The sequence below is a fragment of the Mitsuokella sp. AF33-22 genome (genome assembly GCF_003475755.1).
Classification (GTDB): domain Bacteria; phylum Bacillota; class Negativicutes; order Selenomonadales; family Selenomonadaceae; genus Mitsuokella.
This window is the reverse complement of the sequence record NZ_QRQA01000006.1, coordinates 56,371-113,550: the sequence shown is the minus strand read 5'-3', so window position 1 is coordinate 113,550 and position 57,180 is coordinate 56,371. Positions and strand designations below refer to the sequence as shown.

General features: G+C 57.1%; 49 protein-coding genes, 2 pseudogenes and 1 riboswitch (1 of these 52 only partly in view). Of the genes and pseudogenes, 23 read left to right on the top strand and 28 right to left on the bottom strand.

Going from position 1 to position 57,180, the window contains the following annotated elements; translation table 11 throughout:
* The 3 genes from DWZ54_RS05310 to DWZ54_RS12010 form a co-directional block, all read right to left on the bottom strand.
* Window positions 1-895, bottom strand: the 5' portion of a protein-coding gene (locus DWZ54_RS05310; protein ID WP_118474799.1) for a sugar diacid recognition domain-containing protein. It extends 251 nt beyond the left edge of the window; 895 of the gene's 1,146 nt are visible here — the first part of the coding sequence; its start codon is at window positions 893-895; its stop codon lies beyond the left edge, outside the window.
* A gap of 901 nt (window positions 896-1,796) precedes the next feature.
* Window positions 1,797-2,090 carry a HigA family addiction module antitoxin gene (locus DWZ54_RS05305; protein WP_118474798.1) on the bottom strand — a complete coding sequence of 98 codons (294 nt, stop codon included), beginning with the start codon at window positions 2,088-2,090 and terminating at the stop codon, window positions 1,797-1,799.
* A 17-nt stretch (window positions 2,091-2,107) separates the two neighbouring features.
* A complete protein-coding gene (locus DWZ54_RS12010) occupies window positions 2,108-2,653 on the bottom strand; it encodes a type II toxin-antitoxin system RelE/ParE family toxin (protein ID WP_233541628.1) in 546 nt (181 codons plus the stop codon).
* Here DWZ54_RS12010 and DWZ54_RS05295 point away from each other — a divergent pair.
* Window positions 2,642-3,346, top strand: coding sequence for a tetratricopeptide repeat protein (locus DWZ54_RS05295; RefSeq protein WP_158573620.1), 705 nt, complete (start codon window positions 2,642-2,644; stop codon window positions 3,344-3,346). The two genes, DWZ54_RS12010 and DWZ54_RS05295, sit on opposite strands and share 12 nt — an antisense overlap.
* Window positions 3,347-3,456: 110 nt before the next feature.
* Here the strand turns inward: DWZ54_RS05295 and DWZ54_RS05290 are convergent.
* Window positions 3,457-3,752 (bottom strand): annotated as a pseudogene (locus tag DWZ54_RS05290) (type II toxin-antitoxin system YafQ family toxin).
* Entirely contained in the window at window positions 3,749-4,009 is a 261-nt protein-coding gene (locus DWZ54_RS05285; RefSeq protein WP_118016416.1) for a type II toxin-antitoxin system RelB/DinJ family antitoxin, read from the bottom strand. Before DWZ54_RS05285 ends, DWZ54_RS05290 begins: the two are co-directional and overlap by 4 nt.
* Window positions 4,010-4,213: 204 nt before the next feature.
* Here DWZ54_RS05285 and DWZ54_RS05280 point away from each other — a divergent pair, with 204 nt between their 5' ends.
* From DWZ54_RS05280 to moaC, 10 genes and pseudogenes are all read left to right on the top strand, one after another.
* A complete protein-coding gene (locus tag DWZ54_RS05280; RefSeq protein ID WP_158573619.1) occupies window positions 4,214-7,312 on the top strand; it encodes a CFI-box-CTERM domain-containing protein in 3,099 nt (1,032 codons plus the stop codon).
* Window positions 7,313-7,777: 465 nt separating this feature from the next.
* Window positions 7,778-7,911: riboswitch (molybdenum cofactor riboswitch) on the top strand.
* A 91-nt stretch (window positions 7,912-8,002) separates the two neighbouring features.
* Window positions 8,003-8,809, top strand: a complete 807-nt coding sequence (modA, locus tag DWZ54_RS05275; RefSeq protein WP_118474794.1) for a molybdate ABC transporter substrate-binding protein — start codon at window positions 8,003-8,005, stop codon at window positions 8,807-8,809.
* Between the two features lie 83 nt (window positions 8,810-8,892).
* Complete coding sequence (locus DWZ54_RS05270; RefSeq protein WP_118474793.1) at window positions 8,893-9,936, top strand: sulfate/molybdate ABC transporter ATP-binding protein; 1,044 nt, start codon at window positions 8,893-8,895, stop codon at window positions 9,934-9,936.
* Window positions 9,937-9,944: 8 nt separating this feature from the next.
* A complete protein-coding gene (modB, locus tag DWZ54_RS05265; RefSeq protein ID WP_118016412.1) occupies window positions 9,945-10,601 on the top strand; it encodes a molybdate ABC transporter permease subunit in 657 nt (218 codons plus the stop codon).
* 49 nt (window positions 10,602-10,650) lie between these two features.
* Window positions 10,651-11,679 (top strand): molybdopterin-binding protein, encoded by a 1,029-nt coding sequence (locus DWZ54_RS05260; protein ID WP_118474792.1) that lies wholly within the window; start codon window positions 10,651-10,653, stop codon window positions 11,677-11,679.
* 9 nt (window positions 11,680-11,688) lie between these two features.
* Window positions 11,689-12,888, top strand: a complete 1,200-nt coding sequence (glp, locus tag DWZ54_RS05255; protein WP_118474831.1) for a gephyrin-like molybdotransferase Glp — start codon at window positions 11,689-11,691, stop codon at window positions 12,886-12,888.
* A 17-nt stretch (window positions 12,889-12,905) separates the two neighbouring features.
* Window positions 12,906-13,889: a GTP 3',8-cyclase MoaA gene (gene moaA / locus DWZ54_RS05250; protein ID WP_118474791.1), complete on the top strand. Its 984-nt coding sequence runs from the start codon at window positions 12,906-12,908 to the stop codon at window positions 13,887-13,889.
* 6 nt (window positions 13,890-13,895) lie between these two features.
* Entirely contained in the window at window positions 13,896-14,822 is a 927-nt protein-coding gene (locus DWZ54_RS05245; RefSeq protein ID WP_118474790.1) for an MOSC domain-containing protein, read from the top strand.
* A pseudogene (mobB, locus tag DWZ54_RS05240) lies at window positions 14,807-15,832 on the top strand (molybdopterin-guanine dinucleotide biosynthesis protein B); the annotation flags it as partial. The gene DWZ54_RS05245 and the pseudogene mobB, both read left to right, overlap by 16 nt.
* A gap of 150 nt (window positions 15,833-15,982) precedes the next feature.
* Window positions 15,983-16,483 (top strand): cyclic pyranopterin monophosphate synthase MoaC, encoded by a 501-nt coding sequence (gene moaC / locus DWZ54_RS11910; protein ID WP_199663264.1) that lies wholly within the window; start codon window positions 15,983-15,985, stop codon window positions 16,481-16,483.
* A 211-nt stretch (window positions 16,484-16,694) separates the two neighbouring features.
* Here moaC and DWZ54_RS05235 read toward each other — a convergent pair whose 3' ends face one another.
* Window positions 16,695-18,041, bottom strand: a complete 1,347-nt coding sequence (locus tag DWZ54_RS05235) for an MFS transporter (RefSeq protein WP_118474788.1) — start codon at window positions 18,039-18,041, stop codon at window positions 16,695-16,697.
* An 89-nt stretch (window positions 18,042-18,130) separates the two neighbouring features.
* Between DWZ54_RS05235 and DWZ54_RS05230 the strand changes: the two genes are divergently transcribed.
* Window positions 18,131-18,811, top strand: a complete 681-nt coding sequence (locus tag DWZ54_RS05230) for a Crp/Fnr family transcriptional regulator (RefSeq protein WP_118474787.1) — start codon at window positions 18,131-18,133, stop codon at window positions 18,809-18,811.
* Window positions 18,812-18,887: 76 nt separating this feature from the next.
* Here DWZ54_RS05230 and narI read toward each other — a convergent pair whose 3' ends face one another.
* From narI to DWZ54_RS05210, 4 genes are read right to left on the bottom strand one after another with little or no spacing between them, the layout of a single operon-like run.
* Complete coding sequence (gene narI / locus DWZ54_RS05225) at window positions 18,888-19,553, bottom strand: respiratory nitrate reductase subunit gamma (protein WP_118474786.1); 666 nt, start codon at window positions 19,551-19,553, stop codon at window positions 18,888-18,890.
* A complete protein-coding gene (narJ, locus tag DWZ54_RS05220) occupies window positions 19,550-20,086 on the bottom strand; it encodes a nitrate reductase molybdenum cofactor assembly chaperone (protein WP_199663245.1) in 537 nt (178 codons plus the stop codon). Before narJ ends, narI begins: the two co-directional genes overlap by 4 nt.
* Entirely contained in the window at window positions 20,086-21,504 is a 1,419-nt protein-coding gene (gene narH, locus DWZ54_RS05215; RefSeq protein ID WP_118474785.1) for a nitrate reductase subunit beta, read from the bottom strand. The genes narJ and narH overlap by 1 nt, the downstream gene beginning before the upstream one ends.
* Window positions 21,494-25,174, bottom strand: coding sequence for a nitrate reductase subunit alpha (locus DWZ54_RS05210; RefSeq protein WP_118474784.1), 3,681 nt, complete (start codon window positions 25,172-25,174; stop codon window positions 21,494-21,496). Before DWZ54_RS05210 ends, narH begins: the two co-directional genes overlap by 11 nt.
* Before the next feature lie 226 nt (window positions 25,175-25,400).
* Between DWZ54_RS05210 and DWZ54_RS05205 the strand changes: the two genes are divergently transcribed.
* Together DWZ54_RS05205 and DWZ54_RS11845 are read left to right on the top strand one after the other, a co-directional pair.
* Window positions 25,401-26,081, top strand: a complete 681-nt coding sequence (locus DWZ54_RS05205) for a class I SAM-dependent methyltransferase (RefSeq protein WP_118474783.1) — start codon at window positions 25,401-25,403, stop codon at window positions 26,079-26,081.
* A 74-nt stretch (window positions 26,082-26,155) separates the two neighbouring features.
* Window positions 26,156-26,302, top strand: coding sequence for a hypothetical protein (locus tag DWZ54_RS11845; RefSeq protein ID WP_158573618.1), 147 nt, complete (start codon window positions 26,156-26,158; stop codon window positions 26,300-26,302).
* A 113-nt stretch (window positions 26,303-26,415) separates the two neighbouring features.
* Here DWZ54_RS11845 and DWZ54_RS05200 read toward each other — a convergent pair whose 3' ends face one another.
* The gene (locus DWZ54_RS05200; RefSeq protein ID WP_118474782.1) at window positions 26,416-27,666 is read right to left on the bottom strand and encodes a M20 family metallo-hydrolase; all 1,251 of its coding nucleotides are present in this window, start codon (window positions 27,664-27,666) and stop codon (window positions 26,416-26,418) included.
* 236 nt (window positions 27,667-27,902) lie between these two features.
* A complete protein-coding gene (locus tag DWZ54_RS05195; protein ID WP_118474781.1) occupies window positions 27,903-28,631 on the bottom strand; it encodes an ATP-grasp domain-containing protein in 729 nt (242 codons plus the stop codon).
* 181 nt (window positions 28,632-28,812) lie between these two features.
* Between DWZ54_RS05195 and DWZ54_RS05190 the strand changes: the two genes are divergently transcribed.
* From DWZ54_RS05190 to DWZ54_RS05175, 4 genes are all read left to right on the top strand, one after another.
* On the top strand, window positions 28,813-29,370 hold the full coding sequence (locus DWZ54_RS05190) for a carbonic anhydrase (protein ID WP_118474780.1): 558 nt from the start codon (window positions 28,813-28,815) through the stop codon (window positions 29,368-29,370).
* A gap of 152 nt (window positions 29,371-29,522) precedes the next feature.
* Window positions 29,523-30,569: a Fic family protein gene (locus DWZ54_RS05185; protein WP_118474779.1), complete on the top strand. Its 1,047-nt coding sequence runs from the start codon at window positions 29,523-29,525 to the stop codon at window positions 30,567-30,569.
* 706 nt (window positions 30,570-31,275) lie between these two features.
* Window positions 31,276-31,473, top strand: coding sequence for a helix-turn-helix transcriptional regulator (locus DWZ54_RS05180; protein WP_118474778.1), 198 nt, complete (start codon window positions 31,276-31,278; stop codon window positions 31,471-31,473).
* Window positions 31,474-31,539: 66 nt separating this feature from the next.
* Entirely contained in the window at window positions 31,540-32,256 is a 717-nt protein-coding gene (locus tag DWZ54_RS05175) for a hypothetical protein (RefSeq protein WP_118474777.1), read from the top strand.
* A 441-nt stretch (window positions 32,257-32,697) separates the two neighbouring features.
* Here the strand turns inward: DWZ54_RS05175 and DWZ54_RS05170 are convergent, their stop codons facing one another.
* The 4 genes from DWZ54_RS05170 to DWZ54_RS05155 form a co-directional block, all read right to left on the bottom strand.
* Window positions 32,698-33,420 carry a hypothetical protein gene (locus DWZ54_RS05170; protein WP_147369897.1) on the bottom strand — a complete coding sequence of 241 codons (723 nt, stop codon included), beginning with the start codon at window positions 33,418-33,420 and terminating at the stop codon, window positions 32,698-32,700.
* Window positions 33,421-33,514: 94 nt separating this feature from the next.
* A complete protein-coding gene (locus DWZ54_RS05165; protein WP_158573617.1) occupies window positions 33,515-38,842 on the bottom strand; it encodes a viroplasmin family protein in 5,328 nt (1,775 codons plus the stop codon).
* A gap of 245 nt (window positions 38,843-39,087) precedes the next feature.
* On the bottom strand, window positions 39,088-39,777 hold the full coding sequence (locus DWZ54_RS05160) for a hypothetical protein (protein WP_118474774.1): 690 nt from the start codon (window positions 39,775-39,777) through the stop codon (window positions 39,088-39,090).
* A gap of 26 nt (window positions 39,778-39,803) precedes the next feature.
* On the bottom strand, window positions 39,804-40,049 hold the full coding sequence (locus DWZ54_RS05155; RefSeq protein WP_199663243.1) for a hypothetical protein: 246 nt from the start codon (window positions 40,047-40,049) through the stop codon (window positions 39,804-39,806).
* 200 nt (window positions 40,050-40,249) lie between these two features.
* Here DWZ54_RS05155 and rarD point away from each other — a divergent pair, with 200 nt between their 5' ends.
* The 4 genes from rarD to DWZ54_RS05130 all read left to right on the top strand — a co-directional run bounded on the left by rarD (window position 40,250) and on the right by DWZ54_RS05130 (window position 42,758).
* Entirely contained in the window at window positions 40,250-41,167 is a 918-nt protein-coding gene (gene rarD / locus DWZ54_RS05145; RefSeq protein ID WP_118474773.1) for an EamA family transporter RarD, read from the top strand.
* A 90-nt stretch (window positions 41,168-41,257) separates the two neighbouring features.
* A complete protein-coding gene (locus DWZ54_RS05140; RefSeq protein ID WP_158573616.1) occupies window positions 41,258-42,208 on the top strand; it encodes a dicarboxylate transporter/tellurite-resistance protein TehA in 951 nt (316 codons plus the stop codon).
* A 65-nt stretch (window positions 42,209-42,273) separates the two neighbouring features.
* The gene (gene relB, locus DWZ54_RS05135) at window positions 42,274-42,495 is read left to right on the top strand and encodes a type II toxin-antitoxin system RelB family antitoxin (RefSeq protein WP_118015845.1); all 222 of its coding nucleotides are present in this window, start codon (window positions 42,274-42,276) and stop codon (window positions 42,493-42,495) included.
* Window positions 42,492-42,758, top strand: a complete 267-nt coding sequence (locus DWZ54_RS05130) for a type II toxin-antitoxin system RelE/ParE family toxin (protein ID WP_118015846.1) — start codon at window positions 42,492-42,494, stop codon at window positions 42,756-42,758. Before relB ends, DWZ54_RS05130 begins: the two co-directional genes overlap by 4 nt.
* A 149-nt stretch (window positions 42,759-42,907) precedes the next feature.
* On the opposite strand, the gene DWZ54_RS05125 is transcribed toward DWZ54_RS05130, so the two are convergent.
* The 10 genes from DWZ54_RS05125 to DWZ54_RS05080 form a co-directional block, all read right to left on the bottom strand.
* Complete coding sequence (locus tag DWZ54_RS05125; RefSeq protein WP_118474771.1) at window positions 42,908-44,182, bottom strand: M18 family aminopeptidase; 1,275 nt, start codon at window positions 44,180-44,182, stop codon at window positions 42,908-42,910.
* Window positions 44,183-44,211: 29 nt separating this feature from the next.
* On the bottom strand, window positions 44,212-44,886 hold the full coding sequence (locus DWZ54_RS05120) for an AroM family protein (RefSeq protein ID WP_118474770.1): 675 nt from the start codon (window positions 44,884-44,886) through the stop codon (window positions 44,212-44,214).
* Window positions 44,887-44,953: 67 nt separating this feature from the next.
* The gene (locus DWZ54_RS05115; RefSeq protein WP_118474769.1) at window positions 44,954-45,892 is read right to left on the bottom strand and encodes a DUF1177 domain-containing protein; all 939 of its coding nucleotides are present in this window, start codon (window positions 45,890-45,892) and stop codon (window positions 44,954-44,956) included.
* 62 nt (window positions 45,893-45,954) lie between these two features.
* On the bottom strand, window positions 45,955-47,556 hold the full coding sequence (locus DWZ54_RS05110; RefSeq protein WP_233541627.1) for an OPT/YSL family transporter: 1,602 nt from the start codon (window positions 47,554-47,556) through the stop codon (window positions 45,955-45,957).
* On the bottom strand, window positions 47,537-48,196 hold the full coding sequence (locus tag DWZ54_RS05105) for an aspartate/glutamate racemase family protein (protein ID WP_118474767.1): 660 nt from the start codon (window positions 48,194-48,196) through the stop codon (window positions 47,537-47,539). The genes DWZ54_RS05110 and DWZ54_RS05105 overlap by 20 nt, the downstream gene beginning before the upstream one ends.
* 152 nt (window positions 48,197-48,348) lie before the next feature.
* Window positions 48,349-49,857, bottom strand: a complete 1,509-nt coding sequence (locus tag DWZ54_RS05100; RefSeq protein ID WP_118474766.1) for a PucR family transcriptional regulator — start codon at window positions 49,855-49,857, stop codon at window positions 48,349-48,351.
* Between the two features lie 145 nt (window positions 49,858-50,002).
* Entirely contained in the window at window positions 50,003-52,282 is a 2,280-nt protein-coding gene (pflB, locus tag DWZ54_RS05095) for a formate C-acetyltransferase (protein WP_118474765.1), read from the bottom strand.
* Window positions 52,283-52,390: 108 nt separating this feature from the next.
* Window positions 52,391-53,119 carry a pyruvate formate-lyase-activating protein gene (gene pflA, locus DWZ54_RS05090; RefSeq protein ID WP_118474764.1) on the bottom strand — a complete coding sequence of 243 codons (729 nt, stop codon included), beginning with the start codon at window positions 53,117-53,119 and terminating at the stop codon, window positions 52,391-52,393.
* 227 nt (window positions 53,120-53,346) lie between these two features.
* Window positions 53,347-54,039 carry a Crp/Fnr family transcriptional regulator gene (locus DWZ54_RS05085; protein WP_118474763.1) on the bottom strand — a complete coding sequence of 231 codons (693 nt, stop codon included), beginning with the start codon at window positions 54,037-54,039 and terminating at the stop codon, window positions 53,347-53,349.
* Entirely contained in the window at window positions 54,036-55,424 is a 1,389-nt protein-coding gene (locus DWZ54_RS05080; protein ID WP_118474762.1) for a 3-hydroxyacyl-CoA dehydrogenase NAD-binding domain-containing protein, read from the bottom strand. Before DWZ54_RS05080 ends, DWZ54_RS05085 begins: the two co-directional genes overlap by 4 nt.
* Before the next feature lie 157 nt (window positions 55,425-55,581).
* On the opposite strand from DWZ54_RS05080, the gene DWZ54_RS12150 reads away from it, so the two are divergent.
* On the top strand, window positions 55,582-55,656 hold the full coding sequence (locus tag DWZ54_RS12150; protein ID WP_370245741.1) for a putative holin-like toxin: 75 nt from the start codon (window positions 55,582-55,584) through the stop codon (window positions 55,654-55,656).
* 132 nt (window positions 55,657-55,788) lie between these two features.
* Here the strand turns inward: DWZ54_RS12150 and DWZ54_RS05075 are convergent, their stop codons facing one another.
* Both DWZ54_RS05075 and DWZ54_RS05070 read right to left on the bottom strand, forming a co-directional pair.
* Window positions 55,789-56,370: a DNA-3-methyladenine glycosylase I gene (locus tag DWZ54_RS05075; protein WP_118474761.1), complete on the bottom strand. Its 582-nt coding sequence runs from the start codon at window positions 56,368-56,370 to the stop codon at window positions 55,789-55,791.
* Between the two features lie 8 nt (window positions 56,371-56,378).
* Window positions 56,379-56,696, bottom strand: coding sequence for a TIGR04076 family protein (locus DWZ54_RS05070; RefSeq protein WP_118474760.1), 318 nt, complete (start codon window positions 56,694-56,696; stop codon window positions 56,379-56,381).
* Window positions 56,697-57,180 lie beyond the last annotated feature (484 nt).

Below are 57,180 nucleotides of genomic sequence, written 5' to 3'. Positions count from 1 at the left end.
AAATCTTCTTGACATACTCGCGCTTGGCCGTCAGCGGGATGAGGTCGGCGAAGATTTCCATGTTGATCTCATCGTACCCCTTGATGCGCACCGTGCCCTTGCGATGGCACGAATAGAGGGCCTTGCGTGCCTGCTCAAAGGCCTGCCGGAGCTTCGTGTTGTCGGCGGCGGGGGAGTCCAGTCCGAGGCAGAGTTCGGCGCCGCGGCTCTGCGCACAGGCCAGGAGCCTCCTGGCAAAGGCACGCAGCTGCTCCTGCGAGCGGATGTCCGTCAGGAATACGATCATCTGGCTCGTCGCGAGCGTGCAGCAGGCCGCATCGAGGCGCTGCGCCTCCATCTCAAGCTGCGAAAAGATATCATTCGCACGACTTGGGTCCGGGATCTCCTCGAAATCCGCCACGACGATGCGGCGCGGCACGCTGAGATCGATGTCGAGCATATGGCCGCGTTCAATCTGCTCCTTGGAGAGGAACGTCTCGCTGTGGTCCAGGAGCTCGCGCAGGAAAAGCTGACGCTGCTGCTGCAAATGGTTCTGCAGGCGCTGATACTCCTGCTCGTGCACGAGCAGCTCCGTCATCTTGCGGATGACATTCGCGAGCGGCAGGATGCTCTCATAGGGCCCCGTGATGCCGAGCACGCCGATTGGCTCGCCCTCGACCTGCAGCATGAAATTCGTGCCGGGCCGCGCGCCGGGGTACTCGTCATCCCGATAGATGCGCAGCTCATCGAGATTGTCCTTTATAATGCGGGCCGCCGCGCCATGAAAGGTCTGGACGCGCTCCGGGTCCGTGCTCGCGATGATGATCCCTTCCTTGTTCATCAGATTGATTTTCTGCGGCAGGACCGTGTTGATTTCCTGCACGATTGCGCGCGCCTGCTGCTCCTGAAGTTCCATAGATAATCCCTGCTTTCACCGCTTGTCCGACGTATCTCTTTCCATACATTCTACAGCCAGCACATTTTTCCTGCCGGAGCAGCCGCGCAGAGGAAACGAAGGCAGGTCGACCGCAACGACAGAATCCACTTTTCCAACAATATCTGAGCCTTCTACGCCGAGAACATCACGGGTCACGATGTCGTCGACGATGAACTCGTGGGCGGCCTGCGCGTGATTGACGCGGCGAAAAAGAATCTGGCACAGCTGCAGGAAAAATTATCGACGAGTGCCGTAAAACCCCACCCTTTAGGGCTGGGGATATAAGGCGCGTCCGCCGAATTTACGTAAGTAATTGAAGGCGGACAACTGCCGGCTTTCGTAGTATAATGAACTTAACCTAAAGAATACAAAAGAAAGGAGAAGCCCTGCCAGAATAGATACTGGACGAATCGAAAACCAAGGCTCATTGTGAGCAACCAGTTCTTAGCGGGTTGAGGTTGCGTGTATCAACCTGTCGTAATTTAAAGACCTTACGGCTGTAAAGATAACAAGCATTCACATACACAAATACCGTGGGACACACGGGAATTCACGCTTTTGGAGATTGTGTAAGACGAATAGGCTTAGGTCGATTCGCAACGGTCGTTGAATTAAGAATCCCCTGCGTTTACGCATGGGGAGTGTCAACCAAGTAAAAAATATGCTTCAGACGCTAAAAGCCAGATACTACTAAAACGTTCATTGTTTATTGCAAAAAGCCAGCATTTATGCTATCCAGGATTTAAACGGTCATAGATATGTCATCCTTCGCTATGAAGGATGAAGCAGTCTGTGAGCCTGTACGAAACGGTTAGCTTGATGCTGGCTTTTTACGAGTCTTATTGGTTTGTACGTACTTTCGGAGCGCCTGACCTGATGATCAGGCAATGCATGGTTCGATTTTATCGAGTTCTGCTTTTAGGCAAGCCTTTTGGTTGCGAATATCAATATCATTCTGAAGATCGATGAAATATCGATCACTGACGCCGAAATACTTGCCGAGACGCAGGGACGTATCGATCGTAATCTTGCGTTTGTTGCGCAGGATTTCCTGGATCCTTGATACGGGTACATGGATATCTTTAGCCAGTCGATAAGCGGATATCCCCATCGGCTCCATGAATTCTTCCCATAAGATTTCGGATATCGTTGGCGTTGGAATCGTATTTCTCATGTTCAATCACCTCTGCTTCAATGATAATCTTCGATTTGCACATCATAGAACTGATTGCCACTGTCCACTCTGAAGCAAATTCGATATTGCTTGTTGATGCGAATGCTGTATTTATCCTTTCTTTGGCCAGAAAGCTGTTCCAAATGATTGGCCGGTGGAATCCGTAAATCGTTTACAGAACTGGCATTATCAATCATCATTAATTTTCGTAGTGCAAGTCGCTGAATAGACTGTGGGAGTTTTTTAGAGAACTCCTGCTGATAGACTTTGGCGGTTTCTTTATCGCGAAAACTAATTATCATGGTTCCATTATACCCGTAAAACAGGTATAAGTCAATGACTACGCAATCCTCGACGCCAGACGGCAGGACGGCTACACGAAGATCGTCTTCCCGCTGCACCACATCGACCGCAACGACCGCATCCACTTTTCCAACAATATCCGGGCCTTCTACGCCGAGAACATCACGGGTCATGACGTCGTCGACGATGAACTCGTGGGCGGCCTGCGCGTTTTCGACAAGACAGTCTACTGCGATTACAGCACCATCGTGCTGAAGCACGGCACGGAAGAAATCACCATGCACCCCGTCTGCTGGGAGAAATTCCCGTATGAAACGGAACGCGATTTGCAGGACCGTATTGAAAAGATGCCTGTCCTGCCCCTGGGCCTCTGCCTGCCGGACCGCAACAGCTACGACATCCACACGCAGCTGCTGACCTTTGCCGTAAAGCCGTTCGCCTATGTGAAAGAAAAACTCACGTCTCCAAGTATTACCTTGAAGTTTAATCGTGATGCCGCTAGGAAAATCTGTACCTGGAATCGTCCGTACCGGATATTCGGGCAACTGAAAGGTGATAAGACATCTTTCATTTTGTGGGATAAGGAACTCGGCGTATTTTATAACGAAAATCCGAATAGTATTCATAACTATAAGAAAGCGGCAGAAAAAGGATCACTGAAAGCACAACTCGCTTTAGGTAATTGCTATTGCCAGGGCATTGGTGTAGAGAAAGATGAGCAAGAAGCATTTCACTGGTATTTGCAGGCGGCAAATCAGGGCAATATGGATGCGCAATATTGGATTGGTTACTCGTATGATCATGGACGAGGTGTGAAACAAGACTATGAACAGGCTATAACGTGGTACCGGAAAGCTGCGAACCAAGGCGATGCTCTTTCGCAAAGTAATATAGTAAAAATATTAAATGAACAACAAAGAAGCCTGATTCAAAGAATTAACAGGATGCTCTAAGGAGCAGGCTCCGTTTTCTGCTGTCTTTATCCGCCAACGGTCCAAAGGGTCCAGAGCATTTTCCCCCTAAACACAAAAGGAGATGCCCATGAAGACATCTCCTTTTTAATTTAATAGCCTTTAAACACATCGCTATGTGTTCCTGTTCTGGCCAATACTAAAATCAACCGTTCTTCTACAATTTTGTATACCAGCAGCCAGTCTGGCTGGATATGACACTCTCGAAAGCCGGCATATTCACCCCCGAGCGCATGATCGCGATATTTCTCTTCCAGCGGCTCACAGGCTTGAAGCTTGTCAATCACGTACTTCAATAGAGACATGTCAGAGACATGTCCATGTGGCGCTTCTTAGCCCGTTTGATGTCGCGTTTGAACTGCGTGTAGAACTGAATCTCCAGCATCATATGCCCAAATCCTTATAGAGTGTATCCGTATCATGATACACCTTGCTTAATCCGACACCGTCATTGATGTCACGAACGGCCTGATGCAAATCATTCGGACGATCCACGATATCAAAGGGGATTTTCCCCTGAATATCAATCTGATGGAGCAGCAGATTCACGGCCCCGCTCGTCGTCAAGCCCATCCGTTTCAGTCTCTGGTCGACACGATGCTTCAAAGCCTCGTCGACGCGTACCTGCAGTAAAGCTGTAGACATATCATTCACCTCCATACTTATATTGTATCGCAATTACATTGTAATGACAAGAACATACAAAGCTAAGCATGTGTCAAGATTTTAGAGAAATGGACTGAGCCGTGAGCGTGGGGGAGCGCCCAGGAACGAAGATAGAAAGCAGGATATCCGGCACGCTTGTCGAATTAATATTTGATTAACATGTACGTGATAGGATGTGACAAAATGACCGAATCCCGATTCCAGTTTTTGCAGGGGAATTTCCCCGGGCTCTTTGCGCTTTGTGACGAAGCCGGCCAGGCGGCCGATGCGCATGCTGCTTTATTGAAGGCGAGAATGGCACTTGAACACATGGCCAAGGACCTCGGGGCGACGCAGCGGGACCTGTTCAGCAATATCAACGAGCTCAACGACCTGGGGATACTCGATGCCAAGCGCAGCAGGCTGTTCCATCAGGTCCGGCGCATCTCGAATCTTGGTGTCCATGAGGGAAATGAGATTGCGGCAGCGGACAGAAAAGCCTGTCTGGATGCCCTGTTTGAGATAACCCTGTGGTATGCGATTTCCTTCAAGAAGCGCCGCTATGAACTGGCAGCGTTTGAAACCGCCGATATGGGGCTGGTGAAGCAATACCAGAACAATCAATCGTCGGAAGGCGGGGCTCCGGCCTCATCCGGGGCGGCGCCGGACATTTTCTCGAACAGCATCGATCCCCTGCAGATCGACGGGGACTTTTCCCGCCAGATGGAAAAGAACCAGGAAACGGATGAACTCGCGCAGGACGTATTTGAGACGGACGAAGAATATGCGAGGCGGATTGCCGCCATGCCGAAGGTCCATCTGGGCTACGCGATCCTCGACGCCAGACGGCAGGACGGCTATACGAAGATTGTCTTCCCGCTGCACCACATCGACCGCAACGACAGGATCCACTTCTCCAACAATATCCGTGCTTTTTATGCCGAGAACATCACGGGTCATGACGTCGTCGACGATGAACTTGTGGGCGGTCTGCGCGTTTTCGACAAGAAGGTCTATTGCGATTACAATACCATTGCGCTGAAGCACGGCACGGAAGAAATCCCCATGCACCCCGTCTGCTGGGAAAAATTCCCGTATGAAACGGAACGCGATTTGCAGGACCGCATGGAAAAAATGCCCGTCCTGCCCCTGGGCCTCTGCCTGCCGGACCGCAACAGCTACGACATCCACACGCAGCTGCTGACCTTTGACGTAAAGCCGTTCGCTTATGTGAAAGAAAAGCTCACGTCGCCGAGCATCAGCCTGAAGCTCGACCGGGATATCGCCAGGAACATCTGCGCCGGAAATCGTCCGTACCGGATATTCGGGCAGCTCAAAGGCGACAAGACATCCTTCATCTTGTGGGATAAGGAATTCGGCGTATTTTATGACGAGCTTCATGCTCATGGCCACAAAGGAAAGCAAACAAAGGAACGGCCGCAGGAACGGTCAGAGAAATTTGCCGTGCCGGACGAATCGATAGAAGAGCTGCTTCGGCTTGGCGAGATGTATCTTGAGGGACAGGGCGTCCCGAAGAGTATCCGCAAAGGCCTGCAACTTTACAAGAAAGCGGCAGCACAGGGCTCGCTGGAAGCACAGCTCGCGCTGGGGGAACGCTATCGCCAGGGCATCGATGCTAAAAAGGATGAGCAGGAAGCGTTCCGCTGGTATTGGCAGGCAGCAGGCCAGGGCAATGCGGATGCTCAATTTCAGATTGGTTACGCGTATGATCATGGACAAGGCGTGCCCCAAGACGATGAAAAGGCTGCGGCGTGGTACCGGAAGGCCGCAGAACAAGGCTATGCTGCCGCGCAAAATAATATTGGCTGTTCGTACTATTACGGGCGGGGCGTCGAACGAAATTATGAAGAGGCGATGAAGTGGTTCCAGAAAGCGGCACGACAAGGCAATGCTGCTTCTCAAACCTGGCTTGGTTATCTGTACGATAATGGTCGTGGCGTGAAGCAGGACTACAAAGAAGCCATGACGTGGTACCAGAAGGCTGCCGCCCAAGGTGACACCTCTGCTTTCTATTGGCTTGGTCTTTTATATTATTGGGGAAGGGGCGTGGAACAAGATTACCAGGAAGCCATGAGATGGTACCGAAAAGCAGCAGACCAGGGCGATGCTGCTGCACAAAACTGGATTGGCTATCTGTATGATCAGGGCCAAGGCGTGGAACGGGATTATCAAGAGGCCATGAAGTGGTATCAAAAGGCCGCCGCCCAAGGCAATACTGCTGCTCAAAATAATATTGGCAATCTATATTATTGGGGGCAAGGAGTAGAGCAAGACTACAAAGAAGCCATGAAATGGTATCGGAAGGCAGCCGCTCAGGATAATGGTTTTGCTTTAGAAAGCATTGGCAATTTGTATTATAATGGCCGAGGAGTGAAGCAAGATTATCAAGAAGCCATGAAGTGGTATCAAAAGGCCGCTGCTCAAGGCGATGCGTCTGCTCAACAGGATATCGGGTATTTGTATGATCAGGGCCTAGGGGTAAAACAAGATTATGGTGAGGCCATGAACTGGTATCAGAAGGCCGCAGCGCAGGGCAATGCCGCTGCCCAAAATAATATCGGTTATCTGTATCATTATGGGCAAGGGGTAAAAAAAGACTACAAAGAAGCCATGAAGTGGTATCAAAAGGCCACCGCCCAAGGCAATGCTGCTGCTCAAAATAATATTGGCAATCTATATTATTGGGGGCAAGGAGTAGAGCAAAACTATGAAGAGGCCATGAGCTGGTACGTAAAAGCAGCAGAGCAAGGCAACGCTTTTGCCCTGAACAGCATCGGTAATTTGTATGCGAATGGCCTGGGTGTGAAGCAGGATGATCAAGAAGCCATGAAATGGTATCAAAAAGCAATGGAGCAGGGGAGTGATACTGCCAAAGAAAACCTGGCACGGCTGCAGGGAAAATTATCCAATCCCGCTGCCAAAACGGATGCTGAAACGAAAAAGAAGTCTTCGGGATGCTTTATCACGACGGCCGTGTGTCAGAGCTTTGGCAAGCCCGACGACTGCTACGAGCTGACGATGTTCCGCCGGTTCCGGGACAACTGGCTGACGAAGCAGCCGGATGGAGAGGCCCTGATCGCCGAATACTATGCGATTGCACCGGCTATCGTGAGCCGCATCGACGGACTGGCACATGCCGCTGACATCTACCAGCAGATCTGGCGGCAGTATCTTTCCCCGTGCCTCAGGCATCTGGAACAGGGCGAATATAAAGCCTGTAGGGTACGATATATCGCAATGGTTCGCACGTTAAAAACCAAATACTACCGAAACGTTTATTGACTGAAGGGCAAATCTTTCACCGAGAAAAGCTTTGCATCAGACTATGTAATATGATATACTAAGCTTGATCAAGAAAACGTCTATGGAAGTAGACGAAGGCCCTAGGGTGGCACACCCCTAGGGCTTTTTTGTATAAAAACAGCCAGCTCAGACAAGCCAAGCTGGCTGCACACAGGCTAGAACGTATTGCTGCTACCGCTCTAACCATTTCTGAATGCCGTACCAAATGGCACACGATACGACACCAGCAAGAACGGACATCAAGAAAACGTCCATGCTCACGAAGCAAACCTTCTTTCCGTTTCCGGCATAGAGGCAGCAACGAAACTAGTATATCATAGAGAACTCGATATAGTATATAAGAAATTCGGATCATCCATAATGTCAAAGGATAAAGTTTGCTGCTATGTGTAACAAAAATCACAGTCAAAAACGGGATTTCGTAATAAAATAATACGTAATACGAAAAAGAACATCCTCCGAGCGAAAGCATCTAAAGCCTGGCCATGATGCTGAGCCTGGGCGCGGTTGCGTCCACAGGGTTTGGGGAGAAATCCCCGGGCCTTCCGTGTTTGAAAAGGAGCGAAGTGCACCCCTGTCTTGTGGGATTCGGGCTGCCCTTGCGCGTATAACGGAGGGGCAGTCTTTTTTGCGTGTGTTTACCTCAAGACGCGAAAAGGGGATTTTGGTATGAAAAAGTTTTTGGTCCTGTGTGTATCCGCCTTGATGCTGCTCATGGCGGGCTGCGGCGGAGAGCAGGCGTCGGCGCCGGCAAGCGGCAAGGCTCCGGCGAAGGACGCGCAGCCGGTGGAGCTGCACGTGGCTGCCGCCGCGAGCCTGACGGACGTGATGAAGGAGCTGGCCGACACCTACGAAAAGGATCATCCCGGCGTCAAGCTCGTGTTCAATTTCGGCAGCAGCGGCGCGCTGCAGCAGGCCATTGAGAACGGTGGAGAGACGGACCTCTTCTACTCGGCCGCCCAGAAGCAGATGAATGCCCTGCAGGACAGCGGCAATCTCGTTGAGGGCACCCGCAAGGACCTGCTGGAAAATGAAGTGGTGCTGGTGGTGCCGAAAGAGGGCGGCAAGGATATAAAGTCCTTTGAGGACCTGATCCGCAGCGACATCCAGCATGTGGCGCTAGGCGAGCCCAAGGGCGTCCCGGTCGGGCAGTACACGGAGGAAATCCTCAAGAAGCTCGGCATCCTGGATCAAGTGAAGGCCAAGGCCGTCTACGGCTCCGATGTGCGTCAGGTGCTGTCCTGGACGGAGACGGGCGATGCTGACTGCGGCGTGGTCTATGCCACGGATGCGGCCGTTTCCGATAAGGTGAAGGTGGCCGCCAAGGCCCCTGCGGGCTCGCACAAGCCGGTCATCTATCCAGCTGCCGTCATCAAGGGGACGAAGCATCCGGACGAGGCCAAAGACTTTCTCGCCTTTACATCCTCGGATGCGGCCAAGAAGATCTTTGAGAAATATGGCTTTACGTGCAAGTGAGCACGGCACGGACGGGCAGGAAATCGGCAGGGCCGGTTTCTTGCCTGTTTTTGCTGGATGTAGGAGAGTCGAGGGAGGAACATATGGAACTGGATGTTTCCATCCGCAAGAGGCTGCGCGACTACGAACTCAGCGTGGATTTTGCGGTCAAGAATGAAGTCTTTGCGCTCTTGGGGGCCTCGGGCTGCGGCAAGAGCATGACCCTCAAGTGCATTGCAGGCATCGAGCGGCCGGATGAAGGGCGCATCGTGCTGAACGGGCGCACGCTCTTTGACAGTAAGGCGGGCATCAATCTTCCGCCTCAGCGGCGCCGGGTGGGCTACCTCTTCCAGAATTACGCCCTGTTTCCCAACATGACCATTGCCGAGAACATCCTGTTTGGCGCGGTGGGCAGTGAGGCGGAAAAAAGAGCCAAGATGCAGGACAGCCTAAAACGCTTTGACCTTCAGGGGCTGGAGGATGCGTATCCGTCTGAGCTTTCCGGCGGGCAGCAGCAGCGGGTGGCCTTTGCCCGCGTCCTGTCCTCGGCGGCTGAACTGCTGCTCCTCGATGAGCCCTTTTCGGCGCTCGACAGCTTCCTCAAGTGGCAGATGGAGCTTGAGCTCATGGACCTTTTGCAAAGCTATGACGATGCGGCCATCCTCGTCTCGCATGACCGCAATGAGGTGTACCGCCTGGCCAGCCGCATCGGAGTCATGAACCGGGGCCGCTTTGAGGCCATGAGCGGCCGGCATGAGCTCTTTCATCAGCCACAGACGCTGGCGGCGACGCTTTTGACTGGCTGCAAGAACGTTTCCTCTGCCCGCCGCGAGGGGGAAAAGACGCTGCGGGCGGAGGAGTGGGATCTTTCCCTGAAGGCGGCGGATGAGGTGCCCGCGGGGCTGAAGTACGTCGGCCTGCGCGCCCATTTCCTCGCGTACCGGCAGGGGCCGGGTGAAAACACCTTCCGGATGGAAGTCATGAAGGTCATCGAGGATACCTTTTCGTATCTGGTCATGGTGCGCCGGGCTGGCAGCAGGGGAAAGCCCATCCGCTGGGAAGTCGACAAGGATTTCTGGCAGTCGGCAGCGGGGCAGGAGCTTTATCTGTACTTCCCGCCTGAGCAGTTGATTCTCCTGGAAAGGTGAGGTGTGTTATGGAATGGAGTCCTCTGATTGTAACGCTGCAGACGGCTCTTGCCGCCACCTTCATCACCTTCTTTGCCGGCATCGGCGCGGCCTACGGGGTCACGCGGCTGCGGCACGGGCAGGGGGTGGCCGATGCAATATTGACGCTGCCCATGGTGCTGCCGCCCACGGTGGTCGGCTTCTTCCTGCTGCTGGCCTTCGGCAAGCGCAGCACGATCGGGCAGTTTCTGCTGCAGTTCGATGTCTCGCTGGTCTTCACCTGGAAGGCAACGGTAATCGCCGCCGTCGTCGTGTCCCTGCCGCTCATGTACCGGACGGCGCGGGGCGCCTTTGAGCAGCTCGACCAGAATATCCTCTATGCGGCCAGGACCCTGGGGATTTCCGAGTGGCGGATCTTCTGGCATGTGCTGCTGCCGAATGCCCGGCAGGGCATCCTCGCGGGCGTGGTGCTGTCCTTTACCCGGGCGCTCGGGGAATTCGGCGCGACCATCATGTTCGCCGGCAATATCCCCGGCGTGACACAGACCATGTCCACGGCCATTTACGCGGCCGTGCAGGCCAATGATTACGATCTGGCCTTCCAGTGGGCCGTCTGTCTGGTGATCTTTTCGCTGGTGTTCGTGGTGGCCATGAATGCCTGGCTGTCCCGCCGGCGCGGACGCTGAAGCGTGTGTTTTAGATGAAGCGTGTGTTTTAGATAAGGAGAGATTTTTTATGAAAGAAATACGGGTGGAAGAGGCTGTCGGCAAGGTGCTCTGTCATGACCTGACCCAGATCATCCGTGGCGTGACGAAGGATGCGCGTTTCCGCAAGGGCCATGTGATACAGGAAGAGGATATACCGGTCCTCCTCTCCATGGGCAAGGACCACATCTTCGTCTGGGAAAATGACGGCACAAAACTCCATGAGAATGAAGGCGCGGAGATCCTGCGCCAGCTCACGCAGAACCAGGGCATGGCCGCCTCAGAGCCCAAGGAGGGCAAGATCGAGCTGACGGCTCAGCATGACGGCGTTTTCCATGTGGATGAGGAGCGTCTCGCGGCCATCAACGGGATTGGCGATATCGCCATTGCCACCATTCCCCAGCATTTCCCCGTGAAGAAGGGTACGAAGCTCGCGGGCATGCGCGTGATCCCGCTCGTCATCGACAAGGAGAAGATGGAGGCGGTGCGAAAGCTGGCCGGAGACAAACCGCTCATGGAGCTTCGCCCGTACCGGAAGATGAAGGTCGGCGTGGTCACGACCGGCACAGAGGTCTTCGCGGGCCGCATCAAGGATACGTTCACGCCGGTCATCGCTGCCAAGCTGAAGGCCTTCGGCCTGCAGATCGATGAACACCGCCTCTCCGATGATGTGATGGAGCACACGAAGGCGAAGATCGAGGAGCTCCTGGCACTCGGCATGGATATGGTGCTCTGCACCGGCGGCATGAGCGTGGACCCGGACGACCGGACGCCTGCGGCCATCCGGGCCGCCGCGAGCCGCGTGGTGACGTACGGGGTGCCGGTGCTGCCCGGCGCCATGTTCCTGCTGGCCTATTGGGAGAAGGATGGCCGGCGCGTGCCGATTGCCGGCCTGCCGGGCTGCGTGATGTACAGTCCGGCCACGATCTTCGATCTGGTGCTGCCGCGGCTGCTGACGGGAGAGGACATCCCGAAAAACGATCTCGACCGCTTGGGCGTCGGGGGTCTCTGCATGGGTTGCAAACCCTGTCATTACCCCTTCTGCAGTTTCGGAAAGTGAGGTGTGGTCATGGAAGACATTACGCTTGAGCAGGCGGTGGAGCTGCTGCTTCGGCACAGTCCACAGCCGCAGAAAGAAGCGGTGCCCCTGACGGAGGCACTCGGAAGGATCGTGGCGGAGGATATACGGGCTTCCTTTGACAATCCGCCCTTTGACCGCTCGCCTCTTGACGGCTACGCGCTCATCGCAGCTGACACGGCGGGGGCCAACGCAGCAAAGCCAGCAAGGCTGAGGCTTGCGGGGGAGGAATGCGCCGGCGATTTCTACGCGGCTCGCGTGCATCCGGGTGAGACGGTCCGCATCATGACGGGCGGTGCCATGCCGCAGGGCACGGATGCCGTGATCCGTCAGGAGGATGTGAAGGTGGCAGGCGAAGAGGTGCGGATTCCCTATCCGCTGCGCCATCATGAAAATTACTGCTTCGCCGGCGAGGATATCCGCCGCGGGGCCGTGCTCGTGACGGCAGGCGAAACAATCACGGCCGCAAGGCTCGCCGTGCTGGCCAGCCAGGGCGTGGCGAGCGTGCCCGTCTGGCGGCGGCCGCGCGTGGCCGTGGCCAGCACCGGCGACGAGCTCGTGATGCCGGGCACGCCGCTCACCCCGGGCAAGATCTACAACAGCAACCTCTTTCTCGTAGCCGGCAGGCTTCGGGAACTGGGCTGCGACGTTGCGGTGATGGGTGTCGTCCCGGACGAGGCAGAGCCCGCGGCCAGGCGTCTGGCTGAAAAATCCGCGTGGGCGGACCTTTTGCTGACGACGGGCGGCGTTTCCGTCGGCAAGAAAGACATCATGCACGACGTGGTGACGTACATGGGCGCCGAGCGGCTCTTCCGGGGCGTGCAGATGAAGCCGGGGTATCCTGCCATCGGCTACCGGCTGAAAGCGGCCATGGGGCTGGCGCTCTCCGGCAATCCCTTTGCCGCCTATGCCACCTTCGAGCTCATTGCCCGCCCGCTCCTGGCGAAACTGGCCGGCCGCAGGGAAACGGCGCTGCCGCGCCGCAGGGCCGTCCTTTTGGACGCGTTCCCCAAGGAGAGCCGGGGACGCCGCTTCGTCCGGGCCTTTTACGAGGAGGGCAGGGTACGCCTGCCGGAGCAGCACGCTTCCGGGTCGCTCTTTTCGGCGGCGGGCTGCAACGCCTTCGTGGATATTCCGCCCGGCACCGGGAAGCTGGAAAAAGGTGCCGAAGTGGACGTCGTATTGCTTTAAGGAGATGAAGGATAAGGATGCAGGACCGTTTTCAACGAACAATCGAATACGTGCGGATCTCCGTGACCGACCGCTGCAATCTCCGCTGCCGTTACTGCATGCCGGAGCAGGGCGTAAGGAAGATGTGCCATGAGGACATCCTGCGCTTCGATGAGATCCTGCGAATCGTCCGGGCCCTTGCGGCGCTCGGCGTGCGCAAGGTGCGGCTGACCGGCGGCGAGCCCCTGGTGCGCAAGGGCATCCTGGACCTCATCCGGGAGATTCGCCGGGTGCGGGGCATCGAGGTCATTTCCCTGACCACGAACGGGGTGCTCCTGCCGGAGATGGCCGCAGATCTGCGCGCCGCGGGCCTGGACTTCGTCAATGTGAGCCTGGATTCGCTCGACGAGGAGACGTTCTCGTTTTTGACGCGCCGTCCCCTGCTCGGCCGGGTGGAAGAAGGGCTCAGGGCCCTTGAGGAGGCGGGCTTCCGGGATACGAAGCTCAACTGCGTGCCCCTGATCGGCGTCAATGAAGACGATGTGCTGAAGCTGGCGGAGCTTGCCAGAGAAAAGCCGATGAAGGTGCGCTACATCGAGCTGATGCCCGTCGGCTGTGCCTATGAGGCGGGCCTTCGGGGCATGCCGATGGACGAGGTGCGCAGGAGGCTCCAGGAGGCGTTTGGTGCGTTTTCACCGGTCCGGCAGGAGAAAAGCCTGCGGGGGCCGGCGGAGTACGTGCAGCCCGCCGGCTTTGCCGGGCAGCTTGGCTTCATCGACGCCATGGGTCATAAGTTCTGCCAGACCTGCAACCGGATAAGGCTCACGGCCGAAGGCTTCCTGAAGCTCTGCCTTCACGCGGGCACGGGGCTCGATGCAAGGGAGCTGCTGCGGACGGGGGCCGACGACAGGGCGCTCATGGAGGCGCTCTCCCAGGCCATTTACAACAAGCCGGCCGAGCATCATTTTCTGGAGGCAGGCGGGAAACAGGACAGCCGTTACATGTATCAGGTAGGAGGATAAACGAGAATGGGCGAAATCAAGGCAATTTGCATCAGCGAGAAGCGCGGCACGCAGAAGCATGCCGTGGAAGAGGCGCGCTTCATCACGGAGTACGGCATCGAGGGGGATGCCCATGCGGGGAACTGGCACCGGCAGATAAGCTTCCTGGGGCTCGAGGAGATCGAGGAGTTCCGCCGCCGCGGCGCGCAGGTAAAGCTCGGGGCCTTCGGCGAGAATGTCGTGGCGGACGGCTTCCGCTTCAAGGAGCTGCCCGTCGGCACGAGGCTGCGCTGCGGGCAGGTCTTCTTCGAGATCACGCAGATCGGCAAGAAATGCCACAGCCACTGCGAGATCTTCAAGCAGGTGGGTGACTGCATCATGCCGCGTGAGGGAGTCTTTGCCAGAGTCCTCCACGGCGGCACGATCCGGAAAGGGGACGTGCTGGAGCTTGCGGCAGGCCCCCTGCCGCTTGAGGCGGCCATCATCACCGCGAGTGACAAGGGCTCCCGCGGGGAGCGCGAGGACAAGAGCGGCGACACGGCCGAGGCCATGCTGCGCGCGGCCGGCTATACGGTATTGCACCGCGTCATCGTGCCCGACGAGAAGGCCGAGATTGCCCAGCAGATGAAGGACTTTGCCGATGAGGGCATCGCACTCGTCGTCACCACCGGCGGCACGGGCTTTTCCGTGCGCGATGTGACGCCGGAAGCGACGCTTGCCGTATGCGAGCGGCTGGCGCCGGGCATCCCCGAGGCCATGCGGGCCCTCTCGCTGAGGATCACGCCGCGCGCCATGCTGAGCCGGGCGGCTGCCGGCATCCGCAAGCGGACGCTAATCGTCAATCTGCCGGGCAGCGCCAAGGCCGTGGAGGAATGCCTGGGCTTCGTGCTGCCGTCTCTGCGCCACGGCATTGACATCTTACGCGGGGAGGCGGGCGAATGCGGGCGCAAATAAAGGAACTGAAGGCACTGGAGGAACTGAAGGAATTTTGCCCAGACGACGCAGCCTGCCGGGATGTCGCGCTTACGGATGTCACGCTGCTGATCATCGCGGGCGGCCTGAGCTCCCGCATGGGCCGCGACAAGCGCTTTTTGCAGCTCGGCGGCACGGGGCTCCTCGAACGCATCCTGCAAAAAGCACGAGCTGAACACTTTCCTGCCATCATCCTGTGCGTGGAAGAAGAGGGGCCCGAGCTCCGGGCCCTGGCGGAACAATACGGGGCCTCTCTGTGCCGCGACGATGTTCCGCGCCAGGGACCCATGGCGGGCCTCGCCGCGGGGCTCTCCCGCATGGCGACACCCTGGGCGCTGGCTTTATCCTCCGATATGCCCTTCTTCGACTTTGCGGCCGTCCGGCCCCTGCGCGAAGCATGCCGGCCTGGAACGCAGGCCGTGCTGCCCGTCGCGGGCGGCCGGCGCCAGCCGCTCGCGGCCTTCTACCATCAGTCGCTCGCTGAGGCGTGCCGGGCCGCCCTCCGGCGTGGCGAGCACCGCCTGTGCCATCTCATCGAGCAGACGCCGCATCTCGACGTGACAGTAGAGCATGAAGACGCCACGTTCTTCAATGTAAATACGCCGGCTGACCTGCGCCTGGCCCGTGGACGCATCGCCAATGAAACGAGGCGCGTGCCGATCGTCTCCATCGTGGCCCCGGCTTCGGGCACGGGCAAGACCACGTTCATCGAAAGGCTGCTGCCCAGGCTCCTTGCGCACGGCCTGCGCGTCGGCGTGGTGAAGAGTGACGCCCACGGCTTCCAGCTGGACCAGGAGGGGAAGGACAGCTGGCGGTTTACACGGGCCGGGGCCACAGGCGTGGCGGTCGTCTCGCCTGCCGGCTGGGTGCTGATGCAAAAGACGCCGGCACGTGCTTCTTTGGAGCAGGTGGCTGCGAAGATGGAGGGCATCGATTTGCTGCTCTCGGAGAGCCGCACGCATGGCACCTGTCCGGCGCTTTCTCTCTGGCGCGGCCGGGCGGAGCCCATGACGGGAGACGACGTGGCGGCCGTCTTTGCCAAAGGGCTTGCGCCCGGCAGCCTGCCGGGCGTGCAGCAGTTTGATTTGGATGATACAGAGACGGCAACGAAGCTTTGCCTCTTTTTGATGGGAGGAACTCACATGAAACAGGAAACGGGCGGCAAGCTCAATCATTTTGATGCACAGGGTCAGGCCATCATGGTGGACGTGGGCGAAAAGCCCGTCACCCAGCGCACGGCCGTGGCGAGCGGCAGGATCTTCGTCAACGAGGCGGTCTACCGGGCCATCACGGAGGGGACGGCCAAGAAAGGGGATGTGCTGGGCGTGGCCCGGCTCGCGGGCATCATGGCCGCCAAGCGCACGAGCGACATGATCCCGCTTTGTCATCCCCTGTTCCTCTCCAAATGCAGCGTGGATTTTGACCTGCAGCCGGAGGATCGGGCTGTCAAGGCCACGGCCTGCGTGAAGACGAGCGGCCAGACCGGCGTGGAGATGGAGGCCCTGCACGCCGTCAGCGTGGCCCTGCTGACCATCTACGACATGTGCAAGGCACTCGACCGCCGCATGGAGATCCGGGAGATTCACCTGGAGCGCAAGGAGGGTGGCAAGAGCGGCACCTTTATCGCAGCGGCCGACGACTGACCGGACGGCACGCTGCTGCTGATGATCAGGCCAGCGCCAGGCTGCAGCGCCTGCTTGGTGGCCTGGCATCTGCTGCCGATAAAAAACGAGCTGTGAAGCGGGGAACTCTTGAAGAGTCCTGCTTCACAGCTCGTTTTGTTTTTTGCTTTTGCCTTGTCCCCGCCGGTCTGCCTCAGCAGATCAGCAGCAGATTGTCAGCCGATTGGCCGTCTCAGCAGCGGATGCCGGAATTTTTCCTGTCGTAGAAGTACCAGGTGATGACGATCGTGCTGACGGTGAAGGCAATGAGAATGTAGAAGGCCGGCGTCACGCTCTGGTAGCTGCTGTAGGACCAGCCGAAGATCTTCGGGATGAGGAACGCGCCGTACGCGGCGATGGCAGCCGTAAAGCCGGTGACGAGGGACGAATGGAACGGATTGTTGAAGATGTACGGGATCATGCGGAAGGATGCGCCGTTGATGAAGCCCGTCGTGAGGAAGAGCAGCAGGAAGGAGCTGAAGAACATCGCGAAGTTGTGGGACTGAATGCCAAGCAGCGTCACGATGCTGGCCGCGAGCATCACGAAGAGGGAGATGATCGTCACGCGCGAGCCGCTGCCGATCTTGTCGGCCAGCCAGCCGCCCACGGGGCGTATGCCGGCGCCGATGAAGGGTCCGAGAAATGCCGCCATGGAGAAGGAGACATCGGGGAACTCCTTGGCCACGAGCAGGCCGAGCGCGGCGGAAAAGCCGATGAACGAGCCGAAGCCGCAGGTGTAGATCCAGCACATCAGCCACGTGTGCTTGTTGCCGAAGATGGAAAGCATGCTCTTGGGGCTCTGCTTCGGAAGCGGCAGATTATCCATGAAGAGCCAGATGAGGACCAGCGTGATGACGGTCGGCACGGCCCAGAAGTAGCAGACGTTCTGCAGGTAGATCATGGAGCCGTTCGCCGTCGGCAGGCCCTCGCCGAAAAGCCCCGAAAGGTTCCAGCCGAGCAGCAGCGGCGCCGTCAGGTAGATCAGCGAGACGCCGAGATTGCCCACGCCGGCATTGATGCCGAGCGCCAGACCCTTGTGGGCCTTCGGGAAGAAGAAGCCGATGTTGGCCATGGAAGCGGAGAAGTTCGCGCCGGCGATGCCGATGAAGGCCACGAGCAGGACGAAGGTGTCGTACGACGTGCTCGTATCCTGCAGCGCGCGTCCGAGCCCGATGATGGGCAGGAGCAGCAGGGCCGTCGTGAGCAGGGTCGAGTTCTTGCCGCCCATGAGGCCTGGCAGATACGTGTAGAACAGGCGGCCGGTCGCGCCCACGAGTCCCGGCAGGGACGCGAGCGTGAAGAGTTCTTCATCCGTGAAGTGGAAGCCGGCGGTGTTCAGCTTGGCGGCAATGGTGGCCCAGAGCGTCCAGACCACGAAGGACAAGACCAGGGCCCAAGTGGAAACGGCGAGATTCTGGTTGGCAATCCGCTTGCCGTATTTTTCCCAGAAGGTCGGATTTTCCGGCTCCCAATGCGCAAGGATTTCCTTGCGGGAAGGATTTTCGCCCAGAGCGGCGAAATTCTTATTAGAATTTGACATTTTATTATCACCGATCCTTTGCTGTATGTCTGATTGATGAATTGACAGGTTCCGATCGTGACAGAAAAGCGAGTCGGACGGAATGAGGTATGTATATGGAATCATTAGTTCGGCAGCTCTACGAACTGCCTGGCAAAGTCGTCACGCTCCATGATGGAGAATATCTGTTTCACGAGGGGGACCCTGCCAAGTACTTTTACATCGTGAGGTCCGGGCATATCTTCATCACGAAGTATGCCTCGAGCGGCCGGGTCCTCTCCCTCAGGCTGGCCTCGCGCAGCAGCATCATCGGGGAGCTGCCGCTCTATCAGGCGGAGCCCTCCTATATCTTCAACGCCGTCGCGCAATGCGCTTCCGAGGTCTATGCCATCGAGTTTCCCGTGCTGCAGAGCTATCTGGAAAAGCGGCCGCAGCTGGCGGTGAATCTCCTGAAGATCATCAGCAACCACATGCGCAAGCAGCACAGCAAATTCCGGGACCTCCTGCTTTACGGCAAGAAGGGGGCGCTGTACTCCACGCTCATCCGCCTGGCCAACAGTTATGGCCAAGACGAAGACGGCGGCGTGCTGATCCCCGTGCCGCTGACGAACCAGGAACTGGCCAATTACTCCGCCACGGCCCGGGAAAGCCTGAACCGCATGCTCGGTGAGCTCAAGAAAGCGGGCGTCATCGAGTACCGCGGCCATCTGCTCTTCATCAAGAATCTTGATTATCTCAAGAAGGAAATCCAGTGCGAGAACTGCGGCCGCGAGGTCTGCAACATCGAATGACCTGGCACAATCCGGCATGACCAGAAAAACAGCGGTGGCATCCAACGAAGGATACTGCCGCTGTTTTTGTCATGCGTCACTTCTTTCGGTAGATGATGTTGCTGCGGAAGAGGTATTCAAAGGGGAAACTGAGACAGTGCACGAGCCTGGTGAACGGGAAGAGGATGGCGGTCAGCATCCACATCAGCATATGAAATTGGAAGATGGGCGGTACACCTGTCATCAGGCTGGTATCCGGCTGCAGCATCAGCACGGAGCGGAACCACGGCGAGATGGACTCGCGGTAGTCGAAGCCGCCGGGGATGTTGGAGAGCGTGCCGAGCGTTCCCGACAGGATGGTGAGGAACAGCACGAGGTAGAGGACCTTGTCCATGCCGCTCGTGTTCACCTTCATGCGGGCGCTGCCGGCGAAGCGGCGCTTCATCAGCATCAGGAAGCCGCCGAGGAAGAGCACGGCAGCCGGCAGGCCGCCGGCCAGGCTGATGAGATGGTACATATGCTCATCCGTGCCGGCCGCCTCCGTGACGAATTTCGGCACGAGGATGCCGATGCAGTGGCCGCCGAAGGCCATCAAAAGGCCGATGTGGAAGATCGGCCCGGACCATTTGAGGTCGTGCTTGGACAGGAACTCGCTGGATTTCGTCGTCCAGTTGCGTTCAAATACGGTGTAGCGGACAATGGTGCCGGCCACGAAGATCGTCAGTGCGATATAGGGCAGTACGCCATACAGAAAGGTATTCATGCCGTCGCCTCCTTCAGTTCATCGGCTTCCGTCAGGACGACGTCCAGCAGGAAGGTGTGAGCGAGCTTGGCTTCGAGGAATCGCTGGCGCAGAAGCTCGATTTTGGGCCTGGCCATGGCGAGGACCTTGCCGGCCTGCCCTTCGGGGATATTGGCCGTGAGCTCCAGCAGGGCCGGCAGGAAATCCGGCAGCTCCTTGTCAAGGTCAAAGCCGTTCGCGAGGAACAGGGTCTTGAATTCCAGCATCTCGCGGGCCTGCTTGCCGAAGTCCGTGCGGTCGTGCATGGTCAGGTAGAGATTGGTGTTGCTGGAAAACTCGAAGGTGCGCACGTAGAGCTCTTCATACGCCTTGTGGCCCATCGCCTCGATGTAGTCGAGCAGGTCAATCATGGCCTGTTTGTTCTGCCGGTTCTCAAGGGCCCCGAGCGCCTGACGGCACTCCGGCAGCCCGGACCACCAGTCGTCATCGGGGTAGGCGAAGAGATACGCGGCCAGTATCAATGTATCCTGATATTCGTTTGTCTTGTTCATCATCAGCATCCTCCAGGACAGTGGTAGCCGCAGCTTCCCTGCAGTTCTCTGAGTTTGTCGTGTGTCTCGCCCTGCAGGCCGGCGGGAATATTGAAGCGTTCCTTGTACTTGGCGATGCCAAGCAGCCGGTACATGGCAAGATACGTCTCGTCCGGGTATTCGAGGCTGCGGGAAAGCGCCTCGCCCGTCTCGCGGCTGCGCATGAAGCAGCGCATATCCAGCAGGCGCTGGAGGACCTTCGAGACGGTTGCCGTGTTGCCGGCGGCAAAGAGCTCGGCAAGATAGGCGAGCGGGATGCGCATTTCCTCGACGGAGGGCAGGTACACATCCGCCTCGACCCGCCGCGTGATGGGCGAAAGAGGCGGCACATACCAGACCATGGGCAGCGTCCGGTACTCGGGATGAAGCGGCAGCGCGATCTGCCATTCCTTGATCAGGCGGTAGACCGGGGAGTTCTGCGCGGCTTCCAGCCAGTTCTCGGAGACGCCGTCCCGGCGCGCGGCCGCGATGACTTCCGGATCGTGCGGGTCCTGGATGATATCGAGGACGCTCTGGTAGATTTCCTCTTTGTTCTTTGTGGAGGCCGCCGCCTTCACCTTGTCCATGTCGTAGAGCAGGACGCCCATGTAGCGCATGCGTCCGACGCACGTGTCGCTGCAGACCGTTGGCAGGCCGCTCTCGAGGCGCGGGAAGCAGAAGATGCACTTCTCGGCCTTGTTGGTCTGCCAGTTGAAGTAGACCTTCTTGTACGGGCAGGCGGGGATGCAGTGACGCCAGCCGCGGCAGCCGTCCTGCGATACCAGCACCACGCCGTCCTCGTCGCGCTTGTAGATGGCGCCCGACGGGCAGGCGGCCACGCAGGCGGGGTTCAGGCAGTGATTGCAGAGGCGCGGGAGATACTTCATGAAGAGATCGTGGAACTCCATGGCGATATCGCCGCCCATGTTCTGCAGGTTGTAGTCCTGGCGGGCGGACTGTCCGTCGGCCAGATCATCCTCCCAGTTCGGGCCCCACTTGATCTCCATGCGCTTCTGCGTGATCAGGGAACGCGGACGGGCCACGGGCTGATGATTCTTGCGCTTGGTCGTGATGAGCGTCTCATAGTCGTAGGTCCAGGGCTCGTAGTAATCATCCATCTCGGGCTGGTCCGGGTGGTAGAAGAGCTTGGCAAGCCTCTCCACCTTCGAGCCGGAGCGCAGGCGCAGTTCGCCGTTCTTGAGCTCCCAGCCGCCCTTCCATTTTTCCTGGTTCTCCCAGTGCTTGGGATAGCCGATGCCGGGCTTGGTCTCCACGTTGTTGAAATACATGTATTCCGCACCCTGGCGGTTGGTCCAGACATTCTTGCAGGTGATGGAGCACGTATGGCAGCCAATGCACTTGTCAAGATTCATGACCATCGAAATCTGTGCTTTAATCTTCAAGCCAATCTACCTCCTCCAGCTTTCTTGCCACGACATACATATCGCGCTGGTTGCCCGTCGGGCCGTAATAATTGAAGCCGTAGCTGAGCTGGCCGTAGCCGCCGATCATATGGGTGGGCTTCATGTGGATGCGGGTCGGGGTGTTGTGCGTGCCGCCGCGCGTGCCGGAAATCTTGCTGCCGGGCACGTTGATGTGATTGTCCTGGGCATGGTGCATGTAGACAACACCGCGCGGCAGTCTCGGGGAAACGACGGCTCTTGAAACGACCACGCCATTGTGGTTGTAAAGCTCGACCCAGTCGTTGTCGTGGACGCCGATGTCGGCCGCATCCTTTTCGTTGAACCAGACAGTCTGGCCGCCGCGGAAGAGCGTCAGCATCTGCTGGCTGTCAAAGTACATGGAATGGATGCTCCACTTGTTGTGCGGCGTCAAATACTTCAAGGTGATCTCCTTGGTGCCGCCGAGCTTGTTTTTGATGGGCATGTAGTCGAGGATGGGTTTATAGATGGCCATCGTCTCGCCCAGCTCGTGCATCATCTCATGGTCGAGGAAGAAGGACTGACGGCCCGTGATGGTGCGGAAGGGCACGCGCTCCTCGACGTTGGTCGTGAAGGGCGTGTAGCGGCGGTTCTGGTTGCTGCCGGTGAAGGTCGGCGACGTGATTGTCTCGCGCGGCTGCGTTGCGATCTCTTCAAAGGTAAAGCGCTCACTCTCGCGGTCCTTGGCCAGGCGCGCGAGATCCTCGAGGCCCGTTTCCTTCTCGAGGGCTTTCCAGGCCTTGACGGCAACCTTGCCGTTCGTCGTGGTGGAAAGGCCCATGACGGCGTCCGCAGCCTGCTTGGCATCCTCAATCGAGGGCATGCCGTAGGACAGGTAGTCCTTGTTCGCGATGATGCCGTTGCGCTTGCGGATCTCGGCGTAATCATCGCTCGAATCCCAGGTCATGGACATGCTGCCCATCTTCTCCGACACGCCTGGTCCCAGGGCAATCCACTTCTCGTAGACCTTGGTGAAGTCGAGTTCGGTTTCGATGAGGCCCGGCATGGTCTTGCCGGGGATGGGCTCGCACTCGCCCTTGCTCCAGTCGCGGATTTTGCCGCCTGGCTGGGCGGTTTCGCCTTCGCTGTCATGCTGGATCGGCATGGCCACGACGTCGTGGTAGGGCTTGACCTCGGCTTCCTTCGCCACTTCCGATACCTTCTTGGCCAGCGTTTTGAAGATGTCCCAGTCGGTCTTTGCTTCCCAGAGGGGATCGACGGCTGCCTGGAAGGGATGCACGAAGGGGTGCATATCCGTGGAGGAGAGGTCGTCCTTCTCGTACCAGGTCGCGGTCGGCAGGACCACGTCGGCGTAGAGGGCGGAGCTTGCCATGCGGAAATCGAGGTCGACGAGCAGGTCGAGCTTGCCGTTGGCTGCGCCTTCCAGCTGCTCGATCTCCGCCTTCTCCCGCCATTTGATCTCCTGCGGGCGGTTCGGGCCTTCCTCTTCCGAGAACAGGCTGTTCTTCGTGCCCAGCAGGTACTTGAGGAAGAATTCATGGCCCTTGGCGGAGGAACCGATGAGGTTGTTGCGCCAGATGAAGAGGTTGCGCGGGAAGTTCGCGGGATTGTCCGGGTCTTCCGCGGCAAACTGCAGGCTCTTGTCCTTGAGGCTGTTGACGATATACGTCTTCACATCGACCCCGGCGGCTTTGGCTTCGTCGTGGAGCTGCTGGCCGCCCTTGTTGAAGGTGGGGTAGGACGGCAGCCAGCCGAGGCGGGCCGCCATCACGTTGTAGTCGCCGGCATGGCGGTAGCGCGGCGTTACGCCCTCAGCCGTCAGGTCTGCCACGTCGACTTCGTCGCTGCGCCACTGGTCCGTGGCGAAATAATAGAAGGAGGTGCTGTTCTGCAGGCGCGGCGGCTTCTTCCAGTCGAGGCCCGTCATGATGCGCGCCCAGCCCTCAGCGGGGCGCAGCTTCTCCTGGCCGACGTAGTGAGCCCAGCCGCCGCCGTTGCGTCCCTCGGCACCGACGAAGAGCAGGAGGTTGAGGATCGTGCGGTAGACGACATCGGCATGGAACCAGTGGTTGATGCCACCGCCCATGATGACCATCGTGCGTCCCTTGGTCTTGAGGCTGTTGTCCGCGAACTCTCTCGCCGTGTGGATGACCGTCTCCATGGGGACGCCCGTGTATTTCTCCTGCCATTTCGGCGTGTAGGGGACATCGTCCTCGTAGGAGCTCGCCACTTCGCCGCCGATGCCGCGGTCAACGGCATAGTTGGCGAGGGTCAGGTCGTAGACGGTCGTCACGAGGACGCTGCCTTTGGCCGTCTTGATCTTCTTGGCCGGCACGGCGCGCACGAGCGTGCGATTTTCGCGCTCGTTGCCGAAGTAGGGCAGCTCGATCTCCACGACATCATCGCGGGAATTGAGGACGGAGAGCTGCGGCACGATGGCTTCGCCCGTGTCGCTGTCCTCTTCCTTGAGGTTCCACTTCGCCTTGCGGTCCCAGCGGTCGCCCATGGTGCCGTTGGGGACCACGAGTTTGCCGGTCTTTTCATCGATCACGTAATGCTTGAAATCGGCGTGCTTGTCGCTGCGTCCCATGTCCTCTCCGTTCAGGAAGCGCGTCGCCTGATACTTGCCGTCTTTGCCGGCCTCCAGGCGCACGAGGAAGGGGAAGTCCGTGTACTTGCGCGTATAGTTTACGAAGAATTCGGCCGGCTCACCCCAGTAGTATTCGTTGAGGATGACGTGGCCCATGGCCATCGCCATGGCGGAATCGCTGCCGACTTTCAGCGGGATCCAGGTGTCAGCCACGGCGGTGGATTCCGCGTAGTCCGGGGCAATGGAGACGACCTTCGTGCCCTTGTAGCGCGCTTCGATCAGGAAGTGGGCATCGGGCGTGCGGGTCTGCGGGACATTGGAGCCCCAGGTGATGATGTAGCCCGCGTTGTACCAGTCCGAAGACTCCGGCACATCCGTCTGATCGCCCCAGATCTGCGGGCTTGCAGGCGGCAGGTCGGCATACCAGTCGTAGAAGGACAGTCCGGCGCCGCCCATGAGCTGCATGAAGCGCAGGCCGGCCGCATAGGAAAGCATCGACTTGGCCGGGATGACCGAGAAGCCGAAATTCCGGTCCGGGCCGTACTTGACGGCCGAATGGATCATGGAAGCCGCCACGATCTCCGAGGCCTCTTCCCATGTGGAGCGTACGAAACCGCCCATGCCGCGGGCCTCTTTGTAGCGCTTCATCTTGGCCGGGTCATTTGCGATGCTCTGCCAGGCCGCGAGCACGGTCTTGTGGCTCTTCCTGGCTTCGCGCCAGAGCTCCGCCAGCTCGCTGCGCAGGTACGGGTACTTGATGCGGTGCGGGCTGTAGAGATACCAGGAGAACGAGGCGCCGCGGGGGCAGCCGCGCGGCTCGAAGTCCGGCATGTCCGGCGAAGTCTCCGGGTAGTCGTGGATCTGGTTCTCCCAGGCCACGAGGCCGTTCTTCACGTAGATGTTCCAGCTGCAGGAGCCGGTGCAGTTGACCCCGTGGGTGGAGTGGACGCATTTGTCAAAGGACCAGCGGTCACGGTAGGTGTTCTCCCAGTCGCGTCCGCCGGCATTGAGCTGCTGATGCCCACTTTCGGAATGTTCTTTCGGAACAAGGTACATGAGTTTTTTGAAGATATTGCTCACGCCAAAATCCCTCCTCAAAAATGATCATGGCAATTCATGTTGTCTATCATTTTAGCGCAGTTGCGTATTCTTTCATGTGATAAACATCACTGTTTTGGCAGGGATTTGTCATTTTTCTAAAATTTTGTGAGAAAAATTACAGTCAGCCGGGTGAAGAATTGGGTAAAATGGAGGTGGATAAAGATGAAACTCGATAAGATGAAGCTCGATAAAAGGAGAACCATACATGCAGCGTTATGTAAAAGTGAGACAGGCCTATCGGCGTGTCGGCAAGCTGTCTTCCCGCTATGACGGCATGATGACCAACAGCTCCCTGCTCGGCCATTGGGCCCTGCGCGTGTTCTGGGGCTTTTCGGAAGCCAATTACCAGCGATACATCCGCCAGGCCTTTGACGGGATTCCCGCCGGGTTTGACGGCAGGCTGCTGGAGGTACCCGTCGGCACCGGGGCGCTGTCGCTTCCGGTATTTCGCGATCTGCCGCGGGCGGATATCACCTGCCTGGACTTCTCGGAGGAGATGCTGCAAAAGGCACGGGAACGGGCGCTCGCCATGGATCTGTCGCGGCTGAAGTTCCTGGCTGGGGACGTTGGCAATCTGCCGTTTGCGGACGAGTCCTTCGATCTCGTGCTGTCCATTAACGGCTTCCATGCCTTTCCCGACAAGCCGGCGGCCTTTCGGGAGACGCACCGGGTTCTGAGGAAGGACGGAATTTTCACCGGCTGCGTCTACATCCGCGGGCAGAACGCCGTGACGGATCTCTTCGTCCGGACGTTCTGCAGCCAGCAGGGCTATTTCACGCCGCCCTTTGACAGCCTGTCCAGCCTGCAGGAGAAACTGCGGCTCCTCTACCGGCAGGTGACGGTCTCTCAGATTGGTTCCTTCGCCTGCTTCACCTGCCGGAAATGACAGGGCGCGAAACTGCCGCCTGACTCACGGATGACTTCCACGAGTGGGTCGGGCAGAGCCCCGACGAGGGGGAGGTGCTGCGCGCGTACAAATACGGCAGAACCATCGTCGTCTGGTATGATGGCCGCCGGACCATCTGCGGCCGCCAGGTCATGGCGCTCTGGCACACCTTCCAATGCTTCCAGGGAGACAAAGCGCTGCTGCCGTACCAGGAGGCGTGAGCGGCCATACGATGAAATAATGAACGACAAAAAGCGAGCGGCACGTGCAGAAAAATGCCTGTACGTGCCGCTCGCTTTTGTTTGTTGGGGTTACGGATAAGCCAAGCTTCTGCTTAGGAGAACCGGAAGTCCGCGCGGGCGGCCTGCCGGACCGCCTGCTCCAGCAGTTTGGCGACCCGGGCGATGTCTGCAAGCTCGGCGCTCTCGCGCGGATTGTGGCTGATGCCGTCCCGGCAGGGGATGAAGAGCATGCCGACCTGGGTGTAATCGGCCCAGTGCATGGCATCGTGGCCGGCGCCGCTCGGCAGGGTCATGCAAGAAATGCCGTCCTTTTCGCAGAGCCCCGCGAGGAAGGATACCATCTCCCTGGAGATGGGCGCCGGCGTGCCGCAGCCGAGGTGCTCGATGGTTAGGGGGATGTGGCGCGCCGCGGCTGCCTGCCGGGCAAAATCCTCAATGTGCGCAGCGGCAGCAGCCTTGGCCTCGGCGGAAATGCTGCGGATATCGACGCCGATGGTCACTTCGCCGGGGATGACGTTCATGGCGCCCGGTTCGACGTCAACCGTGCCGACTGTGCCGACGACGGGCGGCTCCGTATGCGATCTGGCCTCGCGCTCCACGGCCAGGATGATCTCCGCCGCGGCGCAGAGCCCGTCCGCGCGCAGATTCATGGGCGTGGCGCCGCTGTGATCGGCGCGGCCGTGCAGGTGAATGCGCATGCGCGTCGGTGCGGCGATGCCCGTGACGATGCCGATGTCCTTTTTCATGCTCTCGAGCACGCGGCCCTGTTCGATGTGTACCTCAAAGAAGGCCTTGAGCGGCTTGTCGTAGCGTGCGGATGCCAGTGCCTCGGGATGGAGATGGCGCGACAGCAAGGCCTCGCGCAGCGTCACGCCGTCCTTGTCTTTAAGGCGGGTCAGGTCCTCCTGCGTGAGCTTGCTGCGCATGGCCCGGCTGCCGAGCGTCGCCGCGCCGAAGCGGCTCGATTCCTCGCACATGAACAGGACGATCTCGAGCGGTGCATCCGTCTCGATGCCGTCTTCCTCAAGGCTCTTGGCGACCTCGATGGCCGAGAGGATGCCGACGATCCCGTCGAAGTTGCCGCCGTGCGGCACACTGTCGCCATGTGAACCGAACATGACGGCGGGCAGGTCCTCCCGTCTGCCCGCCCGGTGCGCGATAATGTTGCCGAAAGCATCCTCGCGGCAGGAGAGGCCGGCGTCCTTCATCAAAGACAAGAGATACGCGCGGCAGGCCCAGTCGCTGTCGGTAAACGCCAGCCGCATGATGCCGGCGCCGCCATTTGGGGCGGTGAGCGAACGGATATGTGCGAGCCGTTCTTCGAGACGAGATGCAGATATCATGATGAAAACCTCCTTGCAGTAGTTACCGTTTATACCGTTATGGATAATTTTATCATTTATTATCATCCTTCTTCAATGATGAGGGAACGTCTTCATCCTCCCAGTTTGGAAGATAGAACCGCCTTGGATTATCGGACATATTTCCCTGCTTAAACCATCCTTATTAGCTTTATTAGCTTTTTCTCTTCAAGAATCTCTGTTTCTCTTGTGCACTCTACTTGCCCAGAATGGGCAGGTCAAAAATTGCATGTATCGTCGGTTCCGGTTAATTCAGCCCATCTGGCTGACAATAATTTGGCATATTTTATGGGGAGTAATCCGTAGGTACCCAAGGAATAACCTTCATTGACCTCAAGAAGAAGCGTCTTTCCGTCAGATGTTAATCCAAAGTCAATGCCGTAGCCATTGGGAGCCGTTGTATAATCTGCAACAGCTTTTTCCATGAACTCGTAATCAGGGATGCACTTCCAGTTCCCGCTATAGCGGCGTATGTCCAGGATTTTTCCGTAACGTACGAAACAACGCCATTCTGCAATGAAATCTACGGGTTCGCTGCAGTAAACCTGAAAATCTGTACCATCCGAGCCGCAGCCCATCAAGTCTTTGGGGCTTTTTACCAAAACTCCGGTGAAACGTTTGTCTTCGTGCGGCTTTATGAAAACAGGCCAAAGATCTGGATTGTTGTTGATGTGGTTGATGGTGTCACTCCAGACCTTCCGCCCCAAGTAGTTGTAGAGTTCTTTCGGGTAGCCAAGGCTGGGGATGGGAAGATTGAGGGCTGTGAGCCTTTGCTGAATCATACCGATGTGCCCAACGACAATATCGCATTTTTCTGCTGTTGATAATTGATCCATATGAGAAAAAGGGACAAGTTCAAATCCCATTTCTCTAAAACCAAGATAGGCACAGTAAATATTTGAATTTCTTGGTATGCCAGTGTCGAAAGATTGAATAAATATTTTCATATTAAACCTTCTTTCCGTTAGAATATGTTGTGCTTTTTTATATACTTTTGTATACTAAGGAAGTATCTATTAATAAAATAATTCGTTATGAGAACACTAAAGTCCTACTTTTCTGCTGTAAATAACTGCTGTAAATAAAAGGTAGGGGATTTTATCATGATAATGCAAGGAGGAAATTGAAATGGAGCGTTTAGAAGAAATCCTGGCTGCCAACAAAGCATTTGTGGCGCATGGCAAGCATGACTATACGGAAGAGGATATTGCCGCGAGCAAGCTGCCGAAAAAGAAAATGGCTATTTTCACCTGCATGGACACGAGGTTGACGGAGATTCTGGAGCCGGCCATGGGCATCCAGCGCGGTGATGCCAAAATCATCCGCACGGTCGGCAACTATCTCACCGGCGAATTTGACACGGTGATTCGCAGCCTGATGGTGGCTGTCTATGAACTGGGCGTCGAAGAGATTTTTGTCGTCGGGCATTACGAATGCGGCATGGCCAAGACGACGGCAGACAGCCTCGCCGCTGCGATGCGTGCTCATGGTGTAAGTGAGCGCGCCATTGACAAGATTCATGGCGAACTCGAGGCCTGGGCCAACGCGTTCCGCGACCCCGTCGAAAATGTCAAAGATGCCGTGGCCAAGATTGCCGGCAATCCCTACATCCCGAAGAACATCAAGTTGCACGGCCTGATGATTCATCCACGCACAGGAAAGCTCGATGTCATTCAGAACGCGTAAATATATACCTGATGGCTGGCAATGATAGCAGCGATCCTGAAGTGCATATTTTCCCTTAAAAACACTACAAAAATAAGAGAATATTCCCTTATTGAGTTGATTTTTCCCTTATTCTCATCTATAATTTAAGGGAAAAGCAGGGAGGGGAAAGGATGAGAGATTTTCATTATGCTTTGATTCATGATAAGACCTGGGACTCGGAAATGCTTCGCCTGATTGCTGCCATCTATAAAGAAGCCGGTAAACAGGAACTTTATCTGAAGCAGAAGCCAGAAGAACTAGAGAAACTGGTTGAGGTTGCCAAGATCCAGAGTACTGAGGCTTCCAATGCGATAGAGGGCATCGTTACGACGAACACACGAATCCGGCAGCTGGTTGAAGAGAAGACTACACCGAAGAACCGTGATGAGCAGGAAATTGCGGGATACCGTGATGTGCTGAGTATCATCCATGAAAATTTTGATGTCATTCCCATTACGCAGAACTATATCTTGCAACTCCACAAGATTCTTCACAGCCATATGAACAATCCGGCAGCTGGCAAGACTAAGGCTGTGCAGAACTATATCAGTGCTGCTTATCCGGACGGTCATACGGAAATCTTGTTTACGCCATTGGCTCCGTATGAGACGCCAGAAGCACTTGATCGTCTGTGCGCAGAATACAATCGTGTTATCGGAAATGGGGAAATCGAGCCTTTGATTGCCATTGCAGTCTTTATCCATGATTTTCTCTGTATCCACCCGTTTAATGATGGGAACGGCCGCATGAGCCGGCTGCTCACGACGCTTCTCTTGTATCAGAATGGGTTCTATGTTGGAAAATATATCTCGCTTGAAGCAAAGATTGCCAAGAATAAAGCGTTATATTATGAATCCTTATCTGCCTCCCAAAGTGGTTGGCATGAAGGGAAGGAAGACCCTGTACCATTCATCAAATACCTGCTCGGCACAATCCTTGCTGCCTATAAAGATTTTGAAGAGCGTGTCGAGCTGATTGAGCCAAAGCGCTCGGCGCTGGACACGGTAAGGATGGCAACCAAAAACAAAATCGGTCGCTTCACGAAACAAGATATTCGGGAACTCTGTCCATCCTTGAGCGTCAGCTCGATTGAATCATCTCTGCGGAAACTTGTTGCTGCGGGGGAACTGGTACAAGAAGGGGCAGGGAGAGCAACACGATATTATCGAACCGGCTAACATGTGCAAGATCCACCACATGAATGCTTTCATCACGCTGAGCGTCGCCAACGACATCGCCGGTGGCCGTTTCCGCAGGCACTAAAAAAGAGACTCCAGCCAATCAGACGGCCCCGATGCGCGGGCTCAACAAGATGGCCAACACCATGGTAGGGGCGAGGAGGCCTGCTCACAGGCGGCCTCAGCAACCGGGCACCGCATACCACGGTATCCAAGGATACGCAGACGAGCACATCGGAAAGCGTAAATAAACGAAAAAACAATAACAGAAAAAGGTGAAAGGATTCCGTTAACCCTTTCACCTTTTCTGTCATTGTTAAACCCCTTATTGAAATAAGATGTCGCCACCGAAAATAGGCTATTAAACTTTCCTTCTTCCTCATACCATGACTGATACTCTTCTTCTACAAATTTCGGATCGTGTTCATCTTTATTGAATGTACCAGTTCTCTTATATTTCTTTTATTTCCCCGTGAAGCAACGCCTTTTATCGCCTTTTCATCCATTTTGCAATTCCGCCACCTTTTCTAAAGCCGGTTGTTTCCTATACTGGAAAGCATGACGATGTCATTCAGACTGATTTGCCCAGATAAGGATATAGACTTTGGGAAAATCAGCATTTATGCGGATTTGCAGGAATTTGAGTGGTAAATAGGATTGTGTTCTAAACACCGACAGGCTATAATAAAGGCAGGAGGCGAGGAACATGAGCGCGATTCTTGAGCAATTGATACAACGCAGGAAAGAACTGCATATCTCCCAGCAGGAAGTGGCCAGGCGCATGAAGACAGGACAGACGACAGTCGCCCGCATTGAGACGGGTGCCCGCTCACCAAAACTGGAAACCGTAGAACGATTTGCTCGGGCTTTAGGGTGTGACATCGTTCTGCAACGAAACGATTGATGCTGCTGAGGCATACCATAGCAAAATCGAAATAAGAAGGGGGCTTTTCGAGGGAGGAAAAATTGCATGAAAGCTAAACGGACGTATAAAGATTCGCTTTTCCGGAATATCTTCAATGACAAGAAACGCCTTGCCAGCCTTTATCGGGCATTGACCGGCGAAACCATCCGACCACGAGACATTCGGCTCACGACACTTCGTGGCGTGTTCTATAACGACATCAAGAACGACATCAGCTTCCGGATTGGCGACCGTGATGTCATCCTGATGGAGCACCAGAGTTCCTGGAATCCCAATATGCCACTGCGGATGCTTTGGTACTTGGGAAAGAACTGCTACAACATCAACTATGATACACCGAGCGATCTGCTCGATGGCTGCTACGAGCTTCGCTGCTACAGTATCTTCGTGCAGAAAGTACGGGATGGCGTCCAGACAGGGCTGGAGTTAAGCACTGCCATCCGGCAAGCGATTGCCTACTGCAAGACACATGACATCCTGGCTGATTATTTCCAGAAGAACGAAAGTGAGGTGTTCGATATGGTCAACTTCAAATGGGACCAGAAACGAGCTCTTGAGATTGCCAAAGAGGACAGCTTTGCGAATGGGAAAGATGTAGGAAAAGAAGAAGGGATTATTATCGGCGAACGCAAGGCTACGCTAAAAATCGCTTTATCACTCTTGAAACAAGGGCTGAAGGTTAAAGACATCATCAAGGCAACAAATCTTTCCCTCGAAGAAGTGCGTAAGATTGCCAGAGACAACAATCTGGTATGCTCGTAAAAGAGCCCATGCTTTTTGGAACACATTATAAACCGCTGGTACACAAAGATTATTAGATTATATGAGAACACGTAAGATTATACGCATACATTAACTCCCAAACATTACTTCCGATAAGTATAAATTATCGGAAGTTTTATTTTGCCCAAAAATAAACCGTAATTTTTACTTTTGGTATTACTACAACAATCTATTGAATACCTGTTTTCATCTTGCCGACATTCCTTATAATCCTTGATATTACTTGTCTTAAATGCAACTATTCCGTTTTACTCCTCCGGTAACACCGTATAATACTATATAATACCAGTATTAGTATTACTCACGGACATACAAAAAGCCATCCGGTCGCTTGTCGGCATGCATCGTGTGATGCGCCTTTGACTGGATGGCTTTTCCATTTTATATATGTATGGTATGGTTTTGTGAGGCTCAGTCTCTTTAGTCAGTTCCCGTGTCGGACTGGTATGCTGCCAGAAACCGGCTTCTGGCTTCGTGGTGGCTGTGCACGAGCTTTTCGATGAGGCGCTGCAGACCTTCGTATTCCTGCTGGGTCAGGCTGGTTTCCTCCAGGAGCTGATAGGCGGCCTGCAGGAATGCGCGGACGTTTTTCCTGGCGTTTGCCGGCTCCGCCTCGTCCTGTGCCTCGTCCCGCGTGTGCTCGGCCGCGTCCCCGCCATGAGACTTGTTCTGCTCATTTGAGGGCAAAAGGCTGCCGAAGGCCGTCTGGTATTCGTGCATGAGGATCTCGTAATCGTGGTCCGTCAGATGGCGATACGCATACGTGCCCTGGCTGCGGCTGTCGGCGGCCAGTTCGTTCATGCTTTTGAGCGTGGCCTGGAAGTCGCGGTTGTAGAGCTTGCGGTTGAGATTGCCGGCCTGCTGCTGGTAGCGTCCCATGGCCTGTTCGAAGAGCTGCATGGCCGCGCGCAGCTCTTCAATCTTGGCAAAGGACTGCGAAAGCCCTTTCTGATGATGATGGATGACGGCGAAGGACTGTGCGCAGGCTTCGACCTGGCTCGTCAGGCGCTCGATGGCCTGTTCGCAGGCGGTAAAGCGGCCGCGCGTTTCTTCCATCCGGAGGTCTTGTTGTAACTTTTTTAGTGACGTCATGAAGTCATCGAGGCAGGCGTCGATGCCCGCAAGTCCCTCTTGATATGCCATAATGGCCTCGCAGGCATCCTGCAGGGATATGGAGGGTGGCGAAGCTGCTGCGCCCCCTGTGCCGGTTGTGTCCTTCGAATCGCTGCCATTGGCGTTATTTGTGTTGTTTGTGTTGTTTGTATGGTTCATCGTTCGCTGTCCCTTCTCTGCTTTCTCTGCCGTTTGACTCACTGCCTGTCCCGGTCATTGCAAGCGGCTGCGCCGTCAGCTGCCGGACGGCGGCCCTGGCCTGCTCGATACGCGAAAGGCTGTCCCCTGTCCCCTGCTGCACCTGCCGGTTCCACGCAAGGAGCGAAGCACCCGCAAAGTCGTAGCGGCTGAGGGCCGTTTGCAGGGCCTGATAAAACGCTGCGTCCCCGGGGCCGTAGGCTTCTTCCCAGGCGGTCCTGGCCTCCTGCAGCAGCTGCGGCGCGCCTGCACGCGCGAGCAGGAAGGCCGCCACGAATTCGGGGCCCTCGATGTCCGGCTGATGCAGAAGCGCGGCAGCACCATGGCTGCGGCTGCGTCCATGGTCGCTCCAGCCGGCGGGGATTGCCGCATAGCTATACAGGGCTGCGGCAAAATCGCCGCGGTCTTCCTGCACCTTGCCCCGGCAGTAGGCAATCATGTCGGGATCGCTGTCCTCGCGCAGATAGATCTTGAGGGCCAGTTCGTACTGTCCAAAGTCCAGCGCGCGCTCGGCCGTCTCGAGACGCTCGTACTGGTCCCCCGCCGAAAGCCTGCTTTGAAGACAAACGAGCCAGGTCTGGTGCTGATACGGGCTCGTATCGCCGAGGTCTGCCGCACAGTCGATGAGGCCGGCCTCTGCGGCTTCCTGCAGGAAGGCATGGCTGGGGCTGCCGGGCCGTGCGCCTTCCTCATAGATCAGCAGGCCGCGGTTGGCCCGCGTCGCGCCGACGTAGAAGTATTTCCAGGCCATGGCGGGATCGAAGGCCATATCGCTGAGGATGTCGCAGAGCAGGACGGCCGGGTACTCCATGCCCTTGCAGGAGAGCACGTCGGTAACGGTATCCTCCGCCGTCATGCCGAAGCGGCCCTGCGTCCCGGCACCGGCATTGAAATGAGAAAAGGCGAAGACGGGCATGAGGCTGCCCGGCTCGAGACGGCGCCAGAGGTCCTGCGTGAGCAGGCGGCGGTTCTTCTCCGACGGCAGGATCCAGACGGGCTTCCAGCCGGCAGGCGTCAGCGGCGGCACCTTAATCTGCTGCAACTCGGCTTCCTTGAAGGTCAGGATGTGGCGCTTGCGGAAGTGCTGCAGGATCATGTCCTGGAACGCGATGATGCTGCGGCTCGAACGGTAATTGTAGCGCAGGTAGCGCGGCCGGCAGGCCTCTTCCGGCAGCGTGCGCCCATGCATGGCATCGAGGCGGTTCAGCGTCGTGCGCATCCACGACTCCTCGAAGTACGTGGGCTGCACCATCTGGCAGCGGTCCGAAGCCAGGCGCTTCGCGCGCGTGCCGCAAAGCAGCTTGAAGATCGCCAGAAGCTCGCGCTGCGTGAGGTCCTGGCATTCGTCGATGAAGGCGGAGGTATAGGCGGCCTCCTCAGTCGCCGGGGCCCGGAGGATCAGGCTGGCCACGTCGTTGTCGTCGAGCAGGCCGTGGCGTTTGAGGTACGCCTGATACGCGGCAAAGACGCGGTAAAGCGCGCGGACCCAGAAGGCATCGCGGCGGCTCGCCTTTTTCTCGCGCATGAGGAGCTGCTGGTACTCGTCCGCGGTCAGGAACGCGAGCCGCGGCTCTCTTGCGTCACCCTCGCCCGCCTTTTCGTCCCCGTCCGCCGGCAGGCGCGCCGCGCCCTTGATGATACCGTGGATCTCGCGCCAGGCCATGAGCAGCGTCGCTTCTTCCTCGCCGCGGGCCTCGGCCGGCCAGAACTGCCGCCAGTCCACCTGCTCCTGCCAGAAGCGGCGGAAGACCGTCAGGCTCTGCGCCGCGTTCAGCAGGCAGCGCTCGGGCAGGCGAGGATACCGCTCCTTGACGTGCTGGCGCAGGAACGCAAACGTCGTCATGATGACGGGCTCCCCGTCCGGCTGCTGCGGCGCGTCCGGACGCATGACCTCCTGACGGAATTCATAGGCAAGGGTGTAGACGAGGTTCTCAGACATCGTCAGATAGAGGCAGCGATGGCCGGGCCTCTGCCATTCGTCCTGAATCCACTTGAGTCCGACGACCGACTTGCCCGCGCCGGCATTGCCGACAATCGAGAGATTCGAAGCCGCCTCGGCCTGCCTGCCCTCTGCAAGCAGCGACTGCTGCACCTCGTCGTAGACGAAATGCTGCGGCGTCGCGAGGTATTCGCCGAAAGAAAGCGCCTTGTCCCGCTCGTGCACCGACTGCCAGGATTCGAGCTGCTGCAGGAAATCGTCGACGTCGTAATACACGTAGCCGATGCTCTTGCCGCGAATCTTGCGGATGTCGACCATCTGGCGGTCATGGCTGCTCAGGGCCAGCAGCGTCAGGATGCCGTCCTGATAGACCATGCTGAGGCGGTGGTCGCCGATGCGGCGCTTGAAGACGCGCTTGCCCCTGGCTCCTGCCACGAGCTTGAAGTCGTTGCCCGCCGCCTGGCGCTCGCCCGTGAAGATGCGTTCCATCTTGCGCAGGCGCGGCAGGAAGGATTTGCGGAAGCGTTCCTGATACGCGCGCGGCACATGGCGGAAGATGTGCTTGTCAAACTGGATGCCGCGAAAGAGGCCCTGTCCCGGCTTTTTGCCGCCATCGCCCGCAGCAGCAAAATCGCGGCGAGGCGTGCCGTCATGCAAGGCCTCTCTTCCCCGCCCGGCAGAGGCTGTGTCCGCCTTGGCCGCGGGATGATCGGCCCGGGATGCGTCAGCCGGCGCCGAGGCTGCCTTCGCCCCAGGCGCTCCAGGCGCCGCCGGCGCTCCAGGCGCCGCCGGTGCTGCCGGCGTCATCATGGCCGGCGAGAGCGGCCCATGCCCCGGCAAGGCGGCATGAGCTGCCGGCATCGAGGGGACGGGCTGCGACGTCTCCTTGGCGGCGGCTCGCGCGAGCTCCTCTTGGCGCCTGGCGCGCAGCCAGGCCAGCACATCGTCGAGCTCCCTGCCCGTATAGAGCACCTGCAGCCCCCGCCCGGCCACGGTCGAAACGCGGGCCGCATCAAGCGCCTCGACCGTGAACTGGCGCCCCTTGCGGCAGACGGCATACCGGATTGTCTCGCCGCGCGGCCAGCCGCAGGCCAGGAGCCATGCTTCAGCCGTGCCCTTGCTCGTGAATTCACACGAAAGAGCGTGCGGGAAGCCTTCAGACGCCCGGCGCGCTTCTTCCGCCGTCCGGAACAGGCCGGTTTCCCAGCCCCGGGCCACGGCAAAATACGCATGATCCGAGCCGAATGCCCGCTTCTCCTCATCCGTCTCCGCCTGCAGCGGCGCGTAATGCGCCTCGTACGTGAGCCGCCCCCAGACGAGGCGGAAGAGGCGCCGCACGGCCCTGCGGCTCTCCCTTCCCAGGGGGCAGGCAGCAAGATATCGGTCTTCCCACTCGGCAGGCATATGGCGGGATGTTTTCATGCGCGCGCGGATGAACGCCTCCATTTCCTCGTAAAGGGTCCAGTCCGGATGCCCGCTGCCCTCCTGCAGGCACAGGGCGGGCGGAAGCTCTGCGCGGCAGGCGCGAAGCTCGTTTTCCCGCCGCTCGGAAAGATATGCAAGACGGTGCTCGCGCCGCTTGATTTTCGTGAGGCCTGCGGCAAGCGCGCGGCCAACCGCTTCGTCCCAGCAGACGGCCAGCAGGAGATGCATGCCGTCGGCCACGTCGTAGACACCAAAGCGCGGCAGGTCCGCCATATTCTCCGGCGGCAAAGCTTCTACGCTCAGCCTGCCGCCCGCGATGCCTGCTGGCGTTTCCGGCTGATGGGATGCAGGCGCGGCGGCCGGAAGCGCCTCAAGAAGCTCCCGTCCGTCTGCGGCGAGCCTTGCGGCCTGCTCGGGATAACGCAGGCAGGCAAGACATGACCGTGCCGGCCAAGAGCGGTCAGCTGCCGCTGGTGCCAGCCCGCCTTTTGGGGCAGCAGGCACCAGAAGCGCGCACGTCATCTGCGCAAGGGCCTGCCTGCAATATTCCCGCCGGGCACGCCAGCCGGGCTCGCAGCCCGACGCCGTCAGACGCAGTTTGCCGGCTTCCCAGGCCGCCTGTGTCGCCTGCAAGGTCTCCTGAAGCTCCGGCCAGCCCGCTTCGTCAAAATCATGTTTGGCCGCCAGCGCACGCTGCCAGAAGAGTTGCGGCTGGCGCCGGGCGATGGGCAGCAGGGCCTGCCAGTCCGGTCCTTGCCCCTCTGCGTCAGCCCCTTTCGCGTCATCCCACACGGCCTGCCAGCGTGCAGCCATCGCCTCGAAAAAGGACGAAAGCCCCTCGCCTGTCAGTTGTTCCTCTGCCGAACGTCCTGCGCGGATCACGGCCAGCGCCGCCAAAGCCAGGTAAGCATCCGGCAGCGAACGCGTGTCGAGCTCCGGCAGCACGGCGCAGGCCTGGGCCAGCACCGCATCAGAAGAAGCTGGCCCGGGCTGGCGCTCCCCGCCCGCCGCAGCCGCTGCAGGCATTGGAGCACGCGCAGGTATCGCAGCCTGTGCAGTCATGGCAGCCGCATCCTTCTGCACGCGGCGCCGGAAGCGTTCCGCCGTGCTCATGTGCGCGGCGTTGTACGTCCGGGCAAAGGCCGCACGCTGCGCCTCGCCGCCCGCGGCCGCGCGCACGAGCTGCGGATACTTCTCATCGTACGCCAGCCACTGCTGCGCGCGTGCGGTATATGTCTGCAAAGCGCCGCGGTACAGGGAGGGAATGCGGTAGGCCTTCCCGAAGGACGCGGCCAGCTGCTTGGCCGACTGCCGGCGAAAATTCGGCCAGTCCTCCCGCAGCAGCGCGGCAAGCGCAGTGAGCAGCCTGCGTTCCTCCTCCGCCGGCGACGGCAGGAACGTATCTGGCGCCTCGCCGTCAGACACCTTGACAGCCTGCGGCGGCATGCACACCGCATCGTCATCGGCCGCATCGGCGCGCTGAGGAAACGCCGTCCCGGGCATCACCGCATATGGCCGGTCGTAGGCCGCCCGCATGACATCGGCCGCCAGCACAGCCAGAGCCTTTCCATTCGCCTGCGCCGGCTCAGGCAGGGCGAGAACTGGCACGGGCAGTCCCTCGCCCAGATCGCAGACAAGCAGACAGGAAGCTGCCGCCCGCCCCGCTGCCGTCCGCTCGGACACCTCCGCCCACTCGCGCCCCGTGAGGACGGCTGCGAGCAGCCTCGCGTCGGCGCGGCTCCGCGCATAAAGCAGGATATCATCTCCCTGCGACAAGCAGGCTGTATACGAAAGCCCCAGAAAGACCGATGCCGTGCCGTCCGGCAGATACCGGCACAGAGCAGCAGCCAGGGAGACATCCCCCGCCTGCCGCGCACCATGCTGCAGCATTCCCATTTCCCGTTCACTGGTTCGTTTTGATAGCGATCGTTGATGTTTTTTCATAGCAAGTCCAATCCTTTAGCAGTTCTTACCCATAGTATACCGCAGGGCCTGTCCTTCCCACAAGGATGGCCGGGGCCCAATCCCTTCCTTCCCAGGCCTTCCCAGAAAAAAGAAACAGCCCTTGGAGCGCCATATCCTCCAAGGGCTGCTTTGTTCTTCTTACATGTTGCAGAGGCGTGGAGCCGTTCCTCTCACTGAATGCCTTTCATCGTGCAGTAATCCTCGATACCCTTCACGACGGGCGCGAAATTCTCCGCGACATTCGCGATGCGCACGACCCGGTACTGGCCGTCCGGCTGCCGCAAAAGCGTAAGCTTCAGCTGCATCTTCGGCACGAGCTGGCCGTATGCGCTGGCATCGCCCGTGATCTCGACGAGCGCGCTGGCCCGCGCCCCATCCTTCTCGGGCGTGACCGTGAGAAGCTCCGCCTTGTAATGCGGCACGATATCCTGGGCTTCCTTTGCCACAAAGGCCGCGTCGTCCATATCGTCGGCATTGGACACGATGGCATCCGGCTGCAGGAAGAGGCTCCAGGCGTGCTGCATGAGCGCCAGATCCTGCGTGCGACGCTCGGCAATATACTGCTCCATAAACGCCGTATCGTGGCAGAAAAACCAGTCCTGCGGATACATTGCATGAAGCGCCTCGATGTCGCGCGCCAGGATAGCCGTGCTCTCATCGTAGGCCGACGCTGCGATGGCATCGATGTCGGCGTAGCGCGCAATCGTTTTCTCGTCGCGCTCCGCGATACCCGTCAGCAGCGCCTGCATCGCGTATTCCGGCGTGCGCTTTGACTCATACCGGTACCCGCTGACGCCAATCATGACGAGCACGAGCAGCAGGATGCCGGCAATGAGGCGATGGTTCTTTTTGGCAAACATGATTTTCCTCCTAAGCCAAGCGTCAATCAGTTGGCGCCGCCTTCGTTGTTGGCTTCGCCGCTGCTCCAGACCTTCTGGGCGTAGACGGCGTTGAAGAGCAGGGCTGCCTGCAGGGCGACCTGCGAGAGGTTGGCGCCGAGCGTGCCAATCGTGTTGTCGCCCATCATCATCTGGACCGAGAGAATCGACCAGTACAGGAAGTTCGCGATGATGTCGTCGGCCTTGATGCCCTTCTTCGACCAGAAGGCCTCGACCTCGGCGTTGTCGTCCATGTAGAAGCCGTCATGCGAACGCACGATGCCGTAGGTGGCATCGGGGGTGTTGTCACTGTCTTTATTTTACTACGATTCTCCGGCGTGCGCAAAAGCTGCGGACGCGCTCAAGCCCCGGCCGCCGGCATTGACAGCGGGAACCCGGAAACGCTAGAATGAAAGGTACAACTTGATGCAAACACACAAAGGAAGCGATATACATGCAAAAACAAAAAGCCGGCATGGCCGCGGCGCTCGGGACATACGTCATCTGGGGCCTGCTGCCGCTCTACTGGAACCTCCTGGCCGCAGCCACGGCCGATGAGATCCTCGCACAGCGCGCCTGCTGGTCCTTTCTCTTCATGCTGCTCGTGCTCGTCATCACGAGGCGCTGGCAGGCCTTTAAGCGCGACTGCCGCGAACTTTGGCAGGACAAAAAGCGCGGCCTGCTGCTCATCGCCGCAACCGTCCTCATCACGCTGAACTGGCTCACCTACATCTGGGCCGTCAACAACAACCACGTCATCGATACGAGCATCGGCTACTACATCAATCCGCTCATGAGCGTCCTCTTTGGCGTCGTGTTCTTCCGCGAGCGGCTGACGGCGTCCAAGAAAGTCAGCTTCGCTCTTGCGGCCATCGGCATCCTGCTCATGACGTACGAGCTCGGCAAGCTGCCGTGGATTGCCGTGGCGCTGGCCCTGACGTTTGCCGTGTACGGCGCCGTCAAGAAAAAGCTGCACCTCGCGCCGTTCTCGAGCATCACGCTTGAGACCCTGCTGATGCTGCCGGCGGCCATCCCCTACACCATCTTCCTCATGCAGACGCCGCAGAGCCACTTCGGCCCGGCGTTCCCGCTCCTGACGCTGCTGCTGGCCGGCACGGGCGTCATCACGGCCGTCCCGCTGCTGCTCTTTTCCTATGCGGCCAACACCCTGCCGCTAAACGTGCTGGGCTTCTTCCAGTATCTGAGCCCGACGGTTGCCCTGCTGCTCGGCATTTTCTTCTTCCACGAGCCGTTCGGCCTCCAGCAGCTCTTCGCCTTCGGCTTCATCTGGGCGGCCCTCCTGATCTTCACGCTGTCCGAAAGCCTGCACCACCGCGCAGACAAGCCGCCCGCAACCGCACCCTCTGAATGAGAAACAGCCCCCGGAGACATGAAATGCCCGCTGTTCCTGCCGCAGGAAATCCAAATCCAACTCCAAATCCTACAGAAAGAAGTATTCATCATGGACACTGAACTACAGCCGCAGGCGTCCGTGTCGACGCTCAGCATGACCCTCGGCCTCTTCGCACTGGGCATCGCCTGGCGCAACGCGGCCCTCCTGCTCGCCTTCCCCGCCGCCATCGGCGAAGGCATCCTTGGCGCAACCGGCCTGCTCTGGCTTTTCCTGCTGCTGCGCTATATCAGGCAAGTCATAATGAGCACGAACGGCGCCGCCCGCGAATGTATCCTGCAGCTGGGGAATCCCTTCCTGACGCTCGTGCCGATCACCACGAGCCTCGCAGCCGTGGCCCTGCGCCCATATGCCCCTTTTCCCGCCTGCATCCTGCTGCTCCTGGGCGTAGCCGGGCAGCTTCTCTTCAGCTCCTACCACATCGGCGGCCAGTGGCACGGCAGAACTCCCGTCGAAATGGAGACGCCGGCCATGTACATGCCGACAATCGGCGCCAACTTCGCCTCCGCCATCGCACTCGGCGCCTTCGGGTACGCACACTGGGGCTATCTGTTCTTCGGTGCCGGCTTCCTGTCGTGGATGAGCCTGGAATCCTCCTTTCTCCACCACCTGCGCGCCGATGAACCCCTGCACCCGCAGAAACGCCCGCTGCTCGGCATCCAGCTCGCGCCGTCCTTTGTCGGCAGCTCGGCCTACCTGTCCTGCAACGGCGGGCAGATCGACGCCGTCGTGCTCGGCCTCGTCGGCTACGGCCTGCTCAACCTGCTGTTCATAGCACGCCTCATGACCTGGGTCCTGCGCGTCGGCCTCTCGATGTCGCTCTGGGCCTTCTCCTTTGCCATGGCCTCCATGGTCAACGTCGGCTTCCGCATCTGGCATGCGGGCTTTGACGACTCCTTTGTGCTGCTCGGTCAGTTCTTCACCATCTTCGGCATCACCGTCATATTGCTGCTGCTCGCCGAGACAGCCCTGCTCCTCGCCCGTTCCTTTTCAAAACAATGAGCGGCCCCCGTATTTGACTTCACCCTCCTCTTGTATTACAATGTATTACAAAGGGAGGGATTTTTATGACCGTATCCGTTCGATTGAATGATAATGACGCCATGCTCTTCCGCAAATACGCTGAGATGCATGGCATCTCCATGTCGGAGCTCGTGCGCCGCTCTGTCCTGGAGCGGATTGAAGATGACTTCGACATGAAATGCTATGAAAAGGCCATGCAGGAATACCGAAAGGATCCGAAGACCTATACGCTCGATGAAGTGGAAAAGGAGCTGGGCCTCGCATGACCTATCACGTGCTTTTCACTGCAGCCGCCAAGAAATCACTGAAGAAAATGGACCGTCACACCGCTGCCCTGATCCTCGGCTGGATCCGCAAGAATCTGGAAGGCTGCGAGAATCCCCGTCAGCACGGCAAGGGGCTTACCTCAAACCGCAGCGGCGAATGGCGGTATCGTGTCGGTGATTATCGCCTGATTGCAGACATCCAGGATGAAAACGTCGTGATCCTGATGCTTGAGATTGGGCACCGCCGAGACATCTATTCCTGATGCCCAACCATCGAGTAGAAGAGCGATCATTCGTTTGCCGAGCGCAAGAAAAAGGAAGCAGCCTGTCTATCAAAGACAATGGCTGCTTCCTTTTTCTTTCTGTTGTATCTATCCTTCACACATTATGGTCATAGCCTTTTGAACGAAGCTCAAAAATATACATTCATCAGCTGTTCTATCGCCGTCTGATCCGCTGCGCCCATGGTCTCGCGTGCGGAATGCATGGCTAAGATTGGAACACCGATATCCATGGTACGAATTGGCAATTGAGCGGATAAAATAGAGCCCAGCGTTGACCCACCGGGAATATCCGAGCGATTGACATAATACTGATATGGAATCTGATGCTCTGCACAGAGTGCGCTAACGATGCCAATGGCTTCCGCATCGCCCGCATATGATTGGCTGCAGGCCATTTTTAAGGTCACGCCTCCATTGAGTACCGGGAAATTCGTTACATCATTTTTCTCCGGATAATTGGGATGGAAGGCATGTGCCACATCCAAAGACAAGAAGAATCCACCAGCGAGTTTCCGCTCATACAGTTCTCCCGATGGATCCATCTTGCTGTAAATCCGCTTCAGGATCATGGGGAGAATCTGAGAAGCTGCCCCCTGCTTCGTGCGGCTGCCAACTTCCTCATTATCGAAAAGCGCGATGACAGACAGGCCATTTTTACCAGTGCCATTCAGCATACCGGTCAGGCAGGCCTTCACTGAAGTCAGATTATCCAAACGAGGCGAAGATAGAAACTCGTTCCTGGCTCCCAGTAAACAAGGTTCCTCCCAAGGATAAACGGTAAGATCATAAGAAAGGATCTCTTCTTTTTGGCAGCCAGCCGCTTCCGCCAAACAAGACAAGACATATTTTTCGTCGAGATTGTCCCCAAGCATCGTCATGAGCGGCAACATATCTTTCTGGGGATTGAGTTCCACCCCTTTATTGACCGCCCGGTTCATATGGATGGCCAGGCGCGGGATTGTCATAACAGGACGCTGCAGATCGACCAAGCGGGTATTCGGTGCATAGGGATCCTCTGTTTTCAAGACGACCTTGCCTGCCAGGGACAAGGGGCGGTCCAGCCAGCTTTCCCGGATCATACCGCCGTAAATCTCGACATTGACTTTCCCGTAACCGCGCACAGGCACTTCCGCCAAAGGCTTTACGCGCAAGCAGGGAAAATCCGTATGAGCCGTAGCCAGATGCAACGGACCATCTTCTTCACCCAAACGGAACGCGATCAAGGTAGAACCATACACCTTGACGAAATAGGCACCACCTTGATGAAGCTGCCAGGCATCTTTAAGATCCAGTTCCAAAAATCCCGCCTGTTTCAGTTTCCTGCTGCAACAGTCCACCACATGATACGGTGATGTACCGCTTTTAATGAACGCGAATAACTCTGTTATAGCCTCGTCTTTCATCTGATTCCCTTCTTTTGCTTTTGGTAAATTTATCCGAATAATTCTGCTGCGATACGTGCAGCAACAGTCCTGCCCAAGATGACAGATAAGCCCGTCTCCCGATGAACGATGTCTTTCATATTCTGTGTATATCCGATACAATCCATGACGATGAGACTGGCTCCCTGCTCCTTCAAACGCAATCCGGCTTGAATGACACCCTGTTCCGATAAATAAGGAGACGCTGCTTCAACGCATACCTGGGAAGCACCATATCCCAGCCATCGTTTCCTGGCCTGCTGGACCTGAGATGAATCTGGCGTGAGTATACCCAGAGTCTGATGTTCTTCCAGAACAGCCATGGTTACCGCTTTCAATAATTTCTGCGGATAAAGCAAAGGGATATGACTGGTAAAGTGCGGAAACTCTCCCGTGCAGAGCATCAAGATTCCTTCCACGCCCTGCCGATTGAATGCATCAATGTATTTCTGGATGATGGGCAGGATAAATTTCTCCGACATTCGTACGGATGAACCATCCTGCAGCCGTGAAACCAGGACATAATCTCCAGGCTCCGGTTCAATCTTTTTCATTTCTTCCCGCGTCATGCCATCCAAGGCGCCCTTTTGGATTACACGAATTCCCGATAAAAGGGGCTCCAAGTCCGGCATCACATCCACCCGGGGTGACTGGCCGACCGTAATCGCTCCAATTTCATGCAACATGCGAATCTCTTCCTTTCTCATGGCATCATGACGCATGCATCCTTGCTGCCGATGCATACCCGGGGATTCATTCCTGATGACCCATGGATTGCAACTGCGTCATGGATCCATACAGGGCCTGAATGCGCTCAAATTCTTCTGCGTCATAAAAACCGCATGTCCCAGATGTATATTCTTTTGCGACTTCTATCAAATACTGTACAGTTTCAGCCACATCGACCTCATGCGTTGCGCCCGTACCACATCCCGGGACCGCCGATTTCGTCGTAATCGCCACACCGACTGTGGGCGCCTTTGTGCCGCAGCTCGGCTGCAGGATGCTGTTCATGTGATATAACCCATTTCCGTACGGCGTAATATCCTGTGTCGTAATGGGAATTGTTACGGGAAAATCTCCTGTGGTCTGCTGCATGATTCGCAGAAGATCTTCGCTGACGCGCAGGATATATCCTTCTTTCACGGTCGGAGAAATGGCAAAGCCTTTATGATTCACAATGCGGTTGCCTTTGGTCGTATCGACGGAAAGGATGGCATCCATGGCGGAATCTACGGTGTGCTTCACATTCGTGGACATTTTGACCGGCGAGCCCATGAACGGGACTGGATCATGGGGCATCGTAGGAGCCACCGGACAGATATGGGTCGTGATGATGACATCCCCCGGCAGGGTATCGCCGCGCTGTGACATTTCTGCCAGTTTGATTGCTGCAGACACAACGGCCAAAGCGCCATCACCATCCGAAACAAAACCGATGCGCTCCGGGCGGGCACCAATACCGCCGAGCTGACCAATCAGTCCCAGCGTCGGAGCCTTGCCGCCTTTCGTCTTGCCTTCTGTACCGGGAATCACGAAACGAACAAAATCCGTCCAATGACCATCCGTCACCACGTGTTCATAGCCTGCCTCTGCAATGCCCGCTTTCTTTGCATAATCGACAACAACCTGTCCATTCACATGGATGTCATCCAAAATATGATACGTATCGAGAACTTGTTTTAAAGCCATGATTCTATCCTCCGTATTATGTGCTGTGTGGAATGTTTATGAAATGAATATAGTTGACGTGTTTATTTTTTTAATCCTACTTTCAATAAAGAATTAAAGAAACCGTACAATGCGTCACCGGCGATGCATCCCGCTGCCATAACGGTAACGGGGATCATAGCATCTTCGCCTTTTATTTTAATGACAAGCAGACGGACAATCAGACCGGCTATAACCGTGAGGCCGGCAGCGGGACTTACGATCAGCAGACCCGTCGACATCATGATACCCATTTGACGGCTTGAGCCGCCCGCTGCCTGCAAGATGGCACCCGGTACGGCCCACAGGAGCAGATTCCGGATAATGGATGGATCTACGCCTGCCATGATGGTGGTGACAAATACTTTGGCAACAGGTGGGAACAGGTTCTGCGAAAAATACATATCATGACTTAGTGCTACTGTTATGGCACCCACACCAAAACCAACCAATGCCGAGATGAACTGATGATAGCGGCCCATTACTTCAAATTCAGGATTCTTGCCCATGCCACGCAGAATCCAGCCACTGCGAAAATCAAAGCCACCATCGGCAAAAGCCGGACCGCCGCTGGCAACGAAGCCGACCAGCAGCGCCAGTGCCACGGGCGGGAAGCCCAGCAGTGTACCGATGATGAGGAAAATCAGCGTCGTGGCAAAAGCCGGAAACCACCCGGAATGCATAGCCGACAAACCGATGATGAATTCTGCCATGATGCAGGCAAACGCAGCAAACATGATCCAAAAGACCAGCATTCCCATGCTCATCTCGGTATAAAGGCCAGAAAGAAGTGCCAGGATACAGCCGGCCAGGATATAGAGCACAAATCCGCGAATAATGCTTACCTTGACACTGTTGTCATCGCGCGTATATGGCGTTTCATCGGCAGGCTGCATGTCCTGATCAGAAGTTTTGTGCTTGCGCAAAAAGATCATCAGAATCTGGACCCCTGCCACCAGTCCGGCCCCAATCATGAAACCATGAGGAACATACATGGCATTCAGATCAATACCAAACCATGCGATGGAATAACCGCGCAGCAAAAGTCCAATTGCAAACATCAGCATCGCCCACATATTGGCGATCATTGTGATGCCCAGTGCCGACATGGGAATCTTGAAAAAGGAACCAACGATTCCGCCCAGGATACCCCAGACCAGCAGCATGGCCTGCTTGCCGCCCTTATCGCCAGCCTTGATGGCTTCTGCAGCTGCTATGCCGGCTGGCCAGGCTGCTTTGCCTGGGAATGCTTTTGAATCGAACAACCAGTACAACATGCACATATCGATGGACATGCCAAGCGTGGCACCAATCAGCATAGGCCAGACCAAATCCACACGGCCTAAAATAAAGGGAATCGCCACCGGCAACATCAGGGAATTGGCTGCACCGAAGGTCGCACTGGAAATCGCGGTCTGTGCCAGATTCTGGCGATGTATATTCCGGAACTTTAGGAACGCGGAAAACGGGATTCGGGATATGATCAAAGCAATCAGGACACCGATGATTGAAGTATTCGGCGTAACGCCCAAAGTCGTAATGATCTGCAAACCGATAATAGCACCCAAAAAGGACAAGCATACATTCATGAGCATCATGCTGGGCTCAAAAGCACTGGGATGCTCTTCATTTCTTAAAGCAGGCATCTTCATCATCTCCTAAAAACAATTGCTTAGCAATGGCACCGCTTGCCTCGATAGGATCCACAATGGGGATGGACAATAAGGACCGCATTTCTTTGGCCAGGCCCATCGTATTAAATCCCGTACAGGCTAAGGCAACGACATCGCAGCAGGTCTCCAACTCCCGCAGGGCAGCAATGGCGGCGGCTTTTCCCTCTGGCGTCTGTAACTGTGTGGTATTTTCAATCCCCTGAGGGGCAATTTCTTTAAAAAAAGCATCGCCCAGCACCTTCCGCAGCGATGGCGGCGTTGTCCCCGTCAGATTCAATACACCAACATGCGTTCCCAGCGATTGAGCAATCGCTGCCACACAAGTCCCTGCCCCCAAAACAGGAATCTTTACGGCGGCTCTTGCCTCCGCCAGCCCCGGATCTGCCGCACAGCTGATCAGCAAGGCTTTGGCGCCGTCCTGTTCCAATTCTCTTGCTAAAGCAACAATCTTCGGGATTGCCTTGGCTTTTGTCGCTTCATCATGGACCCCCTGATACTGGTCCGGTATACAACGACTGATGGTCGGAATATGATAAATCGAAGTGATGGTTTTTCCGTGCATATCGACAAATTCTTGGTCTTTATGCGTCAGAACTCGTATGATTCCCAGCATCTCATTTCCCTCCCTGGCATAAAAATAGTAAAAAATACGGTAAAATGTACACTGTGAACATTCACTGTGTATATTTTACCGTATAAATTCCAGTTATTGTAGGGATAACTTAAATGAAAAAATATATGGTTTTTGTGCAGACTGAACAAAAATCAGGAATAATGCAACTTCCTCCCCTTCAGGAGCAGCCATAAAAATACGCGCGTCTCCGGGTCATCCAGATTTCTTCCCAGCAATTTTTGAATTTGCTGCAGCCGATACCGTAACGTATTCCGGTGAATAAATAATATTGCTGCTGTTTGCGAATGATTTCCCTGGCATTCTAAATAAGTCTGTAGGGTCAAGAAATACGCCTTGGCATGTTTGGACTGGATGATATCGCGAAATGTATCCTCGAATATTGCTTTATGGTCAATTTGTTCCAGGATGAGATATAATTCGGCATCTTTTTCCGATAACGTATGACCCGGGCCATACAGTTTCCTGCTCAGATAGATTAAGTGGTTTGCTGTTTTGTATGCCTGCGGGATTTCTTCTATTTTATGAATGGCTTCGCTTATGCCAATTGTAACAGTCAAGGATGGTTCCAGATGAAAAATTTGTTCCCGGATTTCTGGTATGATTTTCTTCCAGGAAATCACATGAGCAGAACACAATAAAATGATTTTATCGTTCTGTTGTGCGGTCAAAAAATTGCGATTCCCGGCCTGCGTTTGCAGGATCAATCGTTGAATACAACGAAACAAATCGCGTCGCAAGGCCACAGCCTGCCGCTCTGATACATGCTTCTGCAAAAGATACGAAGCAAAGTTATCCACATTGAAGATTGCCAATTCCTTTTCTCCTTTCAGGGAGAAACCGAATTCCTGTGCCCGCAGCTGTACCAGATCATAATTGATAAATCTTCCACTGATTAAATCATCCAACAGATCTCTGCGTTCATTCCAGCCAGACTCTGCGGCCAGCCGGTAACTCATGAGTTGTAAGGCAACAATCACGCTGGCATGGCGTACGGTCACGATTTCCCGTTTCGATAAGGCACCCTGCGATTGGATGGCCAGATATCCGTAGGTAACATTTTTTACCTGAATGGGAAACAACTGCCACCCCACCAGCTGATGAATCGCTTGTTGCGTCAGGACATAAGGATAAATCCGCGCTTTCTTATGGATCAATTTCTCGATTGCTTGAGAAATCTCTTCCGTACTGTTGGTCTCCAAGGCAATTTTTGTCAAGGTCTCATACACTGCTTCAGAATATTCCAGATCCTGTGCCTGTTCATTGACAATACGCTGCATGATTGGATACGTAATATCGATGAAGGGGATATTATTGGGAAGTGAGAGTAATGGCAGATTTACGCGATTGGCCAGTTCGACCATCGCACTGGGAATATCGCCAATGAACCGCCCAAATTTTATGGCCAGTGCGGCACCTCCCACATCGGCTAACGATTGCACCAGTGCCAGTTGCTTGGATAAATCGCCGCAAATGGAATATCCAGTCGTAATAAGGAATTCTTTGGGACGAAGCCATTCATTAGAATCCGGCGTTTCAGATATATCGACACAACCGACTTCCTGATCGAGGCCAGAACGGCCTGCCAGCAATGTCGCTTCCTTTAACGAATCCATCTGTAACGCATCTCGTACGGTAAACATCCATCATCGCTCCTGTAGTCTTTCGAATCTGATTTTTTTTATTATACTACAATATAGGCATAGAAGACACGTATATCATATGGAAAAAGCCGGCCCTCGCGGCGCGATTTGCTGCGAGGGCCGGCTTTTTCTTTATACTGCTGTCTTACATCTTCTGATGGGCGCGGCGCGCGATGACATCGAGCTGCTGCTGGCGCGTCAGGTCGATGAACTTCACGGCATAGCCGGACACGCGGATCGTGAAATTCGCGTACTCCGGTTTCTCCGGATGCTCCATGCAGTCGATGAGCTTATCGACGCCGAAAACATTGACGTTGAGGTGATGCGCACCCTGGCTGAAGTAGCCGTCCATGACGCGCACGAGCGTCGCGACGCGGTCCTCCTCGGTGTGGCCGAGCGTTTCGGGGGCGATGGTCTGCGTGTTCGAGATGCCGTCGAGCGCGTACTCATACGGCAGTTTCGCGACGGAGTTCAGCGAAGCCAAGAGGCCGTTCTGCTCGGCGCCGTAGGACGGGTTCGCGCCCGGGGCAAACGGCGTGTAGGCTTTGCGGCCGTCGGGCAGCGCACCCGTGGCACTGCCGTAGACGACGTTCGACGTGATGGTCAGGATGGACGTCGTGGCCTCGGAATTCCGGTACGTGTGATGCTTGCGCAGCTTCGTCATGAAGGTCTTGAGCAGCCAGACGGCAATCTTGTCGGCACGCGGATCGTCGTTGCCGTATTTCGGGAAGTCGCCCTCCACCTTGTAGTCGATGACGAGGCCCGATTCGTCGCGGATTGTCGAGACCTTGGCGTACTTGATGGCGCAGAGGGAATCGACGACATGCGAGAAGCCGGCGATGCCCGTCGCGAACGTGCGGCGCACATCGGTGTCGATGAGGGCCATCTCGGCGGCTTCGTAATAGTATTTATCGTGCATGTACTGGATGAGGTTCAGGATGTTCACGTAGAGCCCGGCCAGCCAGTCCATCATCTGATCGAATTTGTGCAGGACCTCGTCGTAGTCGAGCACGTCGGACGTGACGGGCGTGTACTCCGGCCCCACCTGCATGTGTTTGCCGTCCTTCGTCAGGAACTTCTCGTCCTTGCCGCCGTTGATGGCGTAGAGCAGGCATTTGGCGAGGTTGGCACGCGCGCCGAAGAACTGCATCTCCTTGCCCGTCTGCGTCGCGGAAACGCAGCAGCAGATGCTGTAGTCGTCGCCCCAGACCGGCTTCATGACATCGTCGTTCTCGTACTGGATGGAAGACGTCGTGATGGAGATGCGGGCGGCGTACTTCTTGAAGGCAGCCGGCAGTGCCGAGGAATACAGCACCGTCAGGTTCGGCTCCGGCGAAGGCCCCATGTTCTCGAGCGTGTGGAGGAAGCGGAAATCGTTGCGCGTGACCATGTGGCGGCCGTCCATGCCGATGCCGGCCATCTCGAGCGTCGCCCAGACCGGGTCGCCCGAGAAGAGCTGGTTGTACGACGGGATGCGCGCGAATTTCACCATGCGGAACTTCAGCGTCAGGTGGTCGATGAGCTCCTGTGCCTGCTCCTCCGTCAGCGTGCCCTCGTTAAGGTCGCGGCTGATGTAGATGTCGAGGAACGTGGAGATGCGGCCGACGCTCATAGCCGCGCCGTTCTGCGTCTTGATGGCAGCCAGGTAGCCGAAGTAGAGCCACTGGACGGCCTCTTTGGCATTCTTGGCCGGTGCCGAGATGTCGTAGCCGTAGGCTTTTGCCATCTCCTTCATCTGCTTCAGCGCGCGAATCTGCTCGGCGAGCTCCTCGCGCTGGCGGATGATGTCGTCGGTCATGACGCCGCAGCCGCAGTTTGCGAGGTCCTCACTCTTCTTCGCGATGAGGAAATCGAGGCCGTAAAGGGCCACGCGGCGGTAGTCGCCGACAATGCGGCCGCGGCCGTACGTATCCGGCAGGCCCGTGACGATGTGGCTGTGGCGCGCCGCGCGCATCTCCGGCGTGTAGGCATCGAAGACGGCCTGGTTGTGCGTCTTGTGGTATTCCGTGAAAATCTTGTGGAACTTGGGGTTGACCTTGTAGCCGTACGTCTCGGCGGCTTCCTCCGCCATCTTGATGCCGCCGAACGGCATGAACGCACGCTTCAGCGGCTTATCCGTCTGGAGACCGACGATCTGCTCGAGATCCTTCAGGGATTCATCGATATAGCCGGAGCCGTAGGCCGTGAGGCTCGAGACGACCTCCGTCTCACAGTCGAGCACGCCGCCCTTGGCACGTTCCTCCTTCTGCAGCTCCTGCACCCTGGCCCAGAGTTTGTTCGTGGCCTCTGTCGGGCCCGTCAGGAAGCTCTCATCTCCATCGTAAGGCGTGTAGTTCTTCTGGATGAAGTCCCGTACATTCACATCATCCGTCCATTTGACGCCCTTGAATCCTCTCCATGCAACGTCGCGTTCCATACCGTTCATGCTGGTTCCTCCTTCGCATCAGGTTTCACAATCGATGGGTTTATCATACTAGCTTTCTTTCCTGAAAACCTTGACTGGAATCAAGGTTTCCAGGTTCCGCCCCGGTGTTCAGACGGCGCCGAGGATGCTGCGGGCCTGCTGCACGGCTTCTTCCGTCGGCGGCTTCACGTCCCTGGGCTGATTTTTGATGCCGAGCTCCTCCCACTTGTAGAGGCCCATGCTGTGATACGGCAGCACCTCGACGCGCTCGACATTCGTCAGGATATCGAGGAACGCCCGCGTGCGCCGAAGCATCTGAGGATCATCCGTATAGCCCGGCACGAGCACCTGACGGACCCAGATGGGCTTCTTTATTTCCGACAGGTAACGGAACATGTCGAGGATGTTCGCATTGGGCTTTCCCGTGAGCCTCTCGTGTGCCGCGGGGTCGATATGCTTCACGTCGACGAGCAGGAGATCCGTCACCTGCATGAGCGCGCGGAACTTGCCGAAGAACGGCTCCTGCCGCGTGAACGGCTGGCCGGCTGTATCGATGCAGGTATGGATGCCGCGGGCCTTGGCCTTCTCGAATAGCTCGATTAAAAAATCAATCTGCAGCAGGGGCTCACCGCCGCTCACGGTAAGGCCGCCCTCCTCGCCCCAGTACGGCCGGTAACGCTCCGCCTGGTCGAGAAGTTCGTCCGCCGAGCGCCACGTGCCGCCCTGGCCGTTCCAGGTATCGACGTTGTGGCAGTAGAGGCAGCGCATCGCGCAGCCCTGCAGAAAGATAATGAAACGCGTTCCCGGCCCGTCCACGGAGCCAAAGGTTTCAATGGAATGAATGCGTCCCTGCATCATGCATGACCTCCTGAACAAAAGAAACAAAAAGACCCTGGCAAGACGTGCAGGCAGGGTCGCAACCTCATGGAACCGTACGTTGAATCGTACGTTCGCACCGTTCTTGACAGGGTCATTGTATCTGTTTTTGCTGAAAACTTCCTTGATTCAAATCAAAGATGATTCGGGGGAACGTATTCCCGCCCATAGAGGCGGGAGGGAGGCAGAGCGGCAGGCAGCAGACAGGCTCAGTAATTCACGAGCTCCATGAGGCGGTCGGGAGCGAGCACCTGGATGCTGCTCTGTCCTGTCTTCTTCACGTAGCCCTCGCGCTCGAGCTCCCTGATTTTCCGGCTGATCGTCTCAGGCCGCAGGGCCAGGCTGCCGGCCATTTCCTCGAGGCGCATGGTGATCGTGTCGCCCGTCTGCCGGCGGTAACGGTAAAGCAGGAGGCCCGCCACGCGTTCCTTGGGATCGGCGATGCTCTTCAGGAGATTCCGCCGGTTGGCATCGTGGAGCTTCTTGCTCAGAAGCCCGATGATGCGCAGCGCGACCTTCGGCTCCTCAATGGCTTTCTCGAAATCCTGGCGCGCGAGCCGGCAGCACTCCACGGCCGTCATGCAGATGGCAGAGGTCGAATAGCGGCTGTCCGGCACGAGCACGCCCTCCCACATGACATCGCGCTCCACGAAGACGCCGGCAATGCGCTCCTGCCCGTCCGCATCGTAGACGCAGAGCTTCACGCGGCCCTTGTGGACGATGTAGATGGCATCGCAGGGATCCCCGGCGTGGAAGATATAGGCCCCCTTCGGCAGCTTCAGGCGCACCGAGCGGCGCAAGAGTTCCCGCATCTTGTCGGGCGGCATGCCCGCGAGGAAATCCACCGTCTTGAGGCAGTCCCCCCGGCAGTCCTTGCAGGGAACCGGTGCGGGGCCAGTCATTTCGTCTCTCCGTAAAGGGCGTCGTAGATGGCCTGGAGCTTCTTGTCGCGGGCGGCCGTCGCCTCCTTGGCTTTGTCGCCGCTGTAATCGTAGAAGCCCTTGCCCGTCTTGACACCGTAGTCGCCGGCCTCGAACTTCTCGCGCAGCAGCTGCGGTATCTCGTGCGAGTCCTCAAGGTCCGGCACGAGATACTCGCTGATGTGATAGAACACGTCGAGCCCGCCGAAATCGATCGTTTCCAAGGGGCCGAGGCAGGCCCAGCGGAAGCCGAGGCCGTACTTCATCACGGCGTCGGCCGCCTCCACGCTGACCACGCCGTCGCGGACCATGGCCAGCACTTCGCGCAGCACGGCCAGCTGGATCCGGTTGGCCGCAAAGCCCGACACATCCTTCTCGACGAGCGCCGGCTTCTTGTGGATGGTGAGGGCCAGGTTGTAAATCGTCTGCGCGACATCCGGACGCGTCTTATCGTTCTTGATGATCTCGATTAAGGGGATCAGCGTCGGCGGATTGAACCAGTGCATGCCGAGGAAGCGCTCTGGGCCCGTGACGGCTGCGGCGAGCTTATTGATGGAAAGCCCCGACGTATTCGTGGCGAGGATCGTATCATCATCGGCGAGCGGGCTCATCTCGCGGTAAAAGGCCAGCTTGGACGGCAGGTCCTCGACGATGGACTCGACGATAAGATCGCGGCCCTTGAAAGCTTCCCGGCTCGTCGTATAGGTGATCTTGTCCGCGGCTGCCGCGGAAATCTTCGTGCGCGCCCGGTCGAGCGTGGGCTGGCGATGATTCCACAAGATCACGTCGTACCCGTTTTGCGCAAAGATATCCGCCATGGAATACCCCATGGTACCGGCACCTGCGATGGTGATTTTCTTGATGTCCATGGTCAGTAACGCCTCGATTCTGTGATAATGAAGGAAATCGTCGTGTGCGCCGAGCCGGCGGATCTCCGCGGGACTTGCCAGGCGGAAGCTCTCGACCTCATCCTCCTGAATCCGGACATCCTCCTGCGTGAAATCGCCGCGGAATTCATAGATATCCACGAAGTAATTGTTCTGCTCGGCCGGGCTGTCGCTACGGTACGTATGGATGCAGCGGCCCTGCTGCATCGTGAAATGCAGGCCCGTTTCCTCCGCGACCTCCCGGAGCACGGCCTGCTCCGACGTCTCGCCGGCGCGGACGCCGCCCCCGGGAATCTCCCATTTGAGTGGGGCCCATTCCTTGTCGGCCTTGCGCTGCGTGATGAGAATGCGCCCCTCAGCGTCCCGGATCAGGGCCAGCACCGTCAGATGGTAGTCCCCCGGCTTCATATGCCAGTCATTGCGCTGCATCCTGCGCCCCGTAACCCGCTTCTCGCTGTCATAAATATCCCAGTATTCCATGCGACCACCTCTTCATCGATTTGTTACATTTATTATACCACCAGGAATGCCCGGCCACCAGTTATAGCCGGCAGAAAGAATCCATAGAAAAAGCCAGCTCCATGATATACGGAATATACCGGCGGAGCTGGCTGCCCTTTCTCTGCGAAAGGGGGCGTTGCCTTTGAGCTTGTACGAAATACTATCCCTGATGATAGCTTTCGCTACGCTTGTAGCAACAATCCTGAAGTAGATATTTGGTTAGCCTGTTGTTGAAGAACCGTGTCCTCAATTCAAAATTGAAAGGGCATCGGCGCTTCGACCCGCCGGCCTTTCTATATGTTGATTGTATCATAAGCGAACCATGCTTGCAAGCAGGCACAATTCATTGCATCTCTTTCTTGTCTTCGACCAGGAAGCAGCCGGGCTCGTGCGATTCGATGATGCCGACGGCCTGCAGATACGAATAAAGCGTCGTGGAACCGACGAATTTCATGCCGCGCTTCTTGAGGTCCTTGGAGAGCGCGTCTGAAACGGGCGACGTGGTCCGGCCGTACTCCCGGAGGCTTTGATTCCCCGTCCACCGCCAGAGATAGCGGTCAAAGCTGCCAAACTCCTGCTGGATTGCGCGGAACACGCGCGCATTCCCTATCGCCGCCTCAATCTTGCGGCGATGCCGGATGATCGCGGCATCCTGCATGAGCCGCTCGACGTCCTCTGCCGTGAACGCACAAACCTTCTCAAGATTGAAGCCTGCAAACGCCCGCCGGAACCCCTCACGCTTGTTGAGGATGCATTCCCACGAGAGCCCCGCCTGAAAGCATTCGAGCAGCAGCATCTCAAACAGCTTGCTGTCATCGTGCACGGGCCGCCCCCATTCTTCGTCATGATAGCGCACATAGCGCTCATTCTTCGGATTGGCCCAGAAACAGCGGCGTTTGCCGTCCGGCCATTCAAGATTTTCCATTATATCCCTCATTTCTCTGCTTCTTCATCCAATGCTTCCAGCAGGAAACTCACCGGACGAAACCCGTCATTGCACGAAATCATCGCTGAGCGCGGATCCTTCATCCATCCCTCATAGAAGTCCACTGCTCCGTGTGCCAGTCCCATGACAAACGGCGACATCGTCTCCCAGGCACTCTCGCAAAGCCCCTCCGGCCGCCGCCAGCCCTCCGCGATGAACACCTGCCCCACCTCCACCGTGCAGGCATCCTCAATCGGATTCTCGTATCTCGCCATGAGATCCTCATAATAAGCCCTGCGCATCACCGTGATCCGCACCTTTTTCATGATAATCCCTCCCAATTAAACATTTTGCCATCTTCGTGCAGGAACTTCAAGATATTTCTATTTATACGCGAAATCTCGCCCATGGACCTCTTCCGGCCCTTCGGGCCACCTTCTCCGTGCGCGGAGAAGGCTTGGCGTCCCCTTTGGGGAAGCTGTCAGCGCAGCTGACTGAAGGGGTAACGGCTCGCAGAAGCTTGCTATTTCCATATAAATCGAAATATGTGCAAGATCTCGTCCATGGCCCCCTTTCGGCCCTGCGGGCCACGCCCGGGGATGCCACCGGCATCCCGCGCTTCACGCCCCCGTGCGCGGGCTGCGACGCTTGCAAGAACTTGCAGTTGAGTTTTGTTCTTGCCCGTCCGTCCATGGACCTCTTCCACCGCTTACGCGGTCCCCCTTCTCCGGGGATGCCCCCGGCATCCCGCGCTTCGCGCCCGTGCGCGGAGAAGGCTGCGCGACTTGCTGTGCTCGTTGTTCTGCCGAA

What these genes read in the sequence shown, in the direction of transcription:
- DWZ54_RS05305 (WP_118474798.1), bottom strand. Translation starts at nt 2,090, where the DNA reads ATGAGAAATACGATTCCAACGCCAACGATATCCGAAATCTTATGGGAA.
- DWZ54_RS05285 (WP_118016416.1), bottom strand. Translation starts at nt 4,009, where the DNA reads ATGTCTACAGCTTTACTGCAGGTACGCGTCGACGAGGCTTTGAAGCAT.
- DWZ54_RS05280 (WP_158573619.1), top strand. Translation starts at nt 4,214, where the DNA reads ATGACCGAATCCCGATTCCAGTTTTTGCAGGGGAATTTCCCCGGGCTC.
- modA (WP_118474794.1), top strand. Translation starts at nt 8,003, where the DNA reads ATGAAAAAGTTTTTGGTCCTGTGTGTATCCGCCTTGATGCTGCTCATG.
- DWZ54_RS05270 (WP_118474793.1), top strand. Translation starts at nt 8,893, where the DNA reads ATGGAACTGGATGTTTCCATCCGCAAGAGGCTGCGCGACTACGAACTC.
- modB (WP_118016412.1), top strand. Translation starts at nt 9,945, where the DNA reads ATGGAATGGAGTCCTCTGATTGTAACGCTGCAGACGGCTCTTGCCGCC.
- DWZ54_RS05260 (WP_118474792.1), top strand. Translation starts at nt 10,651, where the DNA reads ATGAAAGAAATACGGGTGGAAGAGGCTGTCGGCAAGGTGCTCTGTCAT.
- glp (WP_118474831.1), top strand. Translation starts at nt 11,689, where the DNA reads ATGGAAGACATTACGCTTGAGCAGGCGGTGGAGCTGCTGCTTCGGCAC.
- moaA (WP_118474791.1), top strand. Translation starts at nt 12,906, where the DNA reads ATGCAGGACCGTTTTCAACGAACAATCGAATACGTGCGGATCTCCGTG.
- DWZ54_RS05245 (WP_118474790.1), top strand. Translation starts at nt 13,896, where the DNA reads ATGGGCGAAATCAAGGCAATTTGCATCAGCGAGAAGCGCGGCACGCAG.
- moaC (WP_199663264.1), top strand. Translation starts at nt 15,983, where the DNA reads ATGAAACAGGAAACGGGCGGCAAGCTCAATCATTTTGATGCACAGGGT.
- DWZ54_RS05235 (WP_118474788.1), bottom strand. Translation starts at nt 18,041, where the DNA reads ATGTCAAATTCTAATAAGAATTTCGCCGCTCTGGGCGAAAATCCTTCC.
- DWZ54_RS05230 (WP_118474787.1), top strand. Translation starts at nt 18,131, where the DNA reads ATGTATATGGAATCATTAGTTCGGCAGCTCTACGAACTGCCTGGCAAA.
- narI (WP_118474786.1), bottom strand. Translation starts at nt 19,553, where the DNA reads ATGAATACCTTTCTGTATGGCGTACTGCCCTATATCGCACTGACGATC.
- narJ (WP_199663245.1), bottom strand. Translation starts at nt 20,086, where the DNA reads ATGATGAACAAGACAAACGAATATCAGGATACATTGATACTGGCCGCG.
- DWZ54_RS05205 (WP_118474783.1), top strand. Translation starts at nt 25,401, where the DNA reads ATGCAGCGTTATGTAAAAGTGAGACAGGCCTATCGGCGTGTCGGCAAG.
- DWZ54_RS05200 (WP_118474782.1), bottom strand. Translation starts at nt 27,666, where the DNA reads ATGATATCTGCATCTCGTCTCGAAGAACGGCTCGCACATATCCGTTCG.
- DWZ54_RS05195 (WP_118474781.1), bottom strand. Translation starts at nt 28,631, where the DNA reads ATGAAAATATTTATTCAATCTTTCGACACTGGCATACCAAGAAATTCA.
- DWZ54_RS05190 (WP_118474780.1), top strand. Translation starts at nt 28,813, where the DNA reads ATGGAGCGTTTAGAAGAAATCCTGGCTGCCAACAAAGCATTTGTGGCG.
- DWZ54_RS05185 (WP_118474779.1), top strand. Translation starts at nt 29,523, where the DNA reads ATGAGAGATTTTCATTATGCTTTGATTCATGATAAGACCTGGGACTCG.
- DWZ54_RS05180 (WP_118474778.1), top strand. Translation starts at nt 31,276, where the DNA reads ATGAGCGCGATTCTTGAGCAATTGATACAACGCAGGAAAGAACTGCAT.
- DWZ54_RS05175 (WP_118474777.1), top strand. Translation starts at nt 31,540, where the DNA reads ATGAAAGCTAAACGGACGTATAAAGATTCGCTTTTCCGGAATATCTTC.
- DWZ54_RS05170 (WP_147369897.1), bottom strand. Translation starts at nt 33,420, where the DNA reads ATGGCATATCAAGAGGGACTTGCGGGCATCGACGCCTGCCTCGATGAC.
- DWZ54_RS05165 (WP_158573617.1), bottom strand. Translation starts at nt 38,842, where the DNA reads ATGCTGCAGCATGGTGCGCGGCAGGCGGGGGATGTCTCCCTGGCTGCT.
- DWZ54_RS05160 (WP_118474774.1), bottom strand. Translation starts at nt 39,777, where the DNA reads ATGTTTGCCAAAAAGAACCATCGCCTCATTGCCGGCATCCTGCTGCTC.
- DWZ54_RS05155 (WP_199663243.1), bottom strand. Translation starts at nt 40,049, where the DNA reads ATGGACGACAACGCCGAGGTCGAGGCCTTCTGGTCGAAGAAGGGCATC.
- rarD (WP_118474773.1), top strand. Translation starts at nt 40,250, where the DNA reads ATGCAAAAACAAAAAGCCGGCATGGCCGCGGCGCTCGGGACATACGTC.
- DWZ54_RS05140 (WP_158573616.1), top strand. Translation starts at nt 41,258, where the DNA reads ATGGACACTGAACTACAGCCGCAGGCGTCCGTGTCGACGCTCAGCATG.
- relB (WP_118015845.1), top strand. Translation starts at nt 42,274, where the DNA reads ATGACCGTATCCGTTCGATTGAATGATAATGACGCCATGCTCTTCCGC.
- DWZ54_RS05130 (WP_118015846.1), top strand. Translation starts at nt 42,492, where the DNA reads ATGACCTATCACGTGCTTTTCACTGCAGCCGCCAAGAAATCACTGAAG.
- DWZ54_RS05125 (WP_118474771.1), bottom strand. Translation starts at nt 44,182, where the DNA reads ATGAAAGACGAGGCTATAACAGAGTTATTCGCGTTCATTAAAAGCGGT.
- DWZ54_RS05120 (WP_118474770.1), bottom strand. Translation starts at nt 44,886, where the DNA reads ATGTTGCATGAAATTGGAGCGATTACGGTCGGCCAGTCACCCCGGGTG.
- DWZ54_RS05115 (WP_118474769.1), bottom strand. Translation starts at nt 45,892, where the DNA reads ATGGCTTTAAAACAAGTTCTCGATACGTATCATATTTTGGATGACATC.
- DWZ54_RS05110 (WP_233541627.1), bottom strand. Translation starts at nt 47,556, where the DNA reads ATGCCTGCTTTAAGAAATGAAGAGCATCCCAGTGCTTTTGAGCCCAGC.
- DWZ54_RS05105 (WP_118474767.1), bottom strand. Translation starts at nt 48,196, where the DNA reads ATGCTGGGAATCATACGAGTTCTGACGCATAAAGACCAAGAATTTGTC.
- DWZ54_RS05100 (WP_118474766.1), bottom strand. Translation starts at nt 49,857, where the DNA reads ATGTTTACCGTACGAGATGCGTTACAGATGGATTCGTTAAAGGAAGCG.
- pflB (WP_118474765.1), bottom strand. Translation starts at nt 52,282, where the DNA reads ATGAACGGTATGGAACGCGACGTTGCATGGAGAGGATTCAAGGGCGTC.
- pflA (WP_118474764.1), bottom strand. Translation starts at nt 53,119, where the DNA reads ATGATGCAGGGACGCATTCATTCCATTGAAACCTTTGGCTCCGTGGAC.
- DWZ54_RS05085 (WP_118474763.1), bottom strand. Translation starts at nt 54,039, where the DNA reads ATGACTGGCCCCGCACCGGTTCCCTGCAAGGACTGCCGGGGGGACTGC.
- DWZ54_RS05080 (WP_118474762.1), bottom strand. Translation starts at nt 55,424, where the DNA reads ATGGAATACTGGGATATTTATGACAGCGAGAAGCGGGTTACGGGGCGC.
- DWZ54_RS05075 (WP_118474761.1), bottom strand. Translation starts at nt 56,370, where the DNA reads ATGGAAAATCTTGAATGGCCGGACGGCAAACGCCGCTGTTTCTGGGCC.
- DWZ54_RS05070 (WP_118474760.1), bottom strand. Translation starts at nt 56,696, where the DNA reads ATGAAAAAGGTGCGGATCACGGTGATGCGCAGGGCTTATTATGAGGAT.